43 protein-coding genes are annotated in these 52,560 nt (G+C 39.5%); 31 read left to right on the top strand and 12 right to left on the bottom strand.

Features of this window, described 5'->3' with window-relative positions:
* From FTU39_RS10270 to FTU39_RS10260, 3 genes are all read right to left on the bottom strand, one after another.
* Positions 1–465, bottom strand: a 465-nt coding sequence (locus tag FTU39_RS10270; protein WP_179994298.1) for a hypothetical protein, incomplete at its 3' end; no start/stop codon positions are given.
* Between the two features lie 441 nt (positions 466–906).
* Positions 907–3,591: a phosphoenolpyruvate carboxylase gene (gene ppc, locus FTU39_RS10265; RefSeq protein ID WP_180052140.1), complete on the bottom strand. Its 2,685-nt coding sequence runs from the start codon at positions 3,589–3,591 to the stop codon at positions 907–909.
* A gap of 159 nt (positions 3,592–3,750) precedes the next feature.
* Positions 3,751–4,374: a TetR/AcrR family transcriptional regulator gene (locus tag FTU39_RS10260; RefSeq protein WP_180052139.1), complete on the bottom strand. Its 624-nt coding sequence runs from the start codon at positions 4,372–4,374 to the stop codon at positions 3,751–3,753.
* 147 nt (positions 4,375–4,521) lie between these two features.
* On the opposite strand from FTU39_RS10260, the gene FTU39_RS10255 reads away from it, so the two are divergent.
* The 4 genes from FTU39_RS10255 to dnaJ all read left to right on the top strand — a co-directional run bounded on the left by FTU39_RS10255 (position 4,522) and on the right by dnaJ (position 10,554).
* Positions 4,522–5,661 (top strand): efflux RND transporter periplasmic adaptor subunit, encoded by a 1,140-nt coding sequence (locus tag FTU39_RS10255; RefSeq protein WP_180052138.1) that lies wholly within the window; start codon positions 4,522–4,524, stop codon positions 5,659–5,661.
* 3 nt (positions 5,662–5,664) lie between these two features.
* On the top strand, positions 5,665–8,799 hold the full coding sequence (locus tag FTU39_RS10250; RefSeq protein WP_180052137.1) for an efflux RND transporter permease subunit: 3,135 nt from the start codon (positions 5,665–5,667) through the stop codon (positions 8,797–8,799).
* A 135-nt stretch (positions 8,800–8,934) separates the two neighbouring features.
* The gene (locus FTU39_RS10245; protein WP_180052136.1) at positions 8,935–9,312 is read left to right on the top strand and encodes a hypothetical protein; all 378 of its coding nucleotides are present in this window, start codon (positions 8,935–8,937) and stop codon (positions 9,310–9,312) included.
* A 129-nt stretch (positions 9,313–9,441) separates the two neighbouring features.
* Entirely contained in the window at positions 9,442–10,554 is a 1,113-nt protein-coding gene (dnaJ, locus tag FTU39_RS10240; RefSeq protein ID WP_180052135.1) for a molecular chaperone DnaJ, read from the top strand.
* Between the two features lie 94 nt (positions 10,555–10,648).
* On the opposite strand, the gene FTU39_RS10235 is transcribed toward dnaJ, so the two are convergent.
* Positions 10,649–10,936, bottom strand: a complete 288-nt coding sequence (locus FTU39_RS10235) for a hypothetical protein (protein WP_180052134.1) — start codon at positions 10,934–10,936, stop codon at positions 10,649–10,651.
* Between the two features lie 283 nt (positions 10,937–11,219).
* Here FTU39_RS10235 and dapB point away from each other — a divergent pair, with 283 nt between their 5' ends.
* Together dapB and FTU39_RS10225 are read left to right on the top strand one after the other, a co-directional pair.
* The gene (gene dapB / locus FTU39_RS10230) at positions 11,220–12,041 is read left to right on the top strand and encodes a 4-hydroxy-tetrahydrodipicolinate reductase (protein ID WP_180052133.1); all 822 of its coding nucleotides are present in this window, start codon (positions 11,220–11,222) and stop codon (positions 12,039–12,041) included.
* Positions 12,042–12,197: 156 nt separating this feature from the next.
* The gene (locus FTU39_RS10225; protein ID WP_373683199.1) at positions 12,198–12,815 is read left to right on the top strand and encodes an START domain-containing protein; all 618 of its coding nucleotides are present in this window, start codon (positions 12,198–12,200) and stop codon (positions 12,813–12,815) included.
* 117 nt (positions 12,816–12,932) lie between these two features.
* Here FTU39_RS10225 and FTU39_RS10220 read toward each other — a convergent pair whose 3' ends face one another.
* From FTU39_RS10220 to FTU39_RS10200, 5 genes are all read right to left on the bottom strand, one after another.
* Positions 12,933–14,372 (bottom strand): capsule assembly Wzi family protein, encoded by a 1,440-nt coding sequence (locus tag FTU39_RS10220; RefSeq protein ID WP_180052132.1) that lies wholly within the window; start codon positions 14,370–14,372, stop codon positions 12,933–12,935.
* A gap of 176 nt (positions 14,373–14,548) precedes the next feature.
* The gene (locus FTU39_RS10215; protein ID WP_167845641.1) at positions 14,549–14,923 is read right to left on the bottom strand and encodes an endonuclease domain-containing protein; all 375 of its coding nucleotides are present in this window, start codon (positions 14,921–14,923) and stop codon (positions 14,549–14,551) included.
* A gap of 306 nt (positions 14,924–15,229) precedes the next feature.
* Positions 15,230–17,416: a polysaccharide biosynthesis tyrosine autokinase gene (locus FTU39_RS10210; RefSeq protein ID WP_180052131.1), complete on the bottom strand. Its 2,187-nt coding sequence runs from the start codon at positions 17,414–17,416 to the stop codon at positions 15,230–15,232.
* Between the two features lie 52 nt (positions 17,417–17,468).
* Positions 17,469–17,897 (bottom strand): low molecular weight protein-tyrosine-phosphatase, encoded by a 429-nt coding sequence (locus FTU39_RS10205; protein ID WP_168541898.1) that lies wholly within the window; start codon positions 17,895–17,897, stop codon positions 17,469–17,471.
* Positions 17,897–18,979, bottom strand: coding sequence for a polysaccharide biosynthesis/export family protein (locus tag FTU39_RS10200; RefSeq protein ID WP_180052130.1), 1,083 nt, complete (start codon positions 18,977–18,979; stop codon positions 17,897–17,899). Before FTU39_RS10200 ends, FTU39_RS10205 begins: the two co-directional genes overlap by 1 nt.
* A 318-nt stretch (positions 18,980–19,297) precedes the next feature.
* On the opposite strand from FTU39_RS10200, the gene tviB reads away from it, so the two are divergent.
* The 23 genes from tviB to FTU39_RS10085 all read left to right on the top strand — a co-directional run bounded on the left by tviB (position 19,298) and on the right by FTU39_RS10085 (position 44,246).
* On the top strand, positions 19,298–20,575 hold the full coding sequence (tviB, locus tag FTU39_RS10195; RefSeq protein WP_180052129.1) for a Vi polysaccharide biosynthesis UDP-N-acetylglucosamine C-6 dehydrogenase TviB: 1,278 nt from the start codon (positions 19,298–19,300) through the stop codon (positions 20,573–20,575).
* Positions 20,576–20,586: 11 nt separating this feature from the next.
* The gene (gene rfbB / locus FTU39_RS10190) at positions 20,587–21,645 is read left to right on the top strand and encodes a dTDP-glucose 4,6-dehydratase (protein ID WP_180052128.1); all 1,059 of its coding nucleotides are present in this window, start codon (positions 20,587–20,589) and stop codon (positions 21,643–21,645) included.
* The gene (rfbA, locus tag FTU39_RS10185; RefSeq protein ID WP_180052127.1) at positions 21,645–22,520 is read left to right on the top strand and encodes a glucose-1-phosphate thymidylyltransferase RfbA; all 876 of its coding nucleotides are present in this window, start codon (positions 21,645–21,647) and stop codon (positions 22,518–22,520) included. The genes rfbB and rfbA overlap by 1 nt, the downstream gene beginning before the upstream one ends.
* A 2-nt stretch (positions 22,521–22,522) precedes the next feature.
* Positions 22,523–23,542: a TDP-N-acetylfucosamine:lipid II N-acetylfucosaminyltransferase gene (locus FTU39_RS10180; RefSeq protein ID WP_180052126.1), complete on the top strand. Its 1,020-nt coding sequence runs from the start codon at positions 22,523–22,525 to the stop codon at positions 23,540–23,542.
* On the top strand, positions 23,524–24,201 hold the full coding sequence (locus FTU39_RS10175; protein ID WP_180052125.1) for an acetyltransferase: 678 nt from the start codon (positions 23,524–23,526) through the stop codon (positions 24,199–24,201). Before FTU39_RS10180 ends, FTU39_RS10175 begins: the two co-directional genes overlap by 19 nt.
* Positions 24,198–24,893 (top strand): WbqC family protein, encoded by a 696-nt coding sequence (locus FTU39_RS10170; RefSeq protein ID WP_180052124.1) that lies wholly within the window; start codon positions 24,198–24,200, stop codon positions 24,891–24,893. Before FTU39_RS10175 ends, FTU39_RS10170 begins: the two co-directional genes overlap by 4 nt.
* Positions 24,880–26,010: a dTDP-4-amino-4,6-dideoxygalactose transaminase gene (gene rffA, locus FTU39_RS10165; RefSeq protein ID WP_180052123.1), complete on the top strand. Its 1,131-nt coding sequence runs from the start codon at positions 24,880–24,882 to the stop codon at positions 26,008–26,010. Before FTU39_RS10170 ends, rffA begins: the two co-directional genes overlap by 14 nt.
* Positions 26,011–26,018: 8 nt before the next feature.
* Positions 26,019–27,434 (top strand): oligosaccharide flippase family protein, encoded by a 1,416-nt coding sequence (locus FTU39_RS10160; protein ID WP_180052122.1) that lies wholly within the window; start codon positions 26,019–26,021, stop codon positions 27,432–27,434.
* Between the two features lies 1 nt (position 27,435).
* Positions 27,436–28,611: a nucleotide sugar dehydrogenase gene (locus tag FTU39_RS10155; RefSeq protein WP_180052121.1), complete on the top strand. Its 1,176-nt coding sequence runs from the start codon at positions 27,436–27,438 to the stop codon at positions 28,609–28,611.
* A 2-nt stretch (positions 28,612–28,613) separates the two neighbouring features.
* Positions 28,614–29,483: a glycosyltransferase gene (locus FTU39_RS10150; RefSeq protein WP_180052120.1), complete on the top strand. Its 870-nt coding sequence runs from the start codon at positions 28,614–28,616 to the stop codon at positions 29,481–29,483.
* The gene (locus tag FTU39_RS10145; protein WP_180052119.1) at positions 29,483–30,451 is read left to right on the top strand and encodes a glycosyltransferase; all 969 of its coding nucleotides are present in this window, start codon (positions 29,483–29,485) and stop codon (positions 30,449–30,451) included. Before FTU39_RS10150 ends, FTU39_RS10145 begins: the two co-directional genes overlap by 1 nt.
* Before the next feature lie 4 nt (positions 30,452–30,455).
* Positions 30,456–31,496, top strand: a complete 1,041-nt coding sequence (locus FTU39_RS10140) for an EpsG family protein (RefSeq protein ID WP_180052118.1) — start codon at positions 30,456–30,458, stop codon at positions 31,494–31,496.
* Positions 31,497–32,366 carry a glycosyltransferase family 2 protein gene (locus FTU39_RS10135; RefSeq protein ID WP_180052117.1) on the top strand — a complete coding sequence of 290 codons (870 nt, stop codon included), beginning with the start codon at positions 31,497–31,499 and terminating at the stop codon, positions 32,364–32,366. It begins immediately after the preceding gene.
* Positions 32,367–32,371: 5 nt separating this feature from the next.
* The gene (locus FTU39_RS10130) at positions 32,372–33,484 is read left to right on the top strand and encodes a glycosyltransferase family 4 protein (RefSeq protein WP_180052116.1); all 1,113 of its coding nucleotides are present in this window, start codon (positions 32,372–32,374) and stop codon (positions 33,482–33,484) included.
* Positions 33,484–34,422, top strand: coding sequence for an NAD-dependent epimerase/dehydratase family protein (locus FTU39_RS10125; protein ID WP_180052115.1), 939 nt, complete (start codon positions 33,484–33,486; stop codon positions 34,420–34,422). The genes FTU39_RS10130 and FTU39_RS10125 overlap by 1 nt, the downstream gene beginning before the upstream one ends.
* Positions 34,423–34,429: 7 nt before the next feature.
* Complete coding sequence (locus FTU39_RS10120; RefSeq protein WP_180052114.1) at positions 34,430–35,443, top strand: glycosyltransferase family 4 protein; 1,014 nt, start codon at positions 34,430–34,432, stop codon at positions 35,441–35,443.
* Entirely contained in the window at positions 35,436–35,963 is a 528-nt protein-coding gene (locus FTU39_RS10115; protein WP_180052113.1) for an acetyltransferase, read from the top strand. The genes FTU39_RS10120 and FTU39_RS10115 overlap by 8 nt, the downstream gene beginning before the upstream one ends.
* Positions 35,964–36,008: 45 nt before the next feature.
* Complete coding sequence (locus FTU39_RS10110; protein ID WP_180052112.1) at positions 36,009–37,883, top strand: nucleoside-diphosphate sugar epimerase/dehydratase; 1,875 nt, start codon at positions 36,009–36,011, stop codon at positions 37,881–37,883.
* 88 nt (positions 37,884–37,971) lie between these two features.
* A complete protein-coding gene (galU, locus tag FTU39_RS10105; protein WP_180052111.1) occupies positions 37,972–38,853 on the top strand; it encodes a UTP--glucose-1-phosphate uridylyltransferase GalU in 882 nt (293 codons plus the stop codon).
* Between the two features lie 502 nt (positions 38,854–39,355).
* On the top strand, positions 39,356–40,624 hold the full coding sequence (locus FTU39_RS10100) for a nucleotide sugar dehydrogenase (protein ID WP_180052110.1): 1,269 nt from the start codon (positions 39,356–39,358) through the stop codon (positions 40,622–40,624).
* Entirely contained in the window at positions 40,624–42,345 is a 1,722-nt protein-coding gene (pgi, locus tag FTU39_RS10095; RefSeq protein WP_373686610.1) for a glucose-6-phosphate isomerase, read from the top strand. The genes FTU39_RS10100 and pgi overlap by 1 nt, the downstream gene beginning before the upstream one ends.
* The gene (gene galE, locus FTU39_RS10090; RefSeq protein WP_180052109.1) at positions 42,338–43,354 is read left to right on the top strand and encodes a UDP-glucose 4-epimerase GalE; all 1,017 of its coding nucleotides are present in this window, start codon (positions 42,338–42,340) and stop codon (positions 43,352–43,354) included. The genes pgi and galE overlap by 8 nt, the downstream gene beginning before the upstream one ends.
* Before the next feature lies 1 nt (position 43,355).
* Entirely contained in the window at positions 43,356–44,246 is an 891-nt protein-coding gene (locus FTU39_RS10085) for a beta-1,6-N-acetylglucosaminyltransferase (protein ID WP_180052108.1), read from the top strand.
* Between the two features lie 162 nt (positions 44,247–44,408).
* On the opposite strand, the gene FTU39_RS10080 is transcribed toward FTU39_RS10085, so the two are convergent.
* On the bottom strand, positions 44,409–45,779 hold the full coding sequence (locus FTU39_RS10080) for a phosphomannomutase CpsG (protein WP_180052107.1): 1,371 nt from the start codon (positions 45,777–45,779) through the stop codon (positions 44,409–44,411).
* 214 nt (positions 45,780–45,993) lie between these two features.
* Here FTU39_RS10080 and FTU39_RS10075 point away from each other — a divergent pair, with 214 nt between their 5' ends.
* Together FTU39_RS10075 and FTU39_RS10070 are read left to right on the top strand one after the other, a co-directional pair.
* A complete protein-coding gene (locus FTU39_RS10075; protein ID WP_180052106.1) occupies positions 45,994–47,232 on the top strand; it encodes a hypothetical protein in 1,239 nt (412 codons plus the stop codon).
* Positions 47,233–47,398: 166 nt separating this feature from the next.
* Positions 47,399–50,746 (top strand): DEAD/DEAH box helicase, encoded by a 3,348-nt coding sequence (locus FTU39_RS10070; protein ID WP_180052105.1) that lies wholly within the window; start codon positions 47,399–47,401, stop codon positions 50,744–50,746.
* Between the two features lie 17 nt (positions 50,747–50,763).
* Here FTU39_RS10070 and FTU39_RS10065 read toward each other — a convergent pair whose 3' ends face one another.
* Both FTU39_RS10065 and FTU39_RS10060 read right to left on the bottom strand, forming a co-directional pair.
* Positions 50,764–52,053, bottom strand: coding sequence for a type II toxin-antitoxin system HipA family toxin (locus FTU39_RS10065; protein ID WP_180052104.1), 1,290 nt, complete (start codon positions 52,051–52,053; stop codon positions 50,764–50,766).
* Positions 52,050–52,367 carry a helix-turn-helix domain-containing protein gene (locus tag FTU39_RS10060; protein WP_004883943.1) on the bottom strand — a complete coding sequence of 106 codons (318 nt, stop codon included), beginning with the start codon at positions 52,365–52,367 and terminating at the stop codon, positions 52,050–52,052. Before FTU39_RS10060 ends, FTU39_RS10065 begins: the two co-directional genes overlap by 4 nt.
* Between the last annotated feature and the right edge of the window lie 193 nt (positions 52,368–52,560).

Here is a 52,560-nt window from a genome sequence, read left to right as displayed (position 1 = left end):
TTGGGTGAGTGGATCAAGCAGAATTAGTTGTTGCTGATGTTCTTCACGAATCATCCAGCGTCCCAAAAAAGTATTAAATAAAATGGCCAACAGAACACCAATGATGGTGCTGCCAATCAAGTTATTGATGAGCATGAAATTTTGGAATTCCGCACTGGTAAACGTATAGGGCTGAAAAACGGGCGCATAGGGGATAATATTGCGCAAGGTCAGCAAAGAACCACCGTAAAATACCACCAAGCAGGGAATGGTGCCCCAAAAGATAATGCTGCGTTTAAACAACAATAAGCCTGTAAAAATGGAGCCAATGGTAAATACGCCTGTGAGTACCGTCATTTGACCCAGAAAATAGCCAATACTCATGAGTGAGCTGCTATAAAAGCCTAAACACAGAATTGGAAAATAATAGAGTGTGGTCTGATTTTCAGGAATACGATAGCTGATGACATATAAAGACCAAGGCAATCAGCAAATACAATATTAAACAACCCAATACCCATGGCAGCATGTATGGGGTAAACAGGGGTTGGCTTTGACTGAGCCAAAGTACCACTAAAAAGAGTAAATGAAAGAAAAAAACCAAGCCACTGACGACACGTGATTTTTGGATGTTATTTAAACTGAGGAGATTTTTATACCCTTGAAAAAATTAAAAATTTTTAGCTTTAATAAAGTCGTCATTGTAGAGCTTTCTGGCATAGGCAAGTCCAAACTCTTATTTATTGTCTAATCTAAGCATAATTCAAATAAGTTGAGACAGAAATCATAAAAAATGCCAGTTATCATGTTTTTTTATGATTTTTTCTACTTAGCCTAATATGTAGTCATCCGTCCCAAATCATGTTTAAGTGAGTGAATGAGCCACAAGCAGAGCATGACTCTGCTTGTTGTGCTATTCGTTAGGTCTTAACCTGTATTGCGTAAGCCTGCTGCAATCCCTGCAATACTCACCATGAGGGCATGATCGACAGGGGTATGTTCGGCATGCTGTTCTGCCAAATACAAACGACGACGTTTCATCAATTCTGCCTGTAGCAAATGCAGTGGCAATAAATAAGGTTTACGCACCCGCATCGATTGATCTAGCACATCATTGCTGCTGAGCAATTGCGATTCACCTTTAAGGGTCAGTAAAGTCGTCACAGCATCACGCAGACGTTGACGGAGTTGCTCACCCAGTTGTTTTAAGTCTTCGTCATCGGTCAGGTTAGATTCGTAGTACAGGGCAATATTGCTGTCGGCTTTAGACAACACCATTTCCAGCATATCAATCAAAGTCTGGAAATACGGCCAATCGCTGAGCATTTCATCCAAAGTGGCTTTTTGTCCCTGATCGAGCGTTTGGTTAATTGCTGCGCCTGTCCCTAACCAAGCAGGCAGCATCAAACGGATTTGTGTCCATGCAAATACCCATGGAATGGCACGTAAGGATTCAATTCCACCGCTCACTTTACGTTTCGCGGGACGTGAACCGAGTGGCAACATTTGCAATTCCAGCTCTGGCGTGACAGTGCGTAAATATTTCACAAAATGCGGATTTTCACGCACGGTTTGACGATAGACCTGCACCGAAAGTTCGGTCATGTTATCCATCAGCTCGCGCCATTCTGCTTTCGGCACAGGTGGTGGCATCAGCGTCGCTTCTAAGGTTGCAGCGGTATAGACTTCCAGATTTTGTAAGGCAACCCCTTCAAGCCCAAATTTAAAGCGAATCATTTCACCTTGTTCGGTGACGCGAATTGCACCTGAAATAGACCCTGGAGGTTGTGAGAACAATGCTTGTTGCGTTGGCGCACCGCCACGGCTGATGGAACCACCACGACCATGGAATAAAGTCAGCTGCACAGCATGTTGCTGCGCTACCGCAGTCAGTTCTTCCTGCGCGCGGTACTGTGCCCAGTTGGCAGACATGAAACCTGCATCTTTGGCGGAGTCTGAGTAGCCAATCATCACCTCATGTTTGCCCTGAATATGCTGCTTGTACCAATGCATATTAAATAGGGTATTCATGGTCTGAGCAGCCCCATCCAAGTCTTTCAGGGTTTCAAACAGTGGCACCACACGTAAAGGATGCTGAATGCCTGCTTCTTTTTGCAACAATAATACCGCCAACACATCACTTGGATATTCCGCCATGGAAATAATATAAGCACCCAAGCTTTCCTGCGGCTGTGCAGCCAAAGTACGCATCGTAGCAAAGACTTCTTGCACATCTGGGTGTTGAATCAGACTTTGTGCAGGTTCCTGCATGAATTTTGGCAATAACGGACGCTTGCTTTGTAATTCTTGTAGCAAGAAGTTTTGACGTGCCTGTTCTGTCCAAGTTTCAAAATTGCCCAAACCTAAGTATTCGGTAATAGCTGAAATGGCTTGACGATGACGTCCAGACTCCTGACGAATATCCAGTTTCAGTAATTCAATGCCAAAACAGTTGACCCGATGAATCAGATCCAACAATTTGCCATTGGCAATCTCTGATAGCTGGCAAGCGGTGAGTGAGCGATAACACAGCAATAAAGGCTGTAACAGTTCATCTTTGCTTTTAATCACCAAGCTGTCATCGCCATCTTTGCCTTGTAATTTGGCAGCCAACCAATCACGGGTGGCTTTTAGACGTTCGCGAGTGTCACGTAAATATTCACGATATGGCTCTGCATGGAAATGTCCTAAGGCATCGGCCAGTTCTGGGCTGCATTGCTGAATCGAGAGTTCCCAACGCAAGTTTTCAATATCGCGTAAATATAATTCTGCAGCTTTCCAGCGTGATAGCCACAGCACTTCTTGAGTGACTTTATGAGTGACATTGGGGTTGCCATCACGGTCACCACCCATCCATGAAGCAAAACGCACAGGGGCAACGGTTAGCGGCAAGTTTTGCCCACAATGTTCTTGCACAATGCCGTCTAATTCACGCATGAATTTAGGCACGGCATTCCATAAGGTCTGCTCTATGGTGGTAAAGCCCCATTTGGCTTCATCGACTGGAGTTGGGCGATGCTGACGAATTTCATCGGTTTGCCAAGCCGAGCTGATCAGCTGTTTTAAATCTGCCAAAACTGCCTGACGTTCACGTGGGGTCAGTTTTTGCTGATCCATTTTAAATAGGCAGTCATTAATATCGTCATATTTTTGAATCAGGGTACGACGGCTGACTTCAGTTGGGTGTGCAGTCAGTACCAGTTCAATTTTTAGTTCACAGACTTGTTGAAACAAAGTTTCTGCAGAAATTTCATGGTGTTTAAATTTTTCAAATAAGCGGTCTAAAGGGTTGGGAGAAACCGCATGTTCATCAAACTCACTCTGACGACGGCTGCGCACCACATGGTATTGCTCGGCAATGTTGGCAAAGTTCAGGAAGTGGGTAAAGGCACGGGTCAGCGGTAAGATTTCATCATCTTCGAGGCTTAAAAATAGTTGTTCGAGCTGTTTTTCAGCTTCGGCTTGTCCATCGCGCGCGCCTTTAGATAAAGCACGAATTTGTTCGACCTGATTAAACAAATCTTGTCCTGCGTGTAACTTGAGGGTTTCGCCCAGCAAGTTCCCAAGTAAGCGTACGTCATCGCGTAGAGGAGCATCAATTTGTTGAATCATTCGTTGTTCTCCATGTTCTGTGTTTTTCTACTCTAAAAAGACTATACCCCGATTTATCTACAATCCAAGCGGGCTATCTACAAAAGTTGCATGGATTTTGCGCATCTGAGCTTATAGTGCCAAGCAGCAGTATTTAGGAGAGAAATATAGGGTTGGAGATCAGGCTTTTAGAGCAAAACGCAGCATAAAAATTTCAATGGCGTGATTAATAATGTGCTGACATTCTGTTGGGGTAGGTACGGCTCTTACACCAAGTAGGACTTCATGGTGGCGTAAACCATGCAGGAGCGACACAATCAGTTCAGTTTGGGTTTTGGGCGCATCTGCTTCAATAAACTGTAATGCAACGGCTTGGCGGAAGAAGTTTTCCCACATGGCTCTGAGTTTGGCATGTGAGGCATTGTAAAACTGTAATGCCAACGGATTTTGCTCAGAGGCCAGTTCCATCAATAGATGTTCCAGCTTAATTGCCTCAGGCATATTCACCAAAGTTAAGGACAGTTCACAGGCTTGGTATAAAGCCTGCCGAAAATCGCTATTTGCACTTAAGTGCAAGGGCTGGGCATTAAGTAGGCTTTCACAGGTTTCTTCAATGGCACAGGAAAACAGCGTGGCTTTGTCTTGAAAGTGATTATAGACCGTTAATTTGGTCACACCTGCTTCACGCGCAATCTGATTCATACTTGAACCATGAAAGCCCAGTTTTAAAAACAAGTGTTTTGCCGACATTAAAATGCGTTGGCGTTTTTCTAAATCTTTTGGTCGTCCGACATTAAGCTGCACTAGTTGATCCTAATTTACACCTGTAAATCTTGAAATGACGCTGCAGTTTTTAATTAGTGTACCCAGTGGTATATTAATTAAAAACTAATCAATTTAATATAACGCCTATTCTGCCCTAAAAAAAACGTTTAAATAAGAGCAAACCTGATGAACACGACTCAGAATCTCATTGCCAGCCTGATGCTGCTGTGCTGTATCACCCTAATTGGATGCAGTAAGCAAAAAAACGAGGTTGAACAGGAAGTCCCTTTGGTAATGGTAACCCAGCCTAGCAGTTTACATCTTGAGCAAAAAAGCTATGCAGGCGAGGTGCAAGCACGTCAGCAAACGGCTTTGGCATTTCGGGTTGCAGGGCAAGTTACACAGCGTTTTGTCGATGTGGGAGATCAGGTCAAAGTTGGGCAAGTCTTAGCAAAACTGGATGTGCAAGATGCCGCATTACAGCTCAATGCCGCGCGTGCGCAACTGGAAAGTGCGCAATCTGCTGCAAAAATTGCCAGTGATGAGTTACAGCGTTTTCAGCAATTATTACCCATGAATGCCGTCAGTCGCTCGCAATATGATGCAGTCAAAAACCAGTATCAACATGCTATGGCGCAGTTGAAACAGGCGCAGTCCAATTATGCAGTTAGCAGCAATCAAACCGACTATAACCAGTTACGTGCCACAAAAAATGGTGTGATTACTGAACGCAATATTGAAGTTGGGCAGGTTTTAGCGGCAGGGCAGGTCGCTTATCAATTGGCGATTGATGGGGAGCGTGAAGTCGTGATTGGCGTGCCTGAACAAGCGGTGGGTGAAATTCGAGTCGGGCAAGAGGCAACGGTAAGTTTATGGTCACAACCCGATACCCGTTTTGCAGGTACGGTTCGAGAAATTTCCCCTGCGGCAGATCAGTCGCGTACTTTTAAAGTCAAAGTGGCTTTACGTGAAGGCAATGCACAGATTCAATTGGGGCAAAGTGCGCGGGTATTTCTGACTCGCCAAGCCAATCAGGGTTTATATGTGCCTTTATCTAGCGTGTCGGCAACAGGGCAACAAGCTTTTGTTTTGGTCTTACAGCCAGACTCAACCGTGCGCCAAATTCCTGTTACATTGGGCGCTTATGGACGTGACAGCGTGCCTGTACTGAGTGGCTTACAGCCGCAAGATTATGTGGTGATGGGTGGGGTGCATTTACTGCGTGATCGACAAAAAATTCGCCCGATTAACCGTGACAATCAAGCTGTACAGGCAGTCAATCCTACAGCTCAGGCAGCTTCTGCGGCCACACAGACGGAGCGTTAAAATATGAATTTTAACTTATCCGAATGGGCGCTGAAAAATAAAGGTCTAGTGGTCTACTTGATGCTGCTGTTGGGCATTGTCGGGATTTTTTCCTATTCCAAACTGGCACAAAGTGAAGATCCACCGTTTACCTTTAAAGTGATGGTGATTCAAACCTATTGGCCGGGAGCGAGCGCCAAAGAGGTCTCGTTACAAGTCACCGACCGCATCGAAAAAGAATTGATGAGCACGGGCGACTATGAACGCATCATGGCTTATTCGCGTCCGGGCGAGTCCATGGTGACTTTTATTGCCAAAGATTCCATGCGTTCTAGCCAAATTCCAGATGTTTGGTACAAGGTGCGCAAAAAGGTCAATGATATTCGTCATGAATTGCCGCAAGGGGTACAAGGCCCATTTTTTAATGATGAATTTGGCGACACTTTTGGCAATATTTATGTGCTGACAGGCGCAGACTATGACTACGCCACCCTCAAAGAATATGCCGACCGTTTGCAGCTACAATTACAGCGAGTCAAAGATGTTGCCAAAGTTAATTTGGTCGGTTTGCAAGATCAAAAAATTTGGATTGAGTTATCTAACACCAAAGCCGCACAACTTGGTATTCCTGTTACCGCGATTCAGCAAGCCTTACAACAACAAAACAGCATGGCAAGCGCAGGTTTTTTTGAAACCCATTCAGACCGTATTCAGGTGCGTGTCAGCGGTGCGTTGCACAGTGTCGATGAGTTGAAACAAATGCCGCTGTTGGTGAATGGCACCACCATTCAACTGGGCGATGTTGCCGAGGTCTATCGTGGGTTTAGCGAACCTGCTCAACCGCGTATGCGCTTTATGGGCGAAAATGGCATTGGCATTGCGGTGTCGATGCGTAAAGGCGGTGATATTCTGGCTTTGGGTGAAAATCTGGAAACTGAATTTGCCCGTTTGCAAAAGACCTTGCCTTTGGGCATGCAACTGCAAAAAGTTTCTGATCAGCCTGTTGCGGTAAAACACAGCGTCAATGAATTTATGAAAGTGTTGGCTGAGGCGGTGATTATCGTGCTCTTGGTCAGCTTCTTTTCACTGGGTTTTCGCACGGGCTTGGTGGTGGCATTTTCCATTCCACTGGTCTTGGCGATGACTTTTGCAGGTATGCATTTGTTTGATGTCGGACTGCACAAAATTTCACTCGGTGCGCTTATTTTAGCCCTCGGATTGCTCGTGGATGATGCCATTATCGCCATTGAAATGATGGCAATTAAGATGGAGCAGGGCTATAGCCGCTTGCAAGCCGCAGGTCATGCGTGGCGTACCACTGCCTTCCCAATGTTGACTGGTACATTGATTACCGCAGCAGGCTTTTTACCGATTGCCACAGCAGCATCAAGTACAGGGGAATATACCCGTTCAATTTTTCAGGTAGTGACCATTGCTTTAGTAGTGTCATGGTTTGCCGCAGTATTATTTGTGCCGTATTTGGGTGATAAATTATTGCCAGATTTTCAGCGCCATGCACAGCGAGTGCCATGGTATCAACGTCTTTGGGCGCGTTTACGCAAACAAGCTGAGCCGCAGCCTGTGCTACAGCACGTAGGTGAATTGCACGACCCATATCAAACCCGCTTTTATCAAGTGTTTCGTAGTTGGGTCAATACTTGTGTGCGCTATCGAAAAACCGTCATTGCAATCACAGTTGGCATATTTGTACTGTCAATTGCGATGTTTAAATTGGTACCACAGCAATTTTTCCCACCTTCCAATCGGGCAGAAATTTTAGTCGATTTAAAACTTGAAGAAGGTGCGTCTTTAACAGCCACAGAGGCAGCCGTTAAAAAAGTTGAAAAGTTCTTGGCGCAACAACAAGGTATCGACAATTATGTGGCCTATGTCGGCACAGGCTCACCGCGTTTCTATTTGCCCTTAGATCAGCAATTGCCGCAAGCCAGTTTTGCCCAATTTGTGGTGTTGGCATCGTCCTTAGAAGACCGCAATGAAATTCGTCGTAATTTATCAGAGCAAATTCGCTTGTTATTGCCAGAGGTGCGTACTCGCGTGTCGTTATTGGAAAATGGTCCGCCTGTGGGTTATCCATTGCAATTTCGCGTGTCAGGCGAAGACTTGGCACAAGTACGACAATGGGCGCAGCAAGTCGCAGCCACCATCAGTGCCAACCCAAACAGCACCAATGTGCATTTAGATTGGGGTGAGCCGAGCAAAGTCATTCAATTGCAGATTGATCAAGACCGTGCCCGTCAAATGGGAGTGTCGAGTCTGGATTTGGCTAACTTCCTCAATAGCTCTATCAGTGGCGCAGCAATCAATCAGTATCGTGAAAAACGTGAACTGATTGAAATTCGTTTACGTGGCGATCAAACTGAGCGCCTAGATGTCGCATCTTTAAGCAGCTTGGCCATACCGACTTCACGTGGAACATCGGTGCCGTTGGCGCAAATTGCACAGATTGAATACCGTTTTGAAGAGGGTTTAATTTGGCATCGTAACCGCTTGCCGACCATTACCGTACGTGGTGATATTCGTAGCAATTTGCAACCTGCAACGGTGGTGGCAGAACTGTCTGAACCGATGGCGGCCCTGCGTGAAAAGTTGCCAAGTGGCTATTTAATTGAAGTGGGTGGCACGGTTGAAGAGTCGGCACGAGGGCAAAAGTCAGTCAATGCGGGTATGCCGTTTTTCTTGGCTGTGGTGATGACCTTGTTGATGATTCAGCTGCGCAGCATGTCACGTGCATTTATTGTATTTTTGACTGCTCCACTAGGCATTATTGGCGTGGTATTGTTCCTGTTGCTGTTTAACAAACCCTTTGGTTTTGTGGCGATGCTCGGCACCATTGCCTTATCGGGCATGATCATGCGCAATTCTTTGATTTTAATTGATCAGATTGAGCAGGATATTCGGGCTGGGGAATCGCAGTGGGACGCGATTATTAACGCTACGGTGCGCCGTTGTCGTCCAATTGTACTGACCGCTTTGGCGGCAGTATTGGCCATGATTCCACTTTCTCGCAGTATTTTCTTTGGCCCGATGGCTGTGGCGATTATGGGCGGATTAATTGTCGCGACCCTATTAACCCTGTTCTTTTTACCTGCATTATATGCACAGTGGTTTAAAGTGAAAAAAAATCCACATAATCTGTAAAAGTGACATAATAACGGGTGCGAAACTTGGAAAATTTCAATATAGTAGCACCTTATATTTTTCAGCCTTTGCATACGTTACAGCATGCGCCAGATTAAAAAATAAAGCATGGCACAGATGGGGTTAAATCACATTATGAAGCAAGATAACTTGGTAAAGTTTCGCCGGTCTGTCGCGATCTCTTACGTGTTTATGTTTTTTGCTTTATTTACTGTGGTGAGTGGTGCATTGGCGTATTGGTATGCACGAAAAGTGATTGTGGTCGATAGCACTGAAGTCTGGTTACAGGCACAGGCTTTATGGATCATGCGTAATGTGCTGATTTATACAGTATTGGCAATGTTTGCTGCATTGTGGTTTATTCCATTGGCCTTCTTTCCTTGGGATGCCTTTTTATGGGTCAAAGCTTGCACCGTGGCAGGTGTCGTCTTTGCCGTGATTGCCTTCTTGTTTTTAATCAATGCTTGGATTAAAGGGCTATCCAAATTTTTGAAAAATAAAGCTGTGTTCTAATGGCTTGAACTTCATCTAAAGCACTTCAGCTAAAATTTTTAACAGCTTTCCCTTGTAAAACTCAGTTTGACCCCAATTTCAGACTTCAGTTAAGTTTTAAATAGAATTCCGTGAGGAGCATCGCCAGACATGGCTAAACGTGATTATTATGAGGTTTTGGGCGTCTCTAAAACCGCTAGTGATGATGAAATTAAAAAAGCCTACCGTAAGTTGGCGATGAAATATCATCCAGACCGTAACCCGGACAATCCTGAAGCTGAAGAGAAGTTTAAAGAAGCTTCAGAAGCGTATGAAGTTCTGTCAGACAGCGAAAAACGCAGCATGTACGACCGTATGGGCCATCAAGCCTTTGAAGGTGGTATGGGCGGCGGCGGTGGCTTCGGTGGTTTTAGTGCAGAAGACATCTTTAGCCAGTTTGGGGATATTTTCGGTGGAGCCTTTGGTGGGGGGGGGCGTGGCCAGCAACGTCAACGCCGTGGTTCAGACTTACGCTATGTGATGGAATTGACGCTTGAAGAAGCAGTCAAAGGCGTTAAGAAAACCATCACCTTTACAGCACCTGCGCCATGTGAAGCTTGTGATGGTAAAGGCTCAGAAAATCCAAATGATGTTGAAACTTGTCCAACCTGTCATGGTGCGGGTCAAGTACGCATGCAACAAGGGTTCTTCTCGGTACAGCAAACTTGTAGTACCTGTCGTGGTCAGGGCAAAATCATCAAGAATCCATGTAAAAAATGTCATGGTTCGGGGGTGTCAGACCGTCAACAAACTCTTGAAGTGACCATTCCTGCAGGGGTGGACAATGGCGACCGCGTACGCTTAACAGGTAAAGGTGAAGCCATTCGTGATGGTCAATCGGGAGATTTATACGTAGAAGTAGTGGTGCGCGAGCATGAAATCTTCCAGCGTGATGGTGCCGACCTATATATGGATGTACCTGTCAGCATTGCCGATGCTGCTTTAGGTAAGGAAATTGAAATTCCGACTCTAGATGGTCGCGTGAGTCTGAAAGTGCCTGAGGGAACACAAACGGGTAAATTGTTCCGTTTGCGTGGTAAAGGGGTAAAACCTGTGCGTAGCAGTATGCAGGGCGATTTGCTCTGCCGTATTGTGGTGGAAACACCTGTGAATTTAACTGCACGTCAGCGTGAATTGTTAAAAGAATTACAGACGACGATGGAAGGTGAGGGCAGTCAGTCATCACCAAAGAAGAAGTCTTTCTTTGATCGTTTGTTTGATTAAGGAAACCTAGGCTAGGTATGTCAAAGCACGACCTCATCTAAACTCAAAAATAAAGGCGATCTTGAAGATCGCCTTTGTTGTATCTGCTGTACTCTTATTCGACTTCAGGTACATCAATCTCTAAAACATCCACCATTTCAGTCGTTGCTGTTTCAACGGTAGTTTGTGGTTGAACGGTTGCAACAACCACATTTTCCGTTGGTGCTGTTTCTTCTAGTTCAGATGCATCGACTTCAACAGCAAGAGGTTCTTGTAGCGTCACGCTAATACGGACTTTAGACAGGCTTTCAAGCGTATCACCTTCTTGAAGTGCAGGCTCTGCAAATACGGATGCTGTGCTCATGCCCAACAATAATGCCAATACAATTTTCTTCGAATGCATGTAAATCCCCTTTAATTTTTGCAGTTGTTATCATTCGTGCAGGCTAGTCTGCGCATACAAGTTTGCAAATTTGTGAAATAAAAATAAAAAATCAGCATTTTCAGATAAATTTTTAGCATCGCTTCGATAAAAGTTTGCCTGAGGTGTGTAAAGTGACCATCAGCAGTACAGCTCGGCTTGCTTTCGGATAAAAATAAACCCAAAAACTTGGCAGACAAACTTAGTCTAGGCAGCGAGTTTTGCTATAGTAAGCACAATTTAGAATCTATTTTAGGAATATGCTATGTCAGCAACTCCACGCATTGGTGTATTAGGCGCAGGCGGCCGTATGGGACGCATCTTAATTCAAGCCGTTCAAGAAGCAGGCTACCAATTGGCAGCTGCAGTCGAACGCCCAGAAAGCAGTCTCTTGGGGGCAGATGCGGGAGAGCTGGCAGGTGTGGGCACACTCGGTGTGAAAGTCGTGGGCAGCCTAGAACAAGTATTAGCTGACTGTGATGTCGTAATCGACTTTACCGCACCCGCCGCGACAGCACAGCACTTAAAACTTTGCCGTGAAGCAGGCGTGGCGATTGTGATTGGCACCACAGGCATGAATGATGAACAAAAAGCACTCTTAGAAGAATCGGCTCAACAGACGCCAGTAGTGTATGCCGCCAACTATTCAGTTGGGGTAAACGTATCTATTAAACTGTTGGAATTGGCAGCCAAAGTCTTTGGTGATAGTGTAGATATTGAAGTGATTGAAGCGCATCATCGTCATAAAGTCGATGCACCATCAGGCACGGCATTAATGATGGGCGAGGCCATTGCAGCAACCTTAGGTCGTGATTTAAAACACGATGCTGTTTACTGCCGCGAAGGACACACAGGGTCACGTGAACGCAAGAGCATTGGTTTCCAAACCATTCGTGGTGGCGACATTGTGGGTGAACATACTGCGATGTTTATTGCCGATGGCGAGCGTGTGGAAATTACCCATAAAGCCACCAACCGTATGAACTTTGCTGCAGGTGCTGTTCGTGCAGCTGCTTGGGTGGTTGGACGTGAAGCCCGTAAATACGACATGAAAGATGTACTTGGCTTTAACGATATTCAAGTTTAAATCGCCGCTGACGATAAAATAATAAAAACTGCTTGAACAAATCGTGATCTGCAGTTAAAACTAGGGTCTGATGTCATGGATGATGACGCATCAGACCCCACATAAAACTAAAATAAGATGCACAAGATAATGAAAAAAATTCTGCCAATTCTTGGCATGATCGCCTGTAGCTGTATCACGCATGCGCAAAGCCTTGAACATGCCAAACTGAGCATACATAAAAACAATATTAAAGTCTGGACCTTTCAACAGCAGTCTAGCCCGGTGTTTTTGTATAAGGCCGAAACCACCTTCAATGTACCTTTAGAAAAAGCTGCTGCTTTAATTTTAGATGTCGATCATGCCGTGAAATGGGTGCCTTATGTGGGCAGTGTCAAAGTCCTGTCACGTGATGACCAAAAAGGTGAGTTCTTGCTGTATATGGTGCTGGATTTTCCTTTTCCGCTAAAAGATCGTGATTTGGTGGTCAAAGGTAAAATGAGTAAAGATGCTCAAGGTATGGTTAGTATTCAAAATAAAGCCATTGAGGGGGGCTATCCCTTGAACCCAGATTATGTACGCATTCAGGATTATGAAGGCGACTGGACCTTTCAGAAATTGGGCAATCAGAAAGTAAAGGTCAGTACCTATGGCTATGCCAACCCTGAAGGTGCCATTCCTTTAAGCTTTGTGAATATGTTTGTGCAGCAACAACCGTATCAAATGCTGCAAAAGATGAAAATTGAATTGGGTAAAAACCGTAATTATAAGGGATTGCCTGAAATTTTACGTTAAGTTTAGCCTGTGTGGGCTTTAGAGCATGATGCAAAATAAAATGGATGAAATCTGTGCTGATTTCATCCATTTTTTATTTTACAGACTGCTAAAGTGTGTGCTGTAATTTAAATGGACTTAATATGAAAACAGCCCTTTTTCTAAAGGAAATTCAATGCCAATCGATGCACCGCCATCATTGCCATGGACATCTGAATCGCTGATCCAGCCATTCAGTTTAAGTGGAATATCTGGGCGTAAATAGTGTGTCCAAGTCAAATCCAAAGCTTTTAACTGATCTTTTTCTGGGAAAGCTTGGTTGGTTGCGCGGTTTGATTCATTCAATTTAGCAAACAACATACGTGCATTCACGCGGTTCATACGATCAAAACGAATATCACCACCGACTGAAATCATTTGTCCATCACCGCCAATAGCATGCGCTAAAGGATAACCATGTTGATAGAAACCATCGGTATAGATGCTGTGATTATAAGTGATACCTTGTGCTTTACCGTTGGTACGGGTGTCAGCCCATTCGGTATAGAGTTGGAACGGCATATTCTGATAGCTTGATGAATAGTCTACCCCAGCCAAATACATTTTTTTTGAAGGTAAGCCGCCTGCTTCATCTTCACCAGCATATTGTGCATAAACACCCATTGGCACTTGTAGCAATGGCTGTAGGTTTAAGCGTGCATCAAAGCCTGCCACTTGGTTAGATGGGTTAGGAGTATCTCCATACACATTATCTTTACCAATCACCGCATCCCAGAATGAGTCAAAACTTTCTGGACGATTTTCACCACCCCATTGAAAGGCACGTGAAGCACCCAATTCCAAATAAGGCAGCGGTTGTGCAGTGACACGTAAACCAATTAATTTGGCATCGGGTACAGCATCATAATCCTGCAACTGACCTGCAAAGGCTTGATATTGCCATGGACCAATCCATGATAACCATTTGTTGCTGAAAGCTTGTTGTTCAGCACGTTGCATAGTTACGCCGTAAACTGGGCGGCTAGCATCGCCACGAATTAAACTGCCATCATGTGCAGGACCCCAATATGTTGGAATTTGCCCTGCAATGAGCCATTGATTCCAAAGTTTGGCTGCAATATACGAACCTTCAACATTGACATCTTGATCGTTGTCAATTTGTGGATCTTTTTCTGCATTGACCCTAATTTTAGCATCCCAGTTTTGATTGCCTGCATTGAGTTCCAAACCTGCTTGATATTGTGCTTTTTGTTGGTCGCCAAAGGCCTGTGGAATATTCTTTTGATCTGTTTCTGCAAAAAGCGAGGCTTTGAGCAGTTGGTTATTAGCATTTAAATGTGCCACAACTGCATCGATGACTTTTTGATGATTGTTGTTGCTGACTTTGGCTTGAGAAAGTGCACGTTGAATTTCATCACCGCTCATTGGCCAAGTTGACGTACTAATTTGAATGACGCCTTGCTGATTTAGCCAGTTTAAATCGGTACGTAAGTTTTGGTTATTTAAGACAATGCCTTGGGCAAAGGTTAAGGATGAGCTTAATGCCAGTGTCGCCAGCAGCGCTTTAGGTGCAAACATGCTTATATATTCTCAGCGTTTATAAACTGTAACCAAGATAGGTTTTTGAGTGGAGTTTTGCAATTTGAATTGTTGAGTATTGTTGTAAATTTCAGAAGAAAGTTCTTCTGTAAACGGTGGAGGCTAGCACTAGTAAGGGCTTTGTAATAAATGCTCCCACCCTTTTTAAAGGGAGGCTAGGAGGGATTATCAGCGTGTTGACTTAAAATCACATTTTCAATCGTTTGGACGACTGCATCGAGTTCATGCAAAATTTGTAAATTGTTAAATCTTAACACCGTTAAATTTAACTGTGTTAAAGCCTGATCACGTAATAAATCATACTTTAAGCCTTTTTCGTTCAAATGTTGGCTGCCATCGCATTCAATAATTAAACTTGCCGCAGGACAGTAAAAATCTACAATAAAATTCAGAATAGGCTTTTGCCGATAAAACTGTAAGCCCAAGATTTGTTTTTGACGCAGTCGTAACCAGAGTTTTTGTTCTGCTTCGGTCATATTGTTTCTTAACTGTCGTGCGTTATATTTTAAATTTTTGTTATAGGGTTGCATGGTTTTTTATTCTTTGTTTTAAAAAGTGGTTTATTTTTAATTAGCTTTCTTGTGACATACATAGCTCATCTTTTTAGATTTTTTTAATCCCCCTCAATCCCCCTTTGATAAAGGGGGAGGTTAGCACGAGCATATAGCTCACCTTTTTCAAAGGGGAGGCTAGCACAAGCAGAGGCTTTGTAATGAAACATTCCTCCCTTTTTTAAAGGGAGGTTAGGAGGGATTTTAACGTTGGTGGCTTTTGCTATATATAGCTCATCTTTGACAAAGGGGGAAGCCTAGCACCAGCAGTGCAGATTGATTAAATCAATCCTCATTCTTATTGGCTTTATAGGCATAGGCATAGTTATAACCATAGCCATAACCGCCCGCTTCACGTTGAATATCATTCAAAATAAAGCCGTTGACTTTCACGCCAGCTTGTTCAAAGCGGTTGACAGTCAGTTCAAGCTCTTTCATTTGCGTCTTGCCATAACGTGCCACCACCAAATTCACACCCGCATATTGTGAAATAATAATCCCATCGGTGACCGCAAGAACTGGCGGGGTATCAATCAGAATATGGTCAAACTGGCTCGACAAGTGCGTGAGCATATCTGCAAATTTTTGCGTACTCAACAACTCTGACGGATTAGCAGGGCTTTTGCCGCGACTGATGATGCTTAAATTTTCAACCTCAGTACTGCGTACAATACTGCCTAACTCTTGCTGACCATTCAGGTATTCGGTTAAGCCAGGCTTAGGGTCATAATTAAAGTATTTGTGCATATAACCACGACGTAAATCGGCATCAATCAATAATACGCGCTTATCACTTTGCGCCAAAATGGTGGCTAGGTTAGTTGAAATAAACGATTTACCCAACTCCGGTGCAGGGCTAGAAATCATAATGATATTGTTTTTGGCACTGCTTAAAGCAAAGTGAATAGCAGTACGCATGCTGCGCAGGCTTTCAATGGCAATATCATCACTGTTTTTAACCGCAAGAATAGGAATATTCTTTTTCTTTTTCAGAATTTTAATACGGCTTTCTTGCACAGGTGAACGTGGCACAGTGGCATAAACAGGTAAATCCAGTTCATTTTCAATCTGATTCGAGTCTTTAATACCTGAACGCAACATATTACGCAGTAAGGCCAACAATGTGCCCAAGAAGCCACCCAAGAAAACGGACAAAATTAAAATTTGTAATTTCTTTGGTTTAATTGGCTCAATCGGCTCTACTGCAGTATCGACAATACGCACATTACCAATTTCACCTGCTTTAGCAATCCGCAGTTGTTGGTATGAGTTAAGCAAGCCTGTATACAGCTGTTGTTTGACTTCTACTTCACGGAACAGTTGTAAATATTGGCGTTGTAGTTCAGGTAAGCGTTTAAGTGTGCCGTCTAATTCAGCAATTCGTTTGTTAATCGCACCCAGTTGCGCATTCATTTGCTGCATGACAGGGTGCTCATTGGTGTATTTGGCAGCAGCTTCAGCCACTTGTTGCTCTAACTGCGCTTTTTGGGTTTCCAAAGTAATACTTTGGGTTAAATACAACTCAGATTCTTTGGTCACATCGACTGTATTAAACTGTTGGCGGAAACGGTTAAATTCACGTTCTGCGACATCTAATTGTTGTTTAAGTTCTGGGAGTTGGTCTTCCAAAAACTTTAAGGTCTGTGCTGTTTCTGCACTACGACGCTCAATATTTTGTTGGCTATACGCTGCTAAAATGGCATTCAGTACTTGGGTAATGTGTTGTTTGTCTGACCCTTGGTAATTCAGCCCCAACACGCCTGTTAACTTGCCTTTTTCTGCTACTGAATAGTTGGCAGTTAAGCTTTTCATGGCAGCAGGTAAGCTTTGTTTTTGGATGTTATAGGCAGTGTTAAAGCTGTCTTGACTAAAAATTGCGACTTTCCACAGCCCAAATTCAGACTGTAATTGACTGGCTTGGTTTAAAGGTGCAGAAAAAACCACCTGTTCGGTTGCTGCATCGGTTAGGCTGTATTTGCCTTGTGCAAATTTTAAAATTAAGTTTTTATCTTGAAAATATTGCGGGATATCGAACTGGCGGATATCAAAACTTTTTTGATTGTCTTTAAATAGCACTGACTGAGATGAATATTCACTGTCATATTCATGCTTGGCAATTAAACGATTCCAGAAACTGTCTTCTGTACCCGAAACGCGAATATTTAAATTTAGATGGTCAATCACGCTGCCCAACACCAAACGTGATTTTAAAATTTCAATTTCAGCTTGTGCAGGTGATTTCTGCTCAATCATATTGGACAAATCACCCAATAATGCTGCAGAGGCCCCTTTACTGTCCTCAACCTGTACCAAAGCATCTACTGCATAGGTGTCTGGCGTAGTTCTTAAATACAGTAAAGCGCAGACAATACTGAGTAGAACGCAAAGGGTAATCATTTTCCATTGTGCGATTAAGGAAAAAAATAATTCCTTTAAATCAATGGTATCTTCGGTGTTGGCGGTTTGGCTCATAGTTTAAATATCAAAAAAGTAGAATTTTAAAAACAACTAGAATATCAATAAACTAGATATATTTTTTCCAGTCGGCAATGCAGGCTTGAATTAACGCACAGGTCTCATCAAATACGGCCTGATCGTGCTGATATGGGTCAGCAACGTTTTTACTTTGCCAGTGCCCCAATCTAAAAGTTTTGCCTTTGGCAAAGGGCCAAGTTTGTTCCACATGCTTTTGTTGATTTTGGCTCATCACCAAAATCAGGTCGGCTTTTTTAATTAAGTCTGCATTGAGTTTTTTTGCCACGTGTGGACTCATGTCGATGCCGTGACGTTGCATACATAAACAGGCTTTGTCATCGGCTGCATGACCCACCAAGCCTGAAATACCTGCAGATTCAATCTGTAAGTGTGGGTACTGCTGTTTTAAAAAGTATTCTGCCATGGGGCTACGGCAAATATTGCCAATACACACCACCAAAATGTGATTAATTTTCATTAGTTCCCCAAACGATCTAGGTTATATAAAGCATTTGAGAATGGAATAATCTGATTCACGACACGTTGCCAGCGTGCCAAGCCTGAAGCATCGACATAGACAATATCATTGCTGCGCATTTTAAACTGATTGGCCAGACCAAAGTCGGCAATGCTGGTTAAATCCATGTGATAGACTTCAGTATGTGCTGCATTGGGTTGACTGCGGACCACATAAATTTTACTGCGGCTGGCAGACAGTGGGTTTAAGCCTAGGCTTTCACCCAATACATCGCTTAAGCTCATGCCTTGATCACGCATAGGGAGCGATTGATTTTTACCCGATTCACCCATCACATAAATTTTTTGATTTTCACGGTTGTTGACATACAAGGTATCATTCGGCTGGATGAGTAAGTTGTGCAATGACAAGCCTGCTTTTTCCAACTCTACGGTATTGAGTTGATAGCTACGCCCCTGACGCACTAAAGTCATAGAAGCATTGTCACCTTGTTGGGCATTGACCCCGCCTGCCATACCTAAGGCGGTATAGACACTTACAGGTTGATCATTTAAATAGAACTGCCCACCTTTCATAACATTGCCTTGTACCGAGTATCGCTGCCCTTGGTAAGACAGCACCCGCACAATCACGTCTGGGGTTTTTAAATAACGTGCCAATTGACCACGTAACTCACGATTCACTTGCGCTAAAGACTTACCAGCCGCCTTGTAACGCCCAATAATGGGAAACCGAATATAACCCTGTGAGTCAATCTGATAACCATTATTCGGATCAGAATTACTCCCAGAAATTTCAGGATATGCCCATAAATAGATAGAGAGAATATCGCCTGAACTTAAGGTATATTGACGCTGTGGTGTATGAAATAAATGCGCATAGTCTTGTTGAATATTGTGGACAGCAGGTTGCACCGCAAGCATTGAGTCTTGGGTGAGTTTAATCACATTGACCGCTGTACCCAAGTCGGTGGTGTAAACCCCTTCGTGAGGTAAGTCGTAGGTTTGTAAACCAGAGGTGACAGCGCACCCCGTAGTGGCAATGCCACATGCCAATAAAATAGCCAGTTGAAAGTGTCGCACGCGAGATCCCATTATTAATTTTTTAAAATCGTAGTGGATAAATTGCTGTCATTTTACCGAACTTATAAAATAGGTACATAGCAATTTGTAATCGATTTGCATAATCGAGTAGACGCCCTTAAAGTATAAAAGGATAAAGTTCCGAAATTATGAACTGCTTCTGAATAAAAAAGTTAATATTCACAAAAAATATACACTATGGCCTGTTTCAAGTAATTTGAGCACAAATCATAATAGAAATTTCATAAATTTCTGCTAGTATTCCTGCCGAAAGATTCATTCTTCATAAAATACAGATATAAATTTAAAGGCGCTCAAATGCTACAGCTTTCAGACCTAAAAATTGCCATTATTGGTTTAGGCTATGTCGGTTTACCCTTAGCGGTTGAATTTGGCAAGCAGCTGCCTGTTGTGGGATTTGATATTCAGCAAAAACGTATACAAGAATTACAGAGTGGGCAAGATCATACTTTAGAGGTGTCTTCAGAAGAACTTAAACAAGCGATACATTTAAGCTATTCAGCCAATTTAGATGACTTACGCAGCTGCAACTTTTTTATTGTGACTGTTCCAACCCCAATTGATGAGTTTAAACAACCCGATTTGACCCCGCTCATTAAAGCCTCTACCAGTATTGGGAAAGTACTTAAAAAAGGCGATGTGGTGGTGTATGAGTCTACCGTTTACCCCGGTGCTACCGAAGAAGCCTGTATTCCAGTTTTAGAACAAGTGTCAGGCTTAAAATTCAATCAGGATTTTTTTGCAGGCTATAGCCCAGAACGGATTAACCCAGGCGATAAGCTGCACCGTGTGACCAATATTTTAAAAGTAACTTCGGGTTCCACCCCAGAAGTTGCAGACTTTGTGGATGCAGTCTATCAACTGATTGTGACTGCAGGTACGCATAAAGCACCAAGTATAAAAGTGGCAGAGGCTGCAAAGGTCATTGAAAATACCCAGCGTGATGTGAATATTGCTTTAATTAATGAATTGGCCGTTATTTTTAATAAATTGGGTATAGATACTGAAGCTGTGTTGCAGGCTGCAGGAACCAAGTGGAATTTTTTACCTTTCCGCCCTGGTTTGGTGGGTGGGCACTGTATTGGGGTAGACCCATATTATTTAACCCATAAAGCCCAATCTTTAGGCCTGCATCCAGAAATTATTTTAGCGGCACGTCGTTTAAATGACCGTATGGGTGAATATGTTGCAACACAATTGATTAAAGAGATGGTGAAGCAGCGTATACAAGTGGTTGGTTCAAAAATTTTAGTGATGGGCTTGAGTTTTAAAGAAAACTGTCCAGATATTCGCAATACTAAAATTGTAGATATGGTCAAAGCTTTAAAAGAATATGATTTAGATTTAGATATTTATGACCCATGGGTGGATCCGTTAGACGCTGCAAAGGAATATGGTATAGATCCTGTTGCTAGTTTGGCGAACGGTAAATATGATGCCATTGTTTTAGCAGTTGCGCATGATCAATTTAAACAGATGTCTATAGATGAATTTAAAGCATTGGCTAAAGAAAAATATGTTTTATACGATTTAAAATATATTTTAAATCATACAGATGTAGATATACGCTTATAATAAAGGAAACTATGAAAATTTTAGTGACTGGCGGTGCAGGATTTATTGGTTCAGCGGTGATTCGCCATATTATTCAAAATACCAATAACCAAGTTCTAAATATCGATAAACTGACTTATGCGGGCAATTTAGAGTCGTTAAAAGAAATTGATCAACACCCGAACTATGAGTTCAAACAAATTGATATTTGTGATACAGAACAAATTACAGCTGCAATAGATGCATTTCAACCTCATGCAATTATGCATTTAGCTGCAGAGTCGCATGTAGACCGCTCAATTGATGGTCCTGCAGCATTTATTCAAACTAATATTGTGGGAACTTATACTTTATTGGAAGCTGCTCGAAAGTATTGGATGGGGCTTGATGCTGAAGCGCAACAAAACTTTCGTTTTCATCATATTTCAACTGATGAAGTTTATGGTGACTTAGAAGTCACGACAGATTTATTTACTGAAACGACTTCATATGCGCCAAGCTCTCCATATTCTGCCTCTAAAGCCAGTTCTGATCATTTAGTTCGTGCTTGGCACAGAACTTATAGTTTGCCTGTAATTGTGACTAATTGCTCGAATAATTACGGTCCATATCACTTTCCTGAAAAGTTGATTCCCTTGGTGATTCTAAATGCACTGGATGCTAAACCTTTACCTGTATATGGGAATGGTCAGCAAATTCGGGATTGGTTATTTGTAGAAGATCATGCACGTGCTTTATATAAAGTGGTGACCGAAGGTGTAGTGGGGGAAGCCTATAATATTGGTGGTCATAATGAAAAGCAGAATATAGAGGTGGTCAAAACCATTTGTAAAATTTTGGATGAGTTAAAACCACAAGCCAACGGTCAAACTTATGAATCACTGATTACATTTGTAAAAGACCGCCCTGGGCATGACTTACGCTATGCGATTGATGCTACAAAAATTCAAAATGAATTAGGCTGGACGCCAACAGAAACTTTTGAAACGGGAATCCGTAAAACGGTAGAATGGTATTTAAATAACTTGGACTGGTGTCATCGAGTGCAAGATGGCAGTTACCAACGCGAAAGATTAGGTGTAAATTCATAATGTCAAATACAACAAAAGGTATTATTTTAGCAGGCGGTTCAGGTACACGTTTATATCCCATTACTAAGGGTGTATCTAAGCAATTATTGCCTATTTATGATAAACCAATGGTGTATTACCCGCTTTCTGTACTTATGCTTGCAGGTATTCGTGAAGTACTCATTATTAGTACTCCTGAAGATATAGATGGTTTTAAACGTTTATTGGGTGATGGTGCTCAATTTGGAATTCAGCTTGAATATGCCGTCCAACCTAACCCAGACGGCTTGGCACAGGCTTTTATAATTGGTGAAAGTTTTATTGGGGATAGGAATGTTTGCTTAGTACTTGGCGACAATATTTTTTATGGTCAAGGTTTTACCCCAATGCTACGTCAAGCCGTCGCACGTCAAAAAGGTGCAACGGTATTTGGCTATCAGGTGAAAGACCCTGAGCGTTTTGGTGTGGTTGAATTTGACGAACAAAAACGCGCAATTTCTCTAGAAGAAAAACCTAAACAACCTAAATCTCACTTTGCAGTCACCGGTTTGTATTTTTATGACAATGATGTGATTCAAATTGCGAAACAAGTGAAGCCTTCTGAACGTGGTGAGTTAGAAATTACAACTGTAAACCAGATGTATTTAGAGCGTGGTGATTTAAATGTAGAGCTGCTTGGACGTGGTTTTGCATGGTTAGATACAGGCACACATGCAAGCTTACTGGAGGCTGCTCAGTTTGTAGAAACCATTGAAAAACGTCAGGGTTATAAAGTCGCGTGCTTGGAAGAAATCGCCCTGAATAATAGTTGGCTGAGTAAAGAACAGGTTTTAGAAATTGGTCAGAGCATGAGTAAAAATGATTATGGTCAATATCTAATTTCTTTAGTGGATTAATAATGTCTAGTAACTTACATGTTTGTCTTCTAGATAAATTTATTCCCCCATTTTTAAACTTCGTTAGAGATGAGTTTCCCATAGAGGAAAATCAGTTTTATATGTTGGGCGATGCTGAAAAATATTCATATGAATCGGACTCTCAAACTTTTCAGCATTGTGGTCGAAGAGGATATTTGTTGCTACTCAGGTTGATGTGCTCAGCAGACAAGATAATTTTACATAGTCTATTAAATTTTAATGTTTTCATAATTTTAGCTTGTAATCCTTATCTCCTTAAAAAATGCTATTGGGTAATATGGGGGGGGGATCTATATTCTTTCATGTTTCCTAAAAATAGTCTGAAATATAAACTTAAAGAAATGATAAGAGGCTTTGTTATTAAGCGCATAGGTTTTTTATTAACTTATGTGAAGGGTGATGTTGATTTGGCACGTAGACATTATGGTGCTAGGGGGGAATACATAGAAACAATTGGATATTTAAGCAATGTTATTGCTAGTAACATTCCAGTATCTGAAAATAATAAAAAAAATATCAATATTTTGGTCGGAAATTCTGCTGATCCAACGAATAATCATTTTGATGCTTTAGATAAACTTGCTAAATTTAAAAATGAAGATATTCAGATCTATGTGCCTTTATCCTATGGTGATAAAGATTATGCAAAAAAAGTTATTGATTATGGAAAATCACTATTTGGCGATAGATTTATCGGTATAACTGAATTTATACCATATAATGAATATATATGTTTTTTAAAAAATATCGATATTGCTGTATTTAATCACCAAAGACAACAAGCTATGGGAAATACCATTAATCTTTTGGCTATGGGAAAAAAAGTGTATTTGAAAGAGGGTACAACACAAAAAGAGTTTTTCAACAATTTAAATGTAAAAACTTTTGATATAAAAGATCTGGATATCTTTGAAAATTTTTCACCGGAAAAAAATTCAGAAATCTTGATGGCATATTTTTCATTGCAAAATTTGAAAAATCAATGGGCGAAAATTCTATAATGGAAAAAATTATTATTTATGGCAATGGCGATTTTGCTAAACAAATATATTGGTATTTTAAAAGCGATACTAGTTTTGATGTAGTTGCGTTTTGTGCTGATAAAAAATATATAAGTGATAAAGAAATTTATGGATTAAAAGTTTATGAGTTTGAAACCATAGAGAAAGATTTTAAAATTGATAGTTTTAAGATGTTTGTTGCTATTGGCTATGGAAATATGAGAGCCAGAGAGCATATGTTTAATAAAGCAAAAAATAAAGGATATGATCTTGTAAGTTATGTGAGTTCAAAGGCAATTCTTTCTCCTAATATAAAGTTAGGTGAGAATAATGCAATACTACATGGTGTAATAATAGAACCAAATGCACAAATAGGAAATAATAATATTATTTGGTCATCTGTTGTGGTTTGTCATGATAGTAAAATTGGTAATCATAATTTTATTGCAGCAGGAACTATTATTGGTGGTTTTACAAGAATAGAAGATTTATGTTTTATTGGTTTTAATAGTACAATATTACAAAATCTACATATATTGAATGAGAGTTTAATAGGTGCTAAATCACTTCAATTAAGTAATACTGTTAATTGTAGTAAATGGATAGGTAGTCCTTCTAAAATGTTAGGATATCATCAAGAGGGTATAAAAATTTCATGAAAAAAGTGGCAATCTTGCAATCAAATTATATTCCTTGGAAAGGATACTTTGATCTTATTTCTTATGTCGATGAATTTATTATTTATGATGATATGCAATTTACTACAAGGGATTGGCGTAATCGAAATAAAATCAAAACTCCTCAAGGACTCTATTGGTTGTCAATTCCTGTAGGTTCTAATACTAATCGTAAAATAAGAGAAGTGCTATTTATAGATAATAATTGGCGAGAGAAGCATTGTAAGGTTTTAGAAGCTAACTATAAAAAATCTCCTTTTTTTGAAGAAATTTTTTCTTTTATCAAACCTATTTTAATGGATGAAAGTTTAAATTCACTTACAGAGTTAAATGTAAGCTTAATAAAATCTATTTGTAATTATTTAGGTATTTTAACTCCTATTACGTATTGTTGGGATTATGGGTTAATAGAGGGGAAAACAGAAAGACTTGTGGATTTATGTGAAAAATCTAAAGCAGACGTTTATGTCTCTGGGCCTGCTGCGAAAGATTATATTGACCAAGCTCTTTTTGATAAAAGTAAAATTCAACTTGAGTGGTTTGAGTATCCTAATTATTCTGAATACCCTCAGTTATGGGGAGAATTTCAACACAGTGTGAGTATTTTAGATTTAATGTTTAACTGTGGTAAAGAATCCTATAAATTTATGAGATATGCAAATGCTACCATTTAATAAATCACCTGTGCTTGGAACAGAAATCAAATATATTGTAGATGCTATTGAAAGTAAAAAACTATCTGGTGATGGAAAATACTCTAAATTATGTCAGCAATGGTTTGAGCAGCACTTATTGTGTAAAAAAACTTTATTAATGCCATCTTGTACACATGCATTAGAATTGGCTGCAATTTTGCTTGATATCAAGCAAGGTGATGAAGTGATTATGCCAAGTTACACATTTGTGAGCACTGCTAATGCCTTTGTGTTACGAGGAGCAAAAATAGTATTTGTTGATATTCGTCCCGATACGATGAACATTGATGAGACAAAAATAGAAGCCGCGATTACGCATAAAACTAAAGCTATTGTGCCAGTCCACTATGCAGGTGTTGCGTGTGAGATGGATACTATTATGTCATTGGCACATAAATATAATTTATTTGTAGTTGAAGATTCTGCTCAAGGGATGATGTCTACATATAAAGGTAAAGCATTAGGCACTATTGGGCATTTAGGTACATATAGTTTTCATGAGACCAAAAACTATACTAGCGGTGGTGAAGGTGGTTTGTTACTGATTAATGATGAAAACTTCATAGAACGTGCTGAAATTATTCGTGAAAAGGGAACAAACCGAAGTCAGTTTTTCCGTGGTATGGTAGATAAATACACATGGAGTGATATTGGTAGCAGCTATTTACCAAGTGAACTACAGGCTGCTTATTTATTCGCACAATTAGAAGGAGCCAATGAAATAAATGAGGTAAGATTAAAAACTTGGAATAATTATTATCAAGCCTTGAAACCGTTAGAAGATCAAAACTTTTTAAGTTTGGCGAATATACCGAATGAATGTAAGCATAATGCTCATATGTTCTATATAAAGGTCAAGGATCTTACTCAAAGAACAGAATTATTGGAGCATTTAAAAAAATCAGATATTTCCGCCGTTTTTCATTATGTTCCACTACATTCGTCACCTTTTGGTGAAAAGGTAACTAAATTTCATGGGTGTGATAATTTTACTACTTCTGAAAGTGAAAAAACAATCCGATTACCACTATGGTATGGAATGACAAATTCTGAAGTTGAAATGGTTGTAGCTTCTATTTATAAATATTTTGAGTAGTAATTTTAGTGAATGTTAGAAAAATTGCTGGTTTTGCAGTGGGTCCTATAGGTGGGGCCTTTTTGGGGTTTATTACACTTCCCTTAACAGCATGGTTTTTTAGCACTGAGGATATTGGTCGGATAGCATTATTACAGATTGTTTTAGGTTTTACTACAATGCTATTTAGTTTAGGTTTAGATCAAGCCTATGTAAGAGAATATCATGAAAAAGAAAATAAATCAGAATTATGGAAACAAACGACTTTCCCTGGGTTATATCTAGTACTTTTAGTAAGTTTTATATTAATTATTCATCCCTATCTTCTTTCAGAATTATTGTTTGATACACAAAGTTGGTTGATCAGCTTTTTAGTTATTGTTTTATTTATTGCAAACTATTTAATACGTTTCTTTTCTCTAATTTTAAGAATGCAGGAAAAAGGTTTTCTTTTTTCTATGAGTCAAATATGGCCAAAATTTTTTAATATTTTTTTCTTGTTAAATTTTGTAATCATATATAATCATCATGAATTTATTTATTTGTTATATGCACAAGTGCTATCAGCACTTATTGCATGTTCTATATTTGCATGGAATACGCGTCATGAATGGCTAGGAATTAATAATATAAAAATCGATTTAAATGAATTAAAACCTTTACTTAAATTTGGTATGCCTTTAATTGTTGGTGGACTTGCCTTTTGGGGGTTGAACTCAATTGATCGTTTATTCTTGAAAGTTTTTTCAGATTTTAACGAACTTGGAATTTATTCAGTTGCCACAAGTTTTGCTGCTATTGCGATTATTGTACAAAGTATATTTTCAACCGTATGGGCTCCTACAGTCTATAAGTGGATTAAAAATAATGAAAATTTAGATAAAATTCATGATATTACTTGGTATTTAACCATAATTATTGTTTTTATTTTTTCTCTAGTAGGTTTATTTTCAAATTTAATTACATTGGTTTTGCCAGAACAATATAATTTAGTTCAATATATTATTTTGCCAGCATTAGTAGCTCCATTGTTATATACACTTTCTGAAACAACTGTTGTGGGAATTGGGATTAGTAGAAAATCATATTTGTCCCTTTATGCTTCTTTAAGCGCTTTTTGCTCAGCTCTATTATTTAACTATCTTTTAACTCCCAAGTTGGGTGCATTAGGGGCAAGTATTAGCAGTGGATTGGCATTTTTAACGTTTTTTGTATTAAGAACTGAGCTTTCTGTAATAGCATGGAAAAGTTTTCCACGTAAAAAAGTTTATTGTATCGTATTCTTAATTGTCGGATTGGCTATTGCAAATGCTATCTTTCAGGAAAAACTTAATTGGGTTTTTAAAATAACTTGGTTTATTATTCTATTAGTTTCATCTGTTAGAATGTATAAGTTGATACTGCAACTTAAAGCAAGTCATAGTCTAAGTAGTGAAGTAAGTTAAAATGTTAAAATATAATATTTGTGTGGTTGGCACAGGTTATGTAGGTTTATCTAATGCCGTACTCTTTGCTCGTCAGCACGAAGTAACGAGTTTAGACATTGAAAAAAGTCGTGTTGCTTTAATTAATCAAAAGATATCTCCTATTGCAGATACTTATATTGAACAAGCTTTTGCTGCACAAAAATTAAGCTTAAAAGCAACAATAGATAAGGTAGAGGCTTATGAAAAGGCCGACTATATTATTATCGCCACCCCAACAAATTATGATTCTGAAACCAATTATTTTGATACATCTTCTATTGAGAGTGTGATTGCAGAAATTTTACCTTTAAATAATACTGCAACCATTATTATAAAATCTACTATACCTGTAGGCTATACAGAGCAAATTAAAGCAAAATTTGAAACAGAGCAGATTGTTTTTGCGCCAGAGTTTTTACGTGAAGGAAAAGCGCTTTATGATAATTTATATCCTTCCCGAATTATTGTAGGTGAAAAGTCCCAGCGTGCTGAAAAAATCGCACAGCTGTACTTGAATGCAACAATGGAACGTAATGCACCAGTTCTATGTATGGATGCTACTGAAGCTGAGGCTGTAAAGTTATTTTCTAATACCTACTTGGCTATGCGTGTCGCTTATTTTAATGAGTTAGATACTTATTGTGCAAAACAACAATTGAATAGCTTGGATATTATACAAGGGGTCGGACTAGATCCACGTATTGGTCAGCATTATAATAACCCTTCATTTGGATATGGCGGATATTGTTTACCAAAAGATACAAAACAATTGTTAGCCAATTATAAAGATGTTCCACAAAATTTAATTCAGGCAATTATTCACTCTAACAAGACTCGTAAACAATTTATTGTAAAAGAGATTTTAAAAAAGCGTCCAAATATTGTGGGCGTTTACCGTCTAACAATGAAAGCTGGTTCTGATAATTTTAGAGATTCGGCTATTCAAGATATTATTCGTGAGTTAGAGGAGTACAATGTTCAAATCCAAATTTATGAACCTACTTTAAAACAGGGAAAATTTGAGCACTACACTTTACAGAATGATTTAAACGAGTTTTTATCTAGTTCGGATGTGATTCTTGCCAATAGAGTAAGTGAAGAATTAGAGCAAGTCTCAAGTAAAGTTTATACGCGAGATTTGTTCGGGGAGAATTGATAATGAGTTTAGAGCAGTCCAATCCATTAGTGACCGTATATATTCCTACTTTTAATCGTGTAGAACTATTAAAACGTGCAGTTGAGTCTGTACGTCAGCAAACTTATCAAAATTTAGAAATTATTATTGTAGATGATTGCTCTAATGATGGTACACATGAATACTTGGAAGAAATAAGTAAACAAGATTCACGCATTCGATATTTTATAAAAGAAAAAAATAGCGGGGCATGTGTTAGTCGAAATATTGCAATCGAAAATGCAAAAGGTGAATTTATTACTGGTTTAGATGATGATGATTATTTTGAAGAAAATAGAATAAATCATTTTATGAATAAGTGGGAAACTAAAGATAATAATACAAAAGTTTTATACAGCTTATATAGAAGAAAAACTAAAAAAGGTATTTCTCAGCCATTAAGTACTTTCAAAAAGATATTTCTTAAAAAGAAAGTGAGTGCAAATGATTTGCTATATTTTTTTTATACGGGTAATCAGATTTTTACAGAAACTAGATTAATGGAAAATAATTTGTTTGATTCAGATATGCCCGCATGGCAAGACTTTGAATGTTTTTATAGATTATTGAAAAATAATATATGCTATGCAGAACTTGTAATCAATGAAAGTTATATTGTAGATATAAGTCATCCTCATGAAAGAATTTCCACAAAAAAATGTAGTAATATATTATTGGCCTTTAATTTTTTTTGTGAAAAACATAACTTAAGTTTAATGCAATTAAATTTACTTGAATGTCATTTGTTTAATTATCCTAATATAACTATTAAAAAAAATAAAATTTTAAAAAGATTTTTATTTAAGCCGTCAATTCTAGATTTTAAAAGATTATTAGGGGTGAAGGTTATATAATGAAAAATATGATTTCGGTCATTATGCCGGCTTATAATGCAGAAGATACTATCGAAGAGGCAATTCAAAGTATTTTGGATCAAACATATGATAATTTTGAGTTAATTATTTGTGACGATGGTTCATCAGATAATACTTTTAAAAAAATAAATAGTTTTGCAGATAATAGAATTATAGTATTAAAAAATACTAATAACTTAGGTAATTTAATTACTACTAATAGACTTTTGGAAAAAGCAAAAGGAGATTATATAGCTTTACAAGATGCAGATGATTACTCTTCAAAAGATAGATTGCAAAAGCAAATCGATAAAATTGTAGAAAAAAATGTTGATTTAGTTAGTTGTAATGTTGGATTGTTAATTAATGGTAAGGTTGTAGGTGTTATTAGTAATCCAGAGTATCCTCTTAATTTTATGAATAGTAAAATAGTGCCTATAGTATGGGGTGGGTGTTTATTTAAAAGAGAAATATATGAGGTTATAGGGGATTTTGATATTTTATTTAATCGTATTGGTTCAGCAGATTATAATTGGTTGCAGCGCGCTAGTTTGAAATTTGATTTTTACAATCTACAAGATAATCTGTATTTTTATAGACAACATTCAAATAGTGTAACGAAATCAAATAAAAAAATAGTAATAGAAAAACTATATAGTGAAGAAATTGCATTCGATATTTATATGGATTTTTCTAAAAAGGGATATTATGATTTTGAGGAGTCAAAAGAAATATTTGAAATTCGGAAAAATTATTATAATAATCTTTTTTGTGAAGATGAAAGTAAATTACTAGGTGTTTTTTATAATGATTTGCAATTTAATAATTTAAAATATTTTAATTATTTTAAAAAAGTTTTTCTGACAAAAACACGGATAATTGTTAAAATTAAATATATTATACAGGGTTTTTTACTAAAATTTTTAGGTATAAAAAATTTAGAAAGAATAAAGGATTTTTTGAGATAACTTTATGCTACCTTATTTTTTTATATTATTTATGGTTATTTTTTGGATTTGGATAGAACAAGTGTCTTTTTCTCGAAAAGCCGTTTTCTTCCCTTTATTTGTGTTGGTTACTTTTTTTAGTATACGTAATTTTTCTGTTGGGACAGATACAGTTGTCTATACTGATAAATTTAGAAATTCATTATCTGCTCATTACTATGAATTTAATCCAGAGATAGAGTTGGGTTATCAATTTATTGAATATTCTTTGTTGAATATCACAGATAATTACTTATGGTTATTTTTTACTAGTGCATTGTTTGTGATTTCAATTTATTTGTTTGTTATAAAAAGATTTTCTAATAATTATATCTTGTCAGTTTTTATTTATATTACTTTTGGGTTTTATACTTTTTTATTTAATGGTTTACGTCAAGGTATCGCAATGGCAGTATGTTTTTTAGCATTGCCATATCTTATAAATAAAAATAAATTAAAATATTTTTTATTAATTGTTATTGCTTCTCTATTTCATACGTCTGCATGGGTTATGTTGCCATTCTACTTTTTGGTTCATATGAAACTTAGATTAGAATATAAAATGCTTATAACTTTTCTTTCTTCTTTTTTAATTAGTGGAATATTGATCTCCTACTTTGCGGAACAAAATTCTCGATACGAAGAATATGCTCAAGTAAGTGAAAGTAGTGGAGGTTATATTTTATTAATGTTTTACTTTATATTGGGCTTATTATTGTATTTCCTAGGTAGGAAGGAGAGATTTTTAAATCATAATTATAAGATTTTTGAACAAGTGTATTTATGTGGGTTGTTGTTTATGATACCTATTGCTTTACTTGGTACAAACCCATCTGGCCCGCAGAGAATGTTGAACTATTTTACACCTATGTTGATTTTTTTGATTCCTATATTAGTTTCAAAATTTAAAACAAGTTTTGTTGTATATGTTTTTTATATGTGTATGGTAATATTTTACTATCTTACTACAACTAGATTTAGTAATTTAACCCCTTACCTTGTTAACCCAGTTTTTGAGATTTTTTAAGTGAAAAATATTACTTTTATATCAATCGGTATTCCAATATATAATGCTGAAGCTTATTTAGCTGATACAATAAAATCTATATTAGCTCAAACTTATCCTTACTGGGAGCTAATCCTAGTCAATGATGGGTCTACTGATAATTCGCTAAAAATAGCTCAAGATTTTGTAGCCAAAGATAAAAGAATTCGTATTATTTCTGACGGTGAAAATAAAAAATTACCTTATCGTCTAAATCAATTAATTAAAGAATCAAAGGGTAATTTTATTGCACGTATGGATGCAGATGATGTTATGCATCCTCAAAGGCTAGAAAAACAGTTAAGTTTTTTAGAAGAGAATCTAAAATATGATTTAGTTTCTAGTGGACTTATCTCTATAGATAGTAAAAATAAAGTAAAAGGATTTAGATGTGTTAATCAACTATATGATAACTTTTCTAGCCTGAGTCTGAGTTATCCAATAGTCCATCCATCAGTAATGGCTCGAAAGTCTTGGTATGAAAGAAATCAATATTCTGTAGAGTATCCTAGGGCAGAAGATTTTGAATTATGGACTAGAGCTATAATAAAAAAAGATTTTAATGCAGCTGTTTTACCTGATCTACTTTTATATTATAGAGAAGAAGGTAATCTTTCAAAAGATAAAATTATAAATTCTTATAATGATACATTGAAGATATATACTAATTACTATGGTAATAAATTTAATACAGAAGTAGTAAAAATTTACTTAAAAATTCTAGTTGTGAATATCATGTCTTATACAGGCAACCTTCAAAAACTAGCTAATCGAAGAAATAAATCTTTTGAATCTGATATCTTGAAGAAGGATTTACAAGAAGTTTTAAATCAAGTCATTCATGCAGATTAGTAGCTATGTTTAATATTGTTTATATTATTACGCGTTCTGATGTACTGGGTGGTGCAAGTATACATTTGCTTGAGCTAGTAAAAGGTATGATGAGTCAAGGTCATCAGGTTCATATATTAGTAGGCGGAGTAGGCACTTTTACTGAAGAACTTAAAAAAAATCATATAAATTTTAGTTCATTGAAACACCTAAAAAGAGAAGTATCTTTAACACACGATGTACTCGGTTTTTGGGAAATTAAAAAGTACTTGAAACAACTTAATCCTGATATTGTGCATTGCCACTCTAGTAAAGCTGGTTTATTAGGTCGCTTAGCAGCTAAATCCTTAAACTTACCTGTAGTATTTACAGCTCATGGTTGGGCTTTTACAGACGGTGTGAGTCCTAAAAAACAAAAAATATATGCTACTTTAGAACGTTTTATGGCTAAACTTTCAGATCATATTATTACTGTTTCAGAATATGATCGATACCATGGATTTAAGTATCAGGTTGGAACACCAGAATTAGTTCAAACGATTCATAATGGTGTACCTGATATCAAAAATTTAGCAATTAAAAAAACTAATTTTAGAGTTAAGTTGATTATGGTTGCACGTTTTGAGGATCCCAAAGATCAATACTTTCTTATACGTGCTCTTTCAAAATTACCTAAACACTTAAACTGGCAAGTTGATTTTTTAGGTGATGGGCCAAATCTTGAAAAATGCCAAGAATTGGCTAAAAATGAAGAACTGGATTCAAAAATTATTTTTCATGGACAAAGTTTTAAAGTCAAAGAGTTTTTGAATCAGGCTGATATTTTCATATTAATTTCAAATTATGAAGGCTTTCCTTTAACTATACTGGAGGCCATGAGTGCATCTCTACCTATTATTTCCTCTGATGTAGGTGGTGTAAATGAAAGTGTGAGTTCTGAAAATGGATATCTTATTCCCAAAGGAAATATAGATATTTTAGTTCAATCGCTTACAGAACTTATTATGAATAAGAACTTGCGTCAACAATTAGGTTCAAACAGTCGATACCTATATGAAACTAAATTTAGTTTTAATACGATGCTGCATAAAACATTGGATGTCTATACTCAAGTATTATCAAAGCGGTCTTTAAAATAATGAGAGTTTTAATCACAGGTGCAGCAGGATTTGTAGGTACAGCTCTGACTGAACGGGTGAGTAGTGTGTATGACGCGATTGCTTTAGTCCGCACTCAGAATCATGTACTTTCTGCAAATATCCAACAACTTGTTGCTGCTAATATTTTTGCAGCAGACTTACCTGAAAATATAGACGTCATTATTCATTTAGCAGGTCGTGCTCATATTCTAAATGATCAAACCACAGACCCATTAACTGAGTTTCGCAAAGTCAATGTTGAGGGCACTTTGCAACTGGCGCGCCAGGCTTTAGAAAAAAAAGTAAAGCGCTTTATATTTATGAGTTCTATCGGTGTAAATGGTTCAGTGACGCTGCAGCAACCATTTACAGAAGATGCTTTACCACAACCTCATGCAGATTATGCGGTTTCTAAACTCGAAGCCGAACATGAACTTAAAAAACTATTTGCGGGAACAGCCACAGAATTAGTTATTATTCGTCCACCCTTAGTTTATGCTGCTCATGCACCAGGTAACTTTGCTCGGTTACTCAAACTAGTTGCGAGCAATTTACCTTTACCTTTTGCAGGCACAAACAATAAACGCACCTTTGTCGCACTAGAAAACTTGGTAGACTTTATTCAAACCTGTATTGAACATCCAAATGCAGCCAATCAAACCTTTTTAGTGGCAGATCAAACCAGTATTTCGATACGTGAGTTGGTGCAATATTTAAAACAGGGCATCGGAAAAAAAGCATATTTTATTTATATTCCACAGCCTCTTATGAAACTAGGGGCTGCATGTATTGGCAAATCCAAACTCTATGAACAGTTGTTTGAGTCACTTGAAGTTGATACGACCAAAGCTCAGAAGTTGTTGGGTTGGACAGCGCCATTGAGTACCCAGCAAGCGATGCTGCAAGCGGGTCAAAATTATTTAAAAATGAAAGAGTAATTTACGCATGTCAATTTTTGCGCTGAGCATCGTATTTTTTATAATGACATTATTATTCACAGGCTACATGCGAGCTTACGCTCTCAAGAAAAATATAATAGACAACCCCAATGAACGTAGTTCGCATAATGTACCTACGCCACGTGGAGGTGGTGTTGCAGTGGTGTGTAGCTACTTATTGGCACTGGCGGTGTTAATCTATAGCCAACAATTGACACTACATATTGGCTTAACTCTTATGGCAGCGGGTTTTGTCATCGCTTTACTTGGTTTTTTAGATGACCATGGACATATTAACTCCATGCTGCGTTTAGCCGTACATTTCTTGGTAGCCATTGGCGTGGTGATCAGCTTGGGTGGCTTTAGCGAAGTTACAGCTTTTAATGGTCTGCAACTTGGCTTTATTGCAAATATCATTGCAGTATTATTTTTGGTGTGGTTGCTGAATCTGTACAACTTTATGGATGGGATTAATGGCATTGCCAGTGTCGAAGCAATTACCACTGTTGTTAGTATGGCCATTTTGTATTATGTACTGAATACAACATTAAACTCAGACATACTCTGGTTATTGGCAGCCTGTGTATTTGGCTTTTTACTGTGGAACTTTCCCAAGGCTAAAATTTTCATGGGCGATGCCTGTAGCGGATTTCTCGGCCTCACTTTGGGTATTTTGGCGCTCATCGCCCTCAAAGAAAACTTGGCACTATTTTGTGCGTGGATCATTTGCTTAGGTGTGTTTGTGGTCGATGCGACTTATACCCTCATAAAACGCGTATTGAGCGGTTATAAAATGTATGATGCGCATCGAAGCCATAGCTATCAAATTTTATCGCGTAAATGCGGGAGTCATACCCCCGTGACGTTGGCAGTTGCCGCAATTAATCTATTGTGGTTATTTCCTATCGCTTATATGACGGTTACACAAGCATGGGCGTACCCTGAGTTGGCAGTACTGATTGCCTATGTACCATTGTTAATTGTGGCTATAAAATTCAAGGCAGGTCATCCAGATGCTTAATAAACCCAGCTTGTTAATTTTAGGTGCAGGGGGTTACGGTTTGGCCGTTGCAGAAGCTGCAGAACTGAGTGGACAATGGCAAGAGATTATGTTTGCCGATGACCGTTGGCCTGCAACACAGCATGTGGCGGAATATAATATTGTGACAAATATTGCCAATTTAAATCAATTGCAGAATACGCAGCTTCAAGCGATTGTGGCAGTAGGCAGTAATACATTACGGCAGCAATGGCAACAGACCTTACGAGCCTTGGGTATAGAATTGACTTCGGTGATTCATCCTAAAACAGTTGTGAGTCCAACAGCTGATATCGGTCTAGGGGTGAGTGTGATGGCAGGGTGTATCATTAGTCGTAAAACTGTGATCAATGATGGTGTAATATTGAATATTGGTACATTATTAGATCATGACGTGGTCATTGAAGAATTTGCTCATTTAAGCGTGGGGGTAAAAGTCGCAGGTGGTCAAACTATCGCCGCACATTCATTTTTAGAGGTTGGAACCTGTATTCTGCATTAAAGTAATACGGTGTTTTAAAATTCAAATATTAATAATTGTATATTTATGAAATCCATTATCGAACCTGCTGTTGAATCCCCCCGCCTAGTCAAACTTGCATTTTTAATGGTGCTGGACTTTTGTGTATTTCCTGTATTGCTGTGGCTATGTTATGCCATCCGCCAGTTTGATTTGGGGGCAGAAGTTGTACCCAATTTGGCTTTTGGTTCGGTATGGGTGAGTGTGATTGCAGTTATATCGCTGTTTATTTTTGGGGTGTATCGCTTTATTGTGCGCACCTACAGCGAACTGTTTATGGTCAAATTGGGGCTAGGCACCTCTTTGACTGTGGCTGGGTTGTATGCTTTGGCTTACTTTACCGATGCCTTTATTCCCACCTCTATTCCGCTCATGTTCGGATTTCTCATGTTCGCATGGGTTTGGTTTAGCCGTGGCTTTATTCGCTTTATCGTGCGTTCTTATTTACAAGCCGATGTACAAAAAAAACGTGTGGCGATTTATGGCGCAGGCAATGCAGGACAGCAAATTGCAGCAGCACTATACAATTCCGATGAACACTTACCCGTGTTGTTTATTGATGATGATCCGTCACTCACTGGGCAGCAGTTGGGACGTTTAAGAGTTTATGACGCAGACAGCGCATTAAAATTTCTGGCTAAAAAAAATGTCGATGAAATTTTGATTGCACTGCCTTCTGTAGGACGGATGCGTAAAAGTGAGATCGTCAAATTCTTAGAGCCTGCACATATTAAAATTACCGAAATTCCAGGACTGACCAAACTGGTCGATGGTGAAATTCGCGTATCGGATATTCAGGAAGTCGATATTATTGACTTGCTTGGGCGTGATCCTGTGCCGCCTGTACCCGAACTGTTGGCTAAAAATATTCAAAACAAAATGGTCTTGGTCACAGGCGCGGGTGGTTCCATTGGTTCTGAACTGTGTCGCCAAATTGTTAAAAATAAACCCAAAGCATTGGTGATTTATGAATTGACCGAATTTGCTTTGTATAGCATTGACAAAGAACTACGCTTAAACAGTGATGTCACGATTATCCCGATTTTAGGTTCAGTGTTGGATCAGGCCAAACTGGAACGAGTGATGGAGCAGTATAGGGTTCAAACCGTGTACCATGCGGCTGCTTACAAACACGTGCCCTTGGTAGAATGTAACCCTTTGGCAGGTTTGAAAAACAACGCCATTGGTACGGCATTTAGCTTAAATGCAGCGGTCAAAACAGGTGTGGAAACCTTTGTACTCATTTCTACCGATAAAGCCGTGCGTCCAACCAATGTCATGGGGGCGTCTAAACGTATGGCAGAATTGTATTGTCAGGCGATGGCAGAAGCGCAAGATCAGACCCAAATCAGCATTGTCCGTTTTGGGAATGTTTTGGGTTCATCGGGTTCGGTGGTGCCGTTGTTTAAACAGCAAATTGCCAAAGGTGGGCCTATTACCGTGACTCATCCTGAAGTCACCCGTTACTTTATGACCATTCCAGAAGCCTCGCAATTGGTGATTCAGGCGGGTGCTTTAGGTCAGGGGGGCGATGTATTCCTGTTGGATATGGGGGAACCTGTACGCATTCAGGACTTGGCTCGTCAAATGATCGCACTGAGTGGTTTAAAAGTACGAGAAACAGGCAGTCAGGAAGGGGATATTGAAATTCAATATTCAGGCTTACGCCCAGGCGAAAAACTTTACGAAGAATTGTTGATTGATGCCGATAATACCGAAGTGACCCAGCACAGTCGTATTTTACGTTCTTATGAAAAAATGTATCCGTTGGATGAATTGCTGATGGTGTTTGAGCGTATGCATGACTTAACCGCAATTCAAAGTGATATCGACTGGGCTTTAGCACAGCTTGAACACTATGTGGATGGTTATGTCCGTGGTACAGAAATTAAGGTGAACTAAATTTCAAAAACTAAGTTGAAGTAAGTCAGTTCAACTTGTTGATGAGTAAAATTTAACTAAAAAATTTGTGTGAAATTAGGTATCTAAGATGATTAAAAAAGCCATTTTACCCGTTGCTGGTTTAGGCACCCGCTTTTTACCTGCCAGTAAATCTATCCCTAAAGAAATGGTGACCGTGGTCGATCGTCCTGCGATTGAATATGTAGTGCGCGAGGCAGTTGCAGCAGGGATTGAGCAAATTATTTTGGTGACCCATTCCTCTAAAGCCTCCATTGAAAACTACTTTGACCGTAACTTTGAGCTAGAAACCACTTTGGAACAAAAACAAAAAATGGATTTGCTCAAAGAAATTACCGAAATTTTACCTGCCCATGTCAGTGTCGTGAGTGTACGTCAGCCACAACCTTTAGGTTTAGGGCATGCGGTTTTATGTGCTAAATCTGTAGTGGGCAATGACGCCTTTGCAGTGCTGTTACCCGATGTATTGGTTAAAGATGATGCGGCACAAAATGACTTGGCGCGTATGATTCAGCGTTTTGAGCAAAGCCATGCCGCACAGATTATGGTCGAAGCAGTACCAGATCATCTGGTTGATCAATACGGTATTGTCGATGTAGCCACAGCACCTGCTGAAGGTGAAAGTACCGTGATGCAGGGCATTGTCGAAAAACCTGCAGTAGGCATGGCACCTTCTAATTTATCGGTGGTGGGGCGTTACGTTTTGCCTGCAGAAATTATGATTTTGCTCGAAAACACCCCTAAAGGGGCGGGTAATGAAATTCAATTGACTGATGCGATTGCCATGTTGCAACAAAATAGTGTGGTGGAAGCTTACCGTATGCAAGGTCAGACTTTTGACTGTGGCAGCAAGTTGGGTTATTTAAAAGCAGTGTTGCATTATGGCGTCGATCATCCAAAATTAGGCGATGATTTTAAAGCCTTGATTCAAGAGTTAAAGATTGAATCTTAAAGGTGATTAAGGGGGGAAAGATTAGAAAATCTCTCCTAGCCTCCCTTCTTACGCAAGAATTTAAAGCAGTGCTTAAATTCTTGCTCAGGGAGGAACATCCCATTACAAAGCCCTTGCTTGTGCGAACCTCCCCCTTTTCAAAGGGGGATTGAGGGGGATTAAAAAAAGGAGAGCCAAATATGGTGAAAACTTCCAATGTTGAAAATCTCTCCCAACCTCTCTTTAAAAAAGAGAGGGGTGCTCATTATAAAATTGATTTTATATGCGAAAATTTAAAGCAGTGCTTAAATTCTTGCTCATGGTGGAACATCCATTATAAAGCCTTTGCTAGTGTGAACTTCCCCATTTTCAAAGGGGGATTGAGGGGGATTAAAAGACCTGAAAAGTTAATTTATATATGATGTAGGAAAGGATGAAATGTAAAAATCTTTCCTAATCTCTCTTGAATCAAGAGAGTAACCCCATGAAATAAACAGCATCAACCAATACATAGGAACACATTTTGAAAGTCGCAGTCTTTGGTAAAACCCTCTATGCAGGCGTGATGTCTGCACTCTTGGCAGAATGTGGGCATCAAGTCTATTGGTGCGATATCTTTCAAGACGCAGCCCATCCACTCGAACAGCAACATCTCAGCTTTCAAGACCAAGCCTTGAGTCTGTTATTACAACAACAATGCAGCAAAGGCTTTTTACACTATTGTGATTTTGCTGCATTACCTTTAGATGTGGATGTGTATCTACTCAGTTTGAACCCGACTGAAGAAGCTCACGCCTTAACCGTTTTGGGGCAGTTGCAACAACGTCCGATCATTCACCCTAAATTGATGATCAATGCCTCGACTTTGGGTTTAAATGGTACACAGCGCCTGCAAAAAATCTTGCCACAAGATGACTGGATGTATTTGCCCGACATGATTCAAGAGGGCAATGCCATTCAAAGTATGACCCGCGCACAGCAACTCACGGTGGGTTGTGAAAATGAACGTGCGCAAGTCAAACTCAAAGAATTACTTCGCCCCTTATTTCCACGTGCACAGCAATACCTGTTTATGCCCGTGTTGGATGCAGAATTTACCAAACTAAGTATTTCAGGCATGTTGGCAACCCGTATCAGTTATATCAATGACTTGGCGGTGGTGGCAGAAAAACTCGGGATTGATATTGAGCATGTACGTCAAGGCATGGCGGCAGATAGCCGTATTGGTGCATCATATATGTATCCTGGTGCGGGGTTTGGTGGTGAAAACTTTAGTCATGATATTTTGACCCTTGCCAGTACCGTATCCACCACAGGGGTGAAAAGTCAGCTGTTGGCGCAGGTCTGGGACATTAATGAACAACAAAAAGAACTCTTGTTTAGAAAGCTTTGGAATTATTATCAGGGCGATTTAAACGGTAAAACCGTGGCGATTTGGGGCGCGGCTTTTAAAGAAAATACTGCACGGGTGCAACATTCTCCCATTCATGTGATGTTGCCTGCGTTGTGGGCGCAGGGTGTGACGGTCAAATTGCATGACCCACAAGCATTGCCTGAAATTGTGGCACAGTATGGTCAGCGTGATGATCTAATTTTATGTACAGACCAATATCAAGCCGTCGAAGGTGTATCGGCATTGTGTGTGCTGACCGCGTGGAAACAATATTGGAGTTTGGATTATCCGACTTTGTTGCAGCAGATGCAGCATCCGCTGATTTTGGATGGTCGTAATATTTATGATCCTGAATTTGTGAAAGCACAAGGTTTTGCCTATATGGGAGTCGGTCGCTAATGATTCGTAGCACAATGCCACAGACGCAAAGCTCGATCTCTCCAAATGACAATGCCTTGTCGCAGTTAAAACAATTGCAGCAGCAGTTTCAGCAGCTGCATTTAAATCAGCTGTTTGCTCAAGATCCGCAGCGTTTTCAGCGTTTCTCGGTGGCTTTGGACAGTGTGCTGTTTGACTATAGCAAGCATCGGATTGATGCCAAGGTGTTGCAGACCCTGGTTCAGTTTGCACAGCAGAGTCAGCTTGCTGAGTGGATTCAACGTTTATTTTCAACGGCAACAGGCTCAGAGAAAATCAACTATACCGAACAGCGCGATGCGATGCATTGGGCCTTGCGTTTGCCTGCGACTAGCACAGCAGCAAGCGCTTCCGAACAGACCGATGCCTACGCTGCATTGACTGAGCAAGTGCATACCCAGCTTGAGCGTATGTATGCCTTGGTGGAAAAAATCCATGCAGGCCAATACCGTGGTGCCACGGGTGAAGTGATTCAGAATGTGGTCAATATTGGTGTGGGTGGCTCAGATTTAGGCCCGTTGATGGTGACTCAAGCCTTATCTGATTTTAAAGTGGCGACAGAAAAACCACTGAATGTACATTTTGTGTCCACCATGGATGGCAGCCAGTTATCTGAATTGCTGCATCGTCTGCGTCCTGAAACTACTTTATTTATTATTTCGTCCAAGTCTTTTGGCACTATTGATACCTTATCCAATGCACAAACGGTGAAACAATGGCTAGAAAAGGCCTTGGGCACACACACGCAAATTCTGAAACATCACTTTATTGGGGTATCCACCAAAGCCGATAAAATGACCGCTTGGGGCATTTGCTCTGACAATCAGCTCTTGCTTTGGGATTGGGTGGGTGGTCGCTATTCGTTATGGTCGTGTATTGGCTTACCGATTGCCCTGACCATTGGCGTTGCGGGTTTTCAGCGGTTTTTAGCAGGTGCACATGCGGTTGATCAGCATTTTCAAAATGCTGCATTTGATCAGAACATCCCAGTGCTGATGGGCTTGCTGGGGGTGTGGAATAATAATTTCCTAAATATTCAGACTCATGCGGTCTTGCCTTATGATGGACGTTTAAAATACTTCGCTTCGTATTTACAGCAATTAGAAATGGAATCGAATGGCAAGTCGATTCAGCGTAATGGCGAGGCGGTGAGCGTCGATACTTGCCCGATTGTTTGGGGTGAGGTCGGGCCGAATGCCCAGCATGCATTCTATCAATTGTTGCATCAAGGCACGCATGCGGTCAGCTGTGATTTTATTGCCCCTGTGCAGCGTTATAATGCCAATCAATTTACCTATGCGGAAAATGCTGAGGCTTTGGTAGAGCAGCATCATTTGGCCTTGTCCAACTGTTTGGCACAATCGCGGCTTTTGGCCTTTGGCAATCAGGCCTTAGATCAGCATGAATTAGATGGCTTAGCGGCGTATAAGCAGTACAGTGGTAATCAGCCAAGTAGCAGTATTTTATTGCAAGAACTCAATCCGTATAGTTTGGGCATGTTGATTGCTTTGTATGAACACAAAGTCTTTGTACAATCGGTGCTGTGGAATATCAATCCCTTTGACCAATGGGGCGTAGAAAAAGGCAAGGAAATTGCCAATCAGCTCTTGCCGATTTTAAATGGGCAGCAACAGGATTTATCGGCACTCGATGCATCGACCCAAGGTTTATTAAAAATTTTATTAGGAAAAATAGATGGCTAATGTTTTAGTAACAGGCGGTGCCGGCTATATCGGTTCACATACCTGTGTCGAGTTGCTGAATGCAGGGCACAGCGTGGTGGTGCTAGATAATTTATCTAATAGCTCGGCCGAGTCATTGGCGCGGGTGCAACAATTGACAGCTAAACCCCTGCATTTTATTCAGGGCGATATCCGTGATGCTGCAGCTTTAGATAACGTATTTGCTGAACATGCAATTGATGCAGTGATTCATTTCGCAGGACTCAAAGCAGTGGGGGAAAGTCAGCAAATTCCACTGGCTTATTTTGAGCATAATATTGCCGGATCTATCAGTCTGGCGCAGGCGATGCAACGCGCAGGGGTGTTTAAACTGGTCTTTAGCTCGTCTGCAACAGTGTATGATGAAGCCAATACCTCTCCTTTAAATGAAGAAATGCCCACCGGGATGCCAAGCAACAATTATGGCTATACCAAACTGATTATTGAACAGTTATTGGAAAAACTGGCGATTGCTGATGAGCGCTGGTCAATTGCCTTATTGCGCTATTTTAACCCGGTCGGTGCGCATAAAAGTGGCCAGATTGGTGAAGATCCGCAAGGGATTCCAAACAACCTGATGCCTTATGTGACCCAAGTGGCTGTCGGTCGTCGTGAAAAACTTTCAATCTTTGGCAGTGATTATGATACCGTCGATGGCACAGGCGTCCGCGATTATATCCATGTGGTGGACTTGGCCAATGCACACTTATGTGCACTGAATAACCGTTTAAATGCACAGGGCTGTCGCGCCTGGAATATTGGAACTGGAAACGGGATTTCCGTGTTGCAGGTGAAAAATACCTTTGAACAGGTCAATGGGGTAGAGATTCCATTTGAACTGGCACCGCGTCGGGCGGGCGATGTAGCGACTTCTTTTGCAGACAATCGGCGTGCTATTGCCGAGTTAGGCTGGCAACCGCAGTATGGTCTGGAAGATATGCTGGCCGATAGCTGGAACTGGCAAAAACAGAATCCAAAAGGATATAAATAGAATGAATTATATTTATGCTGTAATATGTCATAAATTGACAGAACCATTAATTTTTACTATACACACTCTCTTAAAAAGTCCTTTGAGCATAATAATTTTACATATAGACAATAAGACTCCAAATAATGAAGTGATTCGGATTAAAAAAAAATTAGGTAACCATCCAAACTTATTGTATGTCCCAGAGAAAAAACGTATAGATGTCCGATGGGGGGGAGTAAGTCAAATTGAAGTTATGCTTTTGCTGTTAAGATTAGCCCAAAGATATAATTATAAGTATTTTTCTTTAATCTCTGGTGATGATATCCCTCTCTCTTCGAATAAATCACGTGAGAGTTTTTTAAATATAGCATATTCTAATAGAATTGAATTTATTGGCTATAACCCAGTTCATAATGCTCAACAACGTTTAGCTATAAAATATCCTTCGTACTTTTATAATAAAGATCATTCTATTATGGGGAAATTATGTCGAAAAATATTTATTTTATATGCAAAATATTTTAGGACATTGGATATCTCTCATTTACCTACTTTATATAAGGGCTCACAATGGTTCACCTTAACACATGAGGCTGTAGATTATATTTTAGATTATGTTGAAAAGAATCCTAAATATTTGAATTCATTTAAATACTCTTTGTGTGGTGATGAGGTTTTTTTCCAGACAATAATTTTTAATTCACTATTTCGCTATAAGGTTTATAATATAGAAAATAATATTCCTGATTGCGAAAGAGGAATGCGTTATATAGATTGGGTCAGTGGCCCAAGTTTTCCAAGAGAATTAGATAATTCAGATTTTATTAAAATGAAGCAATCAGAAATGCTATTTGCACGAAAAGTAAAGTCAAATATAGATCAAAAAGAATTTGAATTTTTTTTATTATAAATAGAAAGAGTCCTTTAAAGGACTCTTTCTATTGGCTTTGTTGCACAAAGATTTCATAACTATATGATTTTAAAGGTTTTGATTATTTTTTGATCCAAAATTAAATTTATTTAAATCAGATGCTTACATATTTATGCAACAAAGCCCTTTCTATTTATAATATTAAGTCTCAATCAATAGAGTTAGCTCATTTATATAGTCCTGCATTGCTTTTGGTTGCTGGTCACGGCGGCTTTCAATATTCAAGCGCAATAACGGTTCGGTATTGGAGGCACGTACATTAAAACGCCATGCGCCAAAATCCAGACTTACGCCATCAGTCTGGTCAATGGCTGGATTTAGGCTAGCATAATGCTCAAAAATCTTTTGAATGGTGGCTTGGGTATCCGCCACTTTAAAATTAATTTCGCCTGAACAGGGGAACTTGGCAATCATCTCTTCCACCAGACTCGATAAGGATTGACCGGTTTCAGACAGCACCGCAATCGCCAGTAACCATGGAATCATGCCGCTATCACAATATGCAAAGTCACGGAAATAGTGGTGTGCACTCATTTCACCGCCGTAAACAGCATTGTGTTCACGCATTACATCTTTAATAAAGGCATGCCCAGATTTAGATTGAATCGCTTCACCCTGATATTGAGCGACCACATCAAAGGTATTCCAGACTAAACGTGGGTCATGCACAATTTTTTCGCCTGCTTGTTTGAGCAAAAACGCCTGTGCCAATAAGCCAACAATATAATAGCCTTCAATAAACTGGCCTTTTTCATCGAACAAGAAACAGCGATCAAAGTCACCATCCCACGCAATGCCCATGTCGGCTTGATACTCTAATACGGCATTGCGGGTACTATCACGGTTTTCCACTAAAATTGGATTGGGGATACCATTGGGGAAGGTGCCATCGGCATCATTATGAATTTTGACAAACTCAACAGGGATATTCAGGGCTTTAAATTTTTGCTCAATTGCATCGACCACATGTCCTGCAGCGCCATTGCCTGCATTCATGACCAGTTTCATTGGGCGAATTTTGCTAGGCTCGATATAAGTCATTAAATGGTCAATAAATTGAGGCAAAATATTGTAGCTTTGAGTGCTACCTTTGTGCTCAACTGGGGTAAATTCGCCCGATTCTGCCAAAGCCTGAATGTCTTTTAGGCCGGTATCGGCACTAATCGGACGTGCATTTTCACGTACCAGTTTCATGCCGTTGTAGTCCATGGGGTTATGGCTGGCAGTCACTTCAATGCCACCTTGCACGTCTAAATGAAAAGCTGCGAAATAGACTTCTTCTGTGCCTGTCATGCCCAAATCTAGTACATTGACCCCTGCATCATTTAAACCACGAATGGTGGCTTGCTTTAAGCCTTCGCTGCTAAGGCGAATATCGCAGCCAATCGCAACGGTTTTGGGTTGGTAAATTTGTCCGTAAGCACGACCAATTTTATAGGCAATCTCTTCATTGAGTTCTGTGCCCAATTTTCCGCGAATGTCATAGGCTTTAAAACAGGTTAATGTGCTCATGTATTGTCCTGAATATTTGGAAAAATAGTATTGCTGCCTATGATAATCGAACTATGTGCAATGTGCTGTACAGAATAGAAGATGAATTGCTTGAAGATGTTTCAGATCAAAGACTATGGATGAGAAAAGATGTGGTGATGGGCAAGGGTGTTTTTTCTTGAGTAAGAAGTTGGTTAAAATACGGCTCAGACTTATGTGTTCGATATGATTGAAGATGGAATTACAGAAAAGTACTTTAGAGCCAGAGCAGAAACTTTCTGCGCCACAGAAAAAATTTCAGAAATTATGCCAAAAAATTGAGCAGGAACAGCTACGTTTGAATGAATGGCAGACCGCACAAGCCGATATTCAGGCACGTGCCAGCCGTGAAATTTTACCGACTTATGCGCAATTGCGTGAAGTTATATTTCAGCAAATTCAACAATTGCTTCAGCAAAAACAACAAAAAGTGACGGCAGCCCAGCAAACTAAGCTGGATCAAAAAATTGAGCAACTCAGTTTACAACTTTTGGATTCGCAGCAGATGTCTACCGAACAAGTTCAGTTTTTAACAGAATTGCTGAACAGTTATGGGCATCATATTGAATTGCTAGACACAGATGATGTGGATTTAAGATCTGAAGCTAAAACAGCAACAGAGTCAGAAGACGAAAATGTTGAACAATGTGAACAAAATAGTTTTGAACATGATGAGTCTGAACAAGAGCGCTTGGCACAGCTCAAGCTAGAAAGTTTGAAGCATTTTCTTTGTGAAGAATATGACCTAGATCTAGATTTTTTTGATTTTCAGCATGATCCATTAGATTTAGATGACTTTATAAAAAAATTTGAACAAAAAATGCAAGAACAAGAGGAGCTGGATTTTTTAAGTCAGTTGAGTAGTGCGCAAAAAGCTTTTGCCGAACAGCAAATTGCCCGTGAAAAAGCCAAAGCAGCAAAAAAACAGCAACAGCGTGAAGAAGCAAAGAAACTGGCAAATCAATCCATCAAAACGATTTACTTAAAAATTACAGCGTGGATTCACCCAGATCGTGAGCAAGATGAGCAGAAAAAACAAGAAAAAACCGTATTGATGCAGCAAGCCAATCAGGCTTATGAAGCCAATGATTTATTGACATTGTTAAATTTGCAAATTCAGTTGGGTCAGCAGCATAATTTGTCTTTCGCCAATCAACAATTAAAAGCGTATAACCTGCTTTTAGAAGAACAGTTAGAAACTTTGCAAATGCAAGTAGATGACATTATTTACTCTTTTAATTGGAGTCAGTTTTTATATTCTAACCGTAAAATTAAAGTGCAGGATTTGTATCGAAAATATGAGCAAGACTATCGACATGTTCAACAAAAATTAGCTCGAGCGCAAGAGATACTGGAAAAATATCAAGACCTTAAACAATTAAAGCAATTGATGCGCAGTCAATATGTGTGGGAAATGCATGCTGTGATGATGTAGACATATTGAGGTTTGGCTTTGAATGTTTATGCAAAAAGTAGTCTTTATTTACAATATTCCTTTTGAGTGAATCCAAGTTATGCTCAGGTTGGGCCGTTCGGCTACTATTCTGAAATGACACCTTTGTCCGTTATAATTGTATAAACATTTTTAGTGTCTGGTAATTATGTCCTCATTGATCAATTTTCTATCTCGCTTTAGTACAGCAACTCTTCAGCGCAGTCTTAGCTATGCTAAACGCATTGATAGGGAAACGATTGAGTTCTTTGAGGAAAAAGACGGGGTTACGATGTATGCCCAAATTGAAGGGACAGATTATTACGATACTGCAATTACCTATAATCCCCAAAAAGACCGTTTAATCGATGACGACTGCACTTGTCCGGTTGGATATAACTGTAAACATGCTGCTGCTTTAGCGCGGTTATTCTTTCAGGAATATCGCCAGGAATTTCAGCAGCGTTATGCTGACTCTCAATCCCCGCAGGGAATCGCAAAACGCCTACGGGGGGATGATCAGGCACAGCGCTGGTTGAATGATTTTAAACGGTATTTACAACAGACTGAACCAGAGCAATCTGTCAAAACAAACAATTATTTAATTTACCTGTTAGATCAGTCTGTCAGCTTAAAGAAATTGACAGTTGATGTTCAGAAGGCCAGACGCAATAAAAACGGCTCAATTGCGGGGGAAAGTTATTATACCCAATATGAAAATATCACCAGAAAGCATCTGACTTTACCTGAACAAAAACGACAATTATTTAACCAGATTTATTATTATGCCAAAATAAACAGTGACGAACGTTTTTATCAAAGCAATCTTGATATCTCCGGAATTTTATTGGAGCATTTCAAATCTTTTATTCAAAGTGGCGATGTGTACTGGCAAAAAAAGAGCCATGCTGCACTTCAATGGTCAGAACAAGGCTACAACATCGAATTTAGATGGGAACAAGGGGCTAAACAACAGACTGAGCATTTAAATATTGAATTGGTCAATGGTGATATTCGACTCGATTTAAAATCAAATCCTCATATTCAGATTCTCGCGAGCCAGCCACCGTGTTATGTGGATATTCAACAGAACACGGTGGGCCAGTTATATGGTGAATATACGGCAAATCTTCTGTACCATTTTTTACAGATGCCTGATCTTCCATCTATGCTCTTGCCAGAGTTTGAGAAACTGACTCATCAATATTCAGACGTGAAAAATCTGCCTCAGCCCGAGTCTATTCAGCATATTGATGTCCTTGAGGGTAGTCCCCAGCCAATTTTACGCTTCGGTGTTTTAGATAAATTTGATTGGAAATGGGAAGAGTCTGTTTGTGCTGAAATTGAATTCTCCTATGCAGGCGGGCGAATTAAAGCAGGTACATCAGGTGACAGTTTCATTGGTGAGCAGCATGACAAAATGGTGCGACAGCTTCGGGACTTAGTTCAGGAACAACAGTCAATCCAGCGTTTACAGCTATTGGTCGAATCACTGAAGTGGGTGAAAGATCTTAGTTATGACCAGCAATTAAAACTGGATAAACAACGTCTCGATTCTATGGTTTTTGCTTTCTATGGAGACTGGATCAAACAGCTGATGCCCATCAATCAAATTGAGTTGATGGGCTGGCAGATAGAGCATCTGGAAAACAGCCCCTTTAACCTGCAATATGTTGAAAATTTAAATATTTCTATCACTGAATCTGAAGGCCAGCAGGACTGGTTCAATATCGGGGCGACGGTTCAAGACAGTGCAGGCAATTCTTATAATTTACTTGATGCGCTCGTAGCTTTGGTGCGAGTAAATCCTGATTTACTTGATCCGCGGACTTTTATTCATCTGCATGACAGTCAAATTTTCACCGTGAAAACTGCAGTTGATCAACCTGATTTGGCGCTATCCGCTAGGGATATTAAGCCGGTATTATTGCATCTGCAGAGCATTTTACAGCAAGAAGAGCGCAGTATTGATCGCTATGATGCGAGTCAATTATTAGAATTGCAGCATAATCTTGGGATGACATGGCAGGTCAGTGATCGCCTGCAGAAATTTGTACATAAATTCAAACAAGGCTATCAGCAACAACTGCCGACACCACAAGGTTTTCAGGGGGAGTTGCGTCTATACCAGCAGCAGGGCTTAGGCTGGTTACAGTTTTTAAGGGAAACCCAGCATGGCGGGATTCTGGCAGATGATATGGGCTTGGGGAAAACAGCACAAACTTTAGCCCATTTACTCATGGAAAAGCAGGCTGGATATTTGCAGGATAGTCCCGCCTTAATTGTTGCACCCACATCGCTGATGCATAACTGGTTCAAAGAAGCGGAGAAATTTACCCCAGAGCTCAAGGTATTGCTGCTACAGGGGCCCGATCGCCATCAGTATTTTGAGCAGATTCCGCACTATGATATTGTGTTAACCACCTATCCGCTTCTGGCGAGAGATGAAGAGCAACTAAAGCAATATGAATATCATCAACTCATTTTGGATGAGGCGCAGAATATCAAAAATCCGCGCGCCAAAGCTGCACAGGTAGTACGGCAATTAACAGCGCGACATCGTCTATGTCTAACCGGTACACCTATGGAAAATCATTTGGGTGAGCTGTGGGCACTATTTTATTTCCTGATGCCAGGATTTTTATATTCACAAGAAATCTTTAATAAAAAGTACCGCTATCCTATTGAAAAACGCGGTGATCAGCAGTTAAGGCAAAAGTTGGTAAACCGCATTAAACCCTTTATTTTACGTCGCTTGAAAACTGACGTTGCCAAGGAATTGCCTGAAAAAACCACGATTGAAGTCAATATTGACATGAATGACCAGCAATCCAAGTTATATGAGGCTGTTCGTGCCACGATGCAGGCAAGCATTCAGAAAATTGTGGCAGAAAAAGGCTTTAAACGTAGTCAAATTCAAATTTTAGATGCCTTACTGAAGCTACGTCAGGTGTGCTGCCATCCTAGCTTACTAAAGCTGGATTCAGTGAAAATTGGGCAGGCGCATTCTGCCAAACTTGAACAGTTGATGGATATGGTCGTTCCAATGGTGGAAGAGGGGCGAAAAATTCTTATCTTCTCTCAGTTTACCTCAATGTTGGAACTGATTGAACAACAGTTCCATCACGCAGAAATTGGCTATGTGAAGCTGACTGGAAAGACCAAAAAGCGAGATGAAGTCATTACAGCGTTTCAGTCTGGACAAGTGCCGGTATTTTTAATCAGTCTGAAAGCAGGAGGGGTCGGTTTGAATCTAACTGCCGCAGATACGGTCATTCACTATGATCCATGGTGGAACCCTGCTGCTGAAGATCAAGCTTCAGATCGTGCATGGCGGATTGGACAGGACAAGCCGGTATTTGTCTATAAGCTGATTACTAATAAAAGCATAGAAGAAAAAATTCTTGCCTTACAGCAAAATAAAGCAGAACTGGCACACTCTATTCTAAGTACAGATCATGAAGGCGAAGCGAAACTGACGGAAAATGACGTGATGAACTTGTTTGAGAAATTTTAGTTTGGTTTCAGATTACCCTAATCATCTGTAAGTATCTGAAAGTCCGGATGCAATTTTTTCCAATGTTCTCTTAATTTTTCTTTATGAGCAGGAATCATAGGTAAGTCTAGTAATAGCACTGGCCATACTGACCGTGCTTTGTCCATGATCGCGTGAAGTTGTTTTTCAATAACACGCCATGGAACACCGACTTTTTCAGCCCATTCTTCAAAGTGTTTCATCTCAGCTAAATACCAATCTTTATTTTTGGCAAGATTCAATGCGAAATGAAGCTCATTTTCAATATATACACTAGTCATCAATATATCGTATGCGGAAGATAATCTTGGTGTTCTTTTGTCCTGATAAATCATACTCCAGTTTTTTAAGTGTGCATCTCCATTGGCGAGCAAAATGTTGACAAGTAAGCGGCTGGCAAATTGCTGAATATCAAGAATTTTGTTATCTGAAAATTGATAAATGATCTTTCCTATCTGCTCATAATTTGTGGTGCTGTATTTCTGCTGTGGATATGCACCGAAGATCTGAGCAAAGTCTTCGATGTGAATAAGCTCTGTAGTATCAGCAGTACTCTGTCTATCAAATCTTTTGATTGCAAAAGCATATTGCTCTTGGGGTAAATTTAATGGTGGAAGGTTTTGTAAGAGTGCCATATCCACCAAGCGAATCTCAGGGACATCTATTCCGACCATTTTGGCAAGGCTCATCATAGAATATTCATTTAGCGGAACAAAAGCATGCCTGGAAGAAGGAGTTTTGACAATCCAGTCCCCGAGTAGAGACGATTCCGTTGCCTGGACTAGTGTAAAACGCCCATCTTTGACTTTCATGGAAAACTTCATTTGGACGCCGGCCAAGGAAAACTTATTATCTGTTCGAATCTCTTGCTTTAAGATCTGATCTGGATTAGAGATCTGCAGTTTGAATTTTATTTCATCTGGAATTTCTTCTGGATCTAATGGAGTCGCAATGAGTGCTCCAGGTAAATCATGACCTAAAGCTGCCAATAACTGAAATTCATTGTCTATATGTACTTTGAGGCTTTGTGCTATGAGTTCGCGTAATGCACCTTCTGGTAGCAAGTTTGATAGCAAGGGATGTAAACGCTGATGTGTAACATAGGTCTTTTCTAAAATCTTATCCACTTGAGGATACAAGGGGGAAGTCAGCAGGCTCAAGGTCGGGCGTTGCTGATCAGAGCGGAAAGAATCTGTAAAAACCAGAATATTTTTTCCGCTCTGAAATCCTGCCAAGTATCCAACGACAGCGTGATGTAATGTTAATTTCAGGACGGCAACAGTATTCATGGTTCCTCTCCTCCGAGAAGACCTTTCCATGGGTTAGACATTAAGTCATCTTGATCTTCAATAGTGACTTTAATTTCATCATTCAATAATTGTCTAATCAAATGAACCTTATCATCTGGGATGAGCATCAGTTGAGCATTTAGTCCTGCCGCAATAATTTCTAAGGTATCTAATCGAGGATTGCCTTGACTTTCCAGTTTTTGGTACTGCTGTCTTGAAATGCCTGTACGTGATTGCATATCAACTTGCTTTAAACCCAATAGGGTTCGTCTTTTTTTGACTTGCTGTAGTAAAGACTTATTTAGTGTAGACATATTTATTGCTTTTTGGTGGTGTAAGAAGCATATTAGTTGCTTTTTTATTAAGAAGCAATGACAGAAATTATTAACAGGCTCCGCGGCATCAATATTTAGGATCTAGGCAAGCTGATCTTTTTTAACATAAGCCACTTAGTAGTAGCTAATACTATCTTTTGTTTTGGAGTTTTTTTTATCTTGTATGATTGAT

The sequence above is a fragment of the Acinetobacter sp. YH12099 genome (genome assembly GCF_013419195.1).
GTDB classification, from domain to species: domain Bacteria; phylum Pseudomonadota; class Gammaproteobacteria; order Pseudomonadales; family Moraxellaceae; genus Acinetobacter; species Acinetobacter towneri.
Note: the sequence above shows the minus strand (reverse complement) of the source record. Positions and strands in the feature narration are given on the sequence as shown.

Excerpts from the sequence above, each read along its gene's own strand:
- pgi (WP_373686610.1), top strand. The coding sequence starts at position 40,624 with ATGATTCGTAGCACAATGCCACAGACGCAAAGCTCGATCTCTCCAAAT.
- FTU39_RS10085 (WP_180052108.1), top strand. The coding sequence starts at position 43,356 with ATGAATTATATTTATGCTGTAATATGTCATAAATTGACAGAACCATTA.
- FTU39_RS10220 (WP_180052132.1), bottom strand. The coding sequence starts at position 14,372 with ATGTTTGCACCTAAAGCGCTGCTGGCGACACTGGCATTAAGCTCATCC.
- FTU39_RS10245 (WP_180052136.1), top strand. The coding sequence starts at position 8,935 with ATGAAGCAAGATAACTTGGTAAAGTTTCGCCGGTCTGTCGCGATCTCT.
- FTU39_RS10175 (WP_180052125.1), top strand. The coding sequence starts at position 23,524 with ATGGGCGAAAATTCTATAATGGAAAAAATTATTATTTATGGCAATGGC.
- FTU39_RS10130 (WP_180052116.1), top strand. The coding sequence starts at position 32,372 with ATGTTTAATATTGTTTATATTATTACGCGTTCTGATGTACTGGGTGGT.
- FTU39_RS10235 (WP_180052134.1), bottom strand. The coding sequence starts at position 10,936 with ATGCATTCGAAGAAAATTGTATTGGCATTATTGTTGGGCATGAGCACA.
- FTU39_RS10060 (WP_004883943.1), bottom strand. The coding sequence starts at position 52,367 with ATGTCTACACTAAATAAGTCTTTACTACAGCAAGTCAAAAAAAGACGA.
- FTU39_RS10180 (WP_180052126.1), top strand. The coding sequence starts at position 22,523 with ATGTCTAGTAACTTACATGTTTGTCTTCTAGATAAATTTATTCCCCCA.
- FTU39_RS10075 (WP_180052106.1), top strand. The coding sequence starts at position 45,994 with ATGGAATTACAGAAAAGTACTTTAGAGCCAGAGCAGAAACTTTCTGCG.
- rfbA (WP_180052127.1), top strand. The coding sequence starts at position 21,645 with ATGTCAAATACAACAAAAGGTATTATTTTAGCAGGCGGTTCAGGTACA.
- FTU39_RS10115 (WP_180052113.1), top strand. The coding sequence starts at position 35,436 with ATGCTTAATAAACCCAGCTTGTTAATTTTAGGTGCAGGGGGTTACGGT.
- FTU39_RS10155 (WP_180052121.1), top strand. The coding sequence starts at position 27,436 with ATGTTAAAATATAATATTTGTGTGGTTGGCACAGGTTATGTAGGTTTA.
- tviB (WP_180052129.1), top strand. The coding sequence starts at position 19,298 with ATGCTACAGCTTTCAGACCTAAAAATTGCCATTATTGGTTTAGGCTAT.
- FTU39_RS10140 (WP_180052118.1), top strand. The coding sequence starts at position 30,456 with ATGCTACCTTATTTTTTTATATTATTTATGGTTATTTTTTGGATTTGG.
- FTU39_RS10215 (WP_167845641.1), bottom strand. The coding sequence starts at position 14,923 with ATGCAACCCTATAACAAAAATTTAAAATATAACGCACGACAGTTAAGA.
- rfbB (WP_180052128.1), top strand. The coding sequence starts at position 20,587 with ATGAAAATTTTAGTGACTGGCGGTGCAGGATTTATTGGTTCAGCGGTG.
- FTU39_RS10225 (WP_373683199.1), top strand. The coding sequence starts at position 12,198 with ATGATCGCCTGTAGCTGTATCACGCATGCGCAAAGCCTTGAACATGCC.
- FTU39_RS10150 (WP_180052120.1), top strand. The coding sequence starts at position 28,614 with ATGAGTTTAGAGCAGTCCAATCCATTAGTGACCGTATATATTCCTACT.
- FTU39_RS10125 (WP_180052115.1), top strand. The coding sequence starts at position 33,484 with ATGAGAGTTTTAATCACAGGTGCAGCAGGATTTGTAGGTACAGCTCTG.
- dnaJ (WP_180052135.1), top strand. The coding sequence starts at position 9,442 with ATGGCTAAACGTGATTATTATGAGGTTTTGGGCGTCTCTAAAACCGCT.
- rffA (WP_180052123.1), top strand. The coding sequence starts at position 24,880 with ATGCTACCATTTAATAAATCACCTGTGCTTGGAACAGAAATCAAATAT.
- galE (WP_180052109.1), top strand. The coding sequence starts at position 42,338 with ATGGCTAATGTTTTAGTAACAGGCGGTGCCGGCTATATCGGTTCACAT.
- FTU39_RS10070 (WP_180052105.1), top strand. The coding sequence starts at position 47,399 with ATGTCCTCATTGATCAATTTTCTATCTCGCTTTAGTACAGCAACTCTT.
- FTU39_RS10080 (WP_180052107.1), bottom strand. The coding sequence starts at position 45,779 with ATGAGCACATTAACCTGTTTTAAAGCCTATGACATTCGCGGAAAATTG.
- FTU39_RS10170 (WP_180052124.1), top strand. The coding sequence starts at position 24,198 with ATGAAAAAAGTGGCAATCTTGCAATCAAATTATATTCCTTGGAAAGGA.
- FTU39_RS10145 (WP_180052119.1), top strand. The coding sequence starts at position 29,483 with ATGAAAAATATGATTTCGGTCATTATGCCGGCTTATAATGCAGAAGAT.
- FTU39_RS10250 (WP_180052137.1), top strand. The coding sequence starts at position 5,665 with ATGAATTTTAACTTATCCGAATGGGCGCTGAAAAATAAAGGTCTAGTG.
- galU (WP_180052111.1), top strand. The coding sequence starts at position 37,972 with ATGATTAAAAAAGCCATTTTACCCGTTGCTGGTTTAGGCACCCGCTTT.
- dapB (WP_180052133.1), top strand. The coding sequence starts at position 11,220 with ATGTCAGCAACTCCACGCATTGGTGTATTAGGCGCAGGCGGCCGTATG.
- ppc (WP_180052140.1), bottom strand. The coding sequence starts at position 3,591 with ATGATTCAACAAATTGATGCTCCTCTACGCGATGACGTACGCTTACTT.
- FTU39_RS10210 (WP_180052131.1), bottom strand. The coding sequence starts at position 17,416 with ATGAGCCAAACCGCCAACACCGAAGATACCATTGATTTAAAGGAATTA.
- FTU39_RS10120 (WP_180052114.1), top strand. The coding sequence starts at position 34,430 with ATGTCAATTTTTGCGCTGAGCATCGTATTTTTTATAATGACATTATTA.
- FTU39_RS10205 (WP_168541898.1), bottom strand. The coding sequence starts at position 17,897 with ATGAAAATTAATCACATTTTGGTGGTGTGTATTGGCAATATTTGCCGT.
- FTU39_RS10110 (WP_180052112.1), top strand. The coding sequence starts at position 36,009 with ATGAAATCCATTATCGAACCTGCTGTTGAATCCCCCCGCCTAGTCAAA.
- FTU39_RS10255 (WP_180052138.1), top strand. The coding sequence starts at position 4,522 with ATGAACACGACTCAGAATCTCATTGCCAGCCTGATGCTGCTGTGCTGT.
- FTU39_RS10065 (WP_180052104.1), bottom strand. The coding sequence starts at position 52,053 with ATGAATACTGTTGCCGTCCTGAAATTAACATTACATCACGCTGTCGTT.